58 protein-coding genes and 1 other RNA gene (2 of these 59 only partly in view) are annotated in these 54,746 nt (G+C 66.5%); 32 read left to right on the top strand and 27 right to left on the bottom strand.

The window, feature by feature from the left end:
• Nucleotides 1-474, bottom strand: partial view of an HdeD family acid-resistance protein gene (locus ASE83_RS16580; RefSeq protein ID WP_055792931.1) — the 5' portion only. The gene continues 69 nt to the left of window position 1, outside the view; only the first 474 of its 543 coding nucleotides appear in the window; it begins with the start codon at nt 472-474; the stop codon falls past the left edge of the window.
• Nucleotides 475-568: 94 nt separating this feature from the next.
• On the opposite strand from ASE83_RS16580, the gene dnaE reads away from it, so the two are divergent.
• The 3 genes from dnaE to nhaA all read left to right on the top strand — a co-directional run bounded on the left by dnaE (nt 569) and on the right by nhaA (nt 7,178).
• Nucleotides 569-4,156, top strand: a complete 3,588-nt coding sequence (gene dnaE, locus ASE83_RS16575) for a DNA polymerase III subunit alpha (RefSeq protein ID WP_055792928.1) — start codon at nt 569-571, stop codon at nt 4,154-4,156.
• Between the two features lie 35 nt (nt 4,157-4,191).
• Nucleotides 4,192-5,778, top strand: coding sequence for a long-chain fatty acid--CoA ligase (locus ASE83_RS16570; protein ID WP_443024328.1), 1,587 nt, complete (start codon nt 4,192-4,194; stop codon nt 5,776-5,778).
• A 212-nt stretch (nt 5,779-5,990) separates the two neighbouring features.
• Nucleotides 5,991-7,178: a Na+/H+ antiporter NhaA gene (gene nhaA, locus ASE83_RS16565; protein ID WP_055792922.1), complete on the top strand. Its 1,188-nt coding sequence runs from the start codon at nt 5,991-5,993 to the stop codon at nt 7,176-7,178.
• 6 nt (nt 7,179-7,184) lie between these two features.
• Here nhaA and ASE83_RS16560 read toward each other — a convergent pair whose 3' ends face one another.
• Complete coding sequence (locus tag ASE83_RS16560) at nt 7,185-8,402, bottom strand: TetR/AcrR family transcriptional regulator (protein WP_055792919.1); 1,218 nt, start codon at nt 8,400-8,402, stop codon at nt 7,185-7,187.
• A gap of 130 nt (nt 8,403-8,532) precedes the next feature.
• On the opposite strand from ASE83_RS16560, the gene ASE83_RS16555 reads away from it, so the two are divergent.
• The 4 genes from ASE83_RS16555 to ASE83_RS16540 are packed head-to-tail and all read left to right on the top strand — an operon-like array spanning nt 8,533 to nt 12,714.
• Entirely contained in the window at nt 8,533-9,777 is a 1,245-nt protein-coding gene (locus ASE83_RS16555) for an acyl-CoA dehydrogenase family protein (RefSeq protein ID WP_055793063.1), read from the top strand.
• Complete coding sequence (locus ASE83_RS16550) at nt 9,767-10,780, top strand: phosphotransferase family protein (protein WP_055792915.1); 1,014 nt, start codon at nt 9,767-9,769, stop codon at nt 10,778-10,780. Before ASE83_RS16555 ends, ASE83_RS16550 begins: the two co-directional genes overlap by 11 nt.
• Nucleotides 10,780-11,574: an SDR family NAD(P)-dependent oxidoreductase gene (locus tag ASE83_RS16545; RefSeq protein WP_235513302.1), complete on the top strand. Its 795-nt coding sequence runs from the start codon at nt 10,780-10,782 to the stop codon at nt 11,572-11,574. Before ASE83_RS16550 ends, ASE83_RS16545 begins: the two co-directional genes overlap by 1 nt.
• A gap of 60 nt (nt 11,575-11,634) precedes the next feature.
• Complete coding sequence (locus ASE83_RS16540; protein WP_055792913.1) at nt 11,635-12,714, top strand: catalase family protein; 1,080 nt, start codon at nt 11,635-11,637, stop codon at nt 12,712-12,714.
• Between the two features lie 56 nt (nt 12,715-12,770).
• Here the strand turns inward: ASE83_RS16540 and ASE83_RS16535 are convergent, their stop codons facing one another.
• From ASE83_RS16535 to ASE83_RS16520, 4 genes are read right to left on the bottom strand one after another with little or no spacing between them, the layout of a single operon-like run.
• A complete protein-coding gene (locus tag ASE83_RS16535) occupies nt 12,771-13,643 on the bottom strand; it encodes an acyl-CoA thioesterase (RefSeq protein WP_200921918.1) in 873 nt (290 codons plus the stop codon).
• Nucleotides 13,643-14,770 (bottom strand): acyl-CoA dehydrogenase family protein, encoded by a 1,128-nt coding sequence (locus ASE83_RS16530; protein ID WP_055792908.1) that lies wholly within the window; start codon nt 14,768-14,770, stop codon nt 13,643-13,645. The genes ASE83_RS16535 and ASE83_RS16530 overlap by 1 nt, the downstream gene beginning before the upstream one ends.
• A gap of 22 nt (nt 14,771-14,792) precedes the next feature.
• A complete protein-coding gene (locus tag ASE83_RS16525) occupies nt 14,793-15,971 on the bottom strand; it encodes an acyl-CoA dehydrogenase family protein (protein WP_055792905.1) in 1,179 nt (392 codons plus the stop codon).
• A complete protein-coding gene (locus ASE83_RS16520) occupies nt 15,968-17,992 on the bottom strand; it encodes a 3-hydroxyacyl-CoA dehydrogenase NAD-binding domain-containing protein (RefSeq protein ID WP_055792902.1) in 2,025 nt (674 codons plus the stop codon). Before ASE83_RS16520 ends, ASE83_RS16525 begins: the two co-directional genes overlap by 4 nt.
• Nucleotides 17,993-18,173: 181 nt before the next feature.
• On the opposite strand from ASE83_RS16520, the gene ASE83_RS16515 reads away from it, so the two are divergent.
• Genes ASE83_RS16515 through ASE83_RS16505 form a run of 3 tightly spaced genes read left to right on the top strand, consistent with a single transcriptional unit; the run spans nt 18,174 to nt 23,498 of the window.
• On the top strand, nt 18,174-19,886 hold the full coding sequence (locus ASE83_RS16515) for a class I adenylate-forming enzyme family protein (protein ID WP_055793056.1): 1,713 nt from the start codon (nt 18,174-18,176) through the stop codon (nt 19,884-19,886).
• A gap of 55 nt (nt 19,887-19,941) precedes the next feature.
• Nucleotides 19,942-21,594 carry a serine hydrolase gene (locus ASE83_RS16510; protein ID WP_082443432.1) on the top strand — a complete coding sequence of 551 codons (1,653 nt, stop codon included), beginning with the start codon at nt 19,942-19,944 and terminating at the stop codon, nt 21,592-21,594.
• A 47-nt stretch (nt 21,595-21,641) separates the two neighbouring features.
• Nucleotides 21,642-23,498, top strand: a complete 1,857-nt coding sequence (locus tag ASE83_RS16505) for an ABC-F family ATP-binding cassette domain-containing protein (protein ID WP_055792893.1) — start codon at nt 21,642-21,644, stop codon at nt 23,496-23,498.
• 116 nt (nt 23,499-23,614) lie between these two features.
• Here ASE83_RS16505 and ASE83_RS18670 read toward each other — a convergent pair whose 3' ends face one another.
• Complete coding sequence (locus tag ASE83_RS18670) at nt 23,615-24,013, bottom strand: hypothetical protein (RefSeq protein WP_156353263.1); 399 nt, start codon at nt 24,011-24,013, stop codon at nt 23,615-23,617.
• A 205-nt stretch (nt 24,014-24,218) separates the two neighbouring features.
• On the opposite strand from ASE83_RS18670, the gene ASE83_RS16495 reads away from it, so the two are divergent.
• The 3 genes from ASE83_RS16495 (at nt 24,219) to ASE83_RS16485 (ending at nt 26,509) form a co-directional block, all read left to right on the top strand.
• Nucleotides 24,219-25,865 carry a DNA polymerase III subunit gamma/tau gene (locus ASE83_RS16495; RefSeq protein WP_055792886.1) on the top strand — a complete coding sequence of 549 codons (1,647 nt, stop codon included), beginning with the start codon at nt 24,219-24,221 and terminating at the stop codon, nt 25,863-25,865.
• Nucleotides 25,862-26,185, top strand: a complete 324-nt coding sequence (locus ASE83_RS16490) for a YbaB/EbfC family nucleoid-associated protein (RefSeq protein WP_055761101.1) — start codon at nt 25,862-25,864, stop codon at nt 26,183-26,185. The genes ASE83_RS16495 and ASE83_RS16490 overlap by 4 nt, the downstream gene beginning before the upstream one ends.
• 75 nt (nt 26,186-26,260) lie before the next feature.
• The gene (locus ASE83_RS16485) at nt 26,261-26,509 is read left to right on the top strand and encodes a hypothetical protein (protein WP_055792883.1); all 249 of its coding nucleotides are present in this window, start codon (nt 26,261-26,263) and stop codon (nt 26,507-26,509) included.
• 381 nt (nt 26,510-26,890) lie between these two features.
• On the opposite strand, the gene mtgA is transcribed toward ASE83_RS16485, so the two are convergent.
• The 3 genes from mtgA to ASE83_RS16470 form a co-directional block, all read right to left on the bottom strand.
• Complete coding sequence (gene mtgA, locus ASE83_RS16480; protein WP_055792881.1) at nt 26,891-27,616, bottom strand: monofunctional biosynthetic peptidoglycan transglycosylase; 726 nt, start codon at nt 27,614-27,616, stop codon at nt 26,891-26,893.
• A 282-nt stretch (nt 27,617-27,898) separates the two neighbouring features.
• Entirely contained in the window at nt 27,899-28,804 is a 906-nt protein-coding gene (rpoH, locus tag ASE83_RS16475; protein WP_055792879.1) for an RNA polymerase sigma factor RpoH, read from the bottom strand.
• A gap of 56 nt (nt 28,805-28,860) precedes the next feature.
• A complete protein-coding gene (locus ASE83_RS16470) occupies nt 28,861-29,814 on the bottom strand; it encodes an RluA family pseudouridine synthase (protein WP_055792876.1) in 954 nt (317 codons plus the stop codon).
• 17 nt (nt 29,815-29,831) lie between these two features.
• Here ASE83_RS16470 and ASE83_RS16465 point away from each other — a divergent pair, with 17 nt between their 5' ends.
• From ASE83_RS16465 to ASE83_RS16420, 11 genes are all read left to right on the top strand, one after another.
• Nucleotides 29,832-30,326, top strand: a complete 495-nt coding sequence (locus tag ASE83_RS16465; protein WP_082443444.1) for a Mov34/MPN/PAD-1 family protein — start codon at nt 29,832-29,834, stop codon at nt 30,324-30,326.
• Complete coding sequence (locus ASE83_RS16460; RefSeq protein WP_055792871.1) at nt 30,323-30,961, top strand: histidine phosphotransferase family protein; 639 nt, start codon at nt 30,323-30,325, stop codon at nt 30,959-30,961. The genes ASE83_RS16465 and ASE83_RS16460 overlap by 4 nt, the downstream gene beginning before the upstream one ends.
• A gap of 194 nt (nt 30,962-31,155) precedes the next feature.
• Nucleotides 31,156-33,501 carry a chemotaxis protein CheA gene (locus tag ASE83_RS16455; RefSeq protein ID WP_055792868.1) on the top strand — a complete coding sequence of 782 codons (2,346 nt, stop codon included), beginning with the start codon at nt 31,156-31,158 and terminating at the stop codon, nt 33,499-33,501.
• Between the two features lie 2 nt (nt 33,502-33,503).
• Nucleotides 33,504-33,944, top strand: a complete 441-nt coding sequence (locus ASE83_RS16450; RefSeq protein WP_055792865.1) for a chemotaxis protein CheW — start codon at nt 33,504-33,506, stop codon at nt 33,942-33,944.
• Nucleotides 33,945-34,008: 64 nt separating this feature from the next.
• Nucleotides 34,009-34,374: a response regulator gene (locus ASE83_RS16445; RefSeq protein WP_055792861.1), complete on the top strand. Its 366-nt coding sequence runs from the start codon at nt 34,009-34,011 to the stop codon at nt 34,372-34,374.
• An 11-nt stretch (nt 34,375-34,385) separates the two neighbouring features.
• On the top strand, nt 34,386-35,432 hold the full coding sequence (locus ASE83_RS16440) for a chemotaxis protein CheB (RefSeq protein WP_055792858.1): 1,047 nt from the start codon (nt 34,386-34,388) through the stop codon (nt 35,430-35,432).
• Entirely contained in the window at nt 35,429-36,265 is an 837-nt protein-coding gene (locus tag ASE83_RS16435; RefSeq protein WP_235513297.1) for a CheR family methyltransferase, read from the top strand. Before ASE83_RS16440 ends, ASE83_RS16435 begins: the two co-directional genes overlap by 4 nt.
• Before the next feature lie 74 nt (nt 36,266-36,339).
• Nucleotides 36,340-37,029, top strand: a complete 690-nt coding sequence (locus tag ASE83_RS16430) for an N-acetylmuramoyl-L-alanine amidase (protein WP_055792855.1) — start codon at nt 36,340-36,342, stop codon at nt 37,027-37,029.
• Nucleotides 37,030-37,062: 33 nt separating this feature from the next.
• Nucleotides 37,063-37,462: RNase P RNA component class A (gene rnpB, locus ASE83_RS16730), an RNA gene on the top strand.
• A 51-nt stretch (nt 37,463-37,513) separates the two neighbouring features.
• Nucleotides 37,514-38,050: a J domain-containing protein gene (locus ASE83_RS16425; RefSeq protein WP_055792852.1), complete on the top strand. Its 537-nt coding sequence runs from the start codon at nt 37,514-37,516 to the stop codon at nt 38,048-38,050.
• Entirely contained in the window at nt 38,047-38,343 is a 297-nt protein-coding gene (locus ASE83_RS16420; protein WP_055792849.1) for a (2Fe-2S) ferredoxin domain-containing protein, read from the top strand. The genes ASE83_RS16425 and ASE83_RS16420 overlap by 4 nt, the downstream gene beginning before the upstream one ends.
• A gap of 362 nt (nt 38,344-38,705) precedes the next feature.
• Here ASE83_RS16420 and ASE83_RS16415 read toward each other — a convergent pair whose 3' ends face one another.
• The 10 genes from ASE83_RS16415 to ASE83_RS18665 all read right to left on the bottom strand — a co-directional run bounded on the left by ASE83_RS16415 (nt 38,706) and on the right by ASE83_RS18665 (nt 42,588).
• Nucleotides 38,706-39,269, bottom strand: coding sequence for a hypothetical protein (locus tag ASE83_RS16415; RefSeq protein ID WP_055899700.1), 564 nt, complete (start codon nt 39,267-39,269; stop codon nt 38,706-38,708).
• Between the two features lie 142 nt (nt 39,270-39,411).
• Nucleotides 39,412-39,831: a SufE family protein gene (locus ASE83_RS16410; RefSeq protein WP_055792842.1), complete on the bottom strand. Its 420-nt coding sequence runs from the start codon at nt 39,829-39,831 to the stop codon at nt 39,412-39,414.
• A gap of 23 nt (nt 39,832-39,854) precedes the next feature.
• Nucleotides 39,855-40,088 (bottom strand): hypothetical protein, encoded by a 234-nt coding sequence (locus ASE83_RS16405; protein ID WP_055792839.1) that lies wholly within the window; start codon nt 40,086-40,088, stop codon nt 39,855-39,857.
• Nucleotides 40,089-40,110: 22 nt separating this feature from the next.
• Entirely contained in the window at nt 40,111-40,374 is a 264-nt protein-coding gene (locus ASE83_RS16400) for a hypothetical protein (RefSeq protein WP_055792834.1), read from the bottom strand.
• A gap of 11 nt (nt 40,375-40,385) precedes the next feature.
• Nucleotides 40,386-40,697 (bottom strand): hypothetical protein, encoded by a 312-nt coding sequence (locus ASE83_RS16395; RefSeq protein WP_055792830.1) that lies wholly within the window; start codon nt 40,695-40,697, stop codon nt 40,386-40,388.
• Nucleotides 40,698-40,714: 17 nt separating this feature from the next.
• Nucleotides 40,715-41,005 carry a hypothetical protein gene (locus ASE83_RS16390; protein WP_055792827.1) on the bottom strand — a complete coding sequence of 97 codons (291 nt, stop codon included), beginning with the start codon at nt 41,003-41,005 and terminating at the stop codon, nt 40,715-40,717.
• A gap of 37 nt (nt 41,006-41,042) precedes the next feature.
• The gene (gene pspC / locus ASE83_RS16385; protein WP_055792823.1) at nt 41,043-41,423 is read right to left on the bottom strand and encodes an envelope stress response membrane protein PspC; all 381 of its coding nucleotides are present in this window, start codon (nt 41,421-41,423) and stop codon (nt 41,043-41,045) included.
• The gene (gene pspB / locus ASE83_RS16380; protein ID WP_055792820.1) at nt 41,423-41,707 is read right to left on the bottom strand and encodes an envelope stress response membrane protein PspB; all 285 of its coding nucleotides are present in this window, start codon (nt 41,705-41,707) and stop codon (nt 41,423-41,425) included. Before pspB ends, pspC begins: the two co-directional genes overlap by 1 nt.
• Nucleotides 41,708-41,711: 4 nt before the next feature.
• Nucleotides 41,712-42,380 carry a phage shock protein PspA gene (gene pspA / locus ASE83_RS16375; protein ID WP_055792816.1) on the bottom strand — a complete coding sequence of 223 codons (669 nt, stop codon included), beginning with the start codon at nt 42,378-42,380 and terminating at the stop codon, nt 41,712-41,714.
• Between the two features lie 67 nt (nt 42,381-42,447).
• Complete coding sequence (locus ASE83_RS18665) at nt 42,448-42,588, bottom strand: hypothetical protein (protein ID WP_156353262.1); 141 nt, start codon at nt 42,586-42,588, stop codon at nt 42,448-42,450.
• A gap of 170 nt (nt 42,589-42,758) precedes the next feature.
• On the opposite strand from ASE83_RS18665, the gene pspF reads away from it, so the two are divergent.
• Both pspF and ASE83_RS16365 read left to right on the top strand, forming a co-directional pair.
• The gene (pspF, locus tag ASE83_RS16370) at nt 42,759-43,784 is read left to right on the top strand and encodes a phage shock protein operon transcriptional activator (RefSeq protein ID WP_055792814.1); all 1,026 of its coding nucleotides are present in this window, start codon (nt 42,759-42,761) and stop codon (nt 43,782-43,784) included.
• A 116-nt stretch (nt 43,785-43,900) separates the two neighbouring features.
• Entirely contained in the window at nt 43,901-44,512 is a 612-nt protein-coding gene (locus ASE83_RS16365; RefSeq protein ID WP_055792811.1) for a superoxide dismutase, read from the top strand.
• A gap of 223 nt (nt 44,513-44,735) precedes the next feature.
• Here the strand turns inward: ASE83_RS16365 and ASE83_RS16360 are convergent, their stop codons facing one another.
• The 3 genes from ASE83_RS16360 to mtaB are packed head-to-tail and all read right to left on the bottom strand — an operon-like array spanning nt 44,736 to nt 47,529.
• Nucleotides 44,736-45,371, bottom strand: coding sequence for a septation protein A (locus ASE83_RS16360; protein WP_055792807.1), 636 nt, complete (start codon nt 45,369-45,371; stop codon nt 44,736-44,738).
• Nucleotides 45,368-46,297 (bottom strand): signal recognition particle-docking protein FtsY, encoded by a 930-nt coding sequence (gene ftsY / locus ASE83_RS16355; RefSeq protein ID WP_055792804.1) that lies wholly within the window; start codon nt 46,295-46,297, stop codon nt 45,368-45,370. Before ftsY ends, ASE83_RS16360 begins: the two co-directional genes overlap by 4 nt.
• Nucleotides 46,294-47,529: a tRNA (N(6)-L-threonylcarbamoyladenosine(37)-C(2))-methylthiotransferase MtaB gene (gene mtaB / locus ASE83_RS16350; RefSeq protein ID WP_055792801.1), complete on the bottom strand. Its 1,236-nt coding sequence runs from the start codon at nt 47,527-47,529 to the stop codon at nt 46,294-46,296. The genes ftsY and mtaB overlap by 4 nt, the downstream gene beginning before the upstream one ends.
• Between mtaB and ASE83_RS16345 the strand changes: the two genes are divergently transcribed.
• Nucleotides 47,528-48,106: a DUF924 family protein gene (locus tag ASE83_RS16345; RefSeq protein ID WP_055792797.1), complete on the top strand. Its 579-nt coding sequence runs from the start codon at nt 47,528-47,530 to the stop codon at nt 48,104-48,106. The genes mtaB and ASE83_RS16345 overlap by 2 nt on opposite strands.
• Here the strand turns inward: ASE83_RS16345 and ASE83_RS16340 are convergent.
• Complete coding sequence (locus tag ASE83_RS16340) at nt 48,081-49,685, bottom strand: putative bifunctional diguanylate cyclase/phosphodiesterase (RefSeq protein ID WP_200921917.1); 1,605 nt, start codon at nt 49,683-49,685, stop codon at nt 48,081-48,083. The two genes, ASE83_RS16345 and ASE83_RS16340, sit on opposite strands and share 26 nt — an antisense overlap.
• 275 nt (nt 49,686-49,960) lie before the next feature.
• Here ASE83_RS16340 and ffh point away from each other — a divergent pair, with 275 nt between their 5' ends.
• The 4 genes from ffh to rimM all read left to right on the top strand — a co-directional run bounded on the left by ffh (nt 49,961) and on the right by rimM (nt 52,594).
• A complete protein-coding gene (gene ffh, locus ASE83_RS16335) occupies nt 49,961-51,469 on the top strand; it encodes a signal recognition particle protein (RefSeq protein ID WP_055792792.1) in 1,509 nt (502 codons plus the stop codon).
• Nucleotides 51,470-51,516: 47 nt separating this feature from the next.
• Complete coding sequence (gene rpsP, locus ASE83_RS16330; RefSeq protein WP_055792789.1) at nt 51,517-51,900, top strand: 30S ribosomal protein S16; 384 nt, start codon at nt 51,517-51,519, stop codon at nt 51,898-51,900.
• Nucleotides 51,901-51,990: 90 nt separating this feature from the next.
• Nucleotides 51,991-52,116, top strand: a complete 126-nt coding sequence (locus ASE83_RS19050) for a hypothetical protein (protein WP_268794985.1) — start codon at nt 51,991-51,993, stop codon at nt 52,114-52,116.
• Nucleotides 52,091-52,594 (top strand): ribosome maturation factor RimM, encoded by a 504-nt coding sequence (gene rimM / locus ASE83_RS16325; protein WP_055793046.1) that lies wholly within the window; start codon nt 52,091-52,093, stop codon nt 52,592-52,594. The genes ASE83_RS19050 and rimM overlap by 26 nt, the downstream gene beginning before the upstream one ends.
• A 2-nt stretch (nt 52,595-52,596) precedes the next feature.
• Here rimM and ASE83_RS16320 read toward each other — a convergent pair whose 3' ends face one another.
• From ASE83_RS16320 to ASE83_RS16310, 3 genes are read right to left on the bottom strand one after another with little or no spacing between them, the layout of a single operon-like run.
• The gene (locus ASE83_RS16320) at nt 52,597-52,992 is read right to left on the bottom strand and encodes a BLUF domain-containing protein (protein ID WP_055792786.1); all 396 of its coding nucleotides are present in this window, start codon (nt 52,990-52,992) and stop codon (nt 52,597-52,599) included.
• A 52-nt stretch (nt 52,993-53,044) separates the two neighbouring features.
• Nucleotides 53,045-53,482 carry a hypothetical protein gene (locus ASE83_RS16315; protein WP_055792785.1) on the bottom strand — a complete coding sequence of 146 codons (438 nt, stop codon included), beginning with the start codon at nt 53,480-53,482 and terminating at the stop codon, nt 53,045-53,047.
• A gap of 42 nt (nt 53,483-53,524) precedes the next feature.
• Nucleotides 53,525-54,457 (bottom strand): NAD(P)/FAD-dependent oxidoreductase, encoded by a 933-nt coding sequence (locus ASE83_RS16310; protein ID WP_055792784.1) that lies wholly within the window; start codon nt 54,455-54,457, stop codon nt 53,525-53,527.
• A gap of 63 nt (nt 54,458-54,520) precedes the next feature.
• Here ASE83_RS16310 and trmD point away from each other — a divergent pair, with 63 nt between their 5' ends.
• Nucleotides 54,521-54,746, top strand: the 5' end (the start) of a protein-coding gene (gene trmD / locus ASE83_RS16305) for a tRNA (guanosine(37)-N1)-methyltransferase TrmD (protein ID WP_055792782.1). Its footprint extends 512 nt past the window's final position; the window shows 226 of its 738 coding nt (coding positions 1-226); its start codon is at nt 54,521-54,523; the stop codon falls past the right edge of the window.

The following is a 54,746-nucleotide window of genomic DNA, read 5'->3' as shown; positions in this document are numbered from 1 at the left end:
GGCACCGAGAATATAGCCCGGCAAAGTCAGCGCCGACCACGGCACGGTGGTGTAGAGCAGGATCGCCAGCACGATGTTAAGCGCCCCAAGCAGCAACATCGGCACCCGCAACCGCTTGAAGCGGAAGCCGATGAACAGTTCCATGATGCCGCGCGCGCCGAGCCAGACGATCATCAGCAACGTGAGCGACAGCGCGCCGCCGACCGGCACCAGCACCATATAGCCGCCGGCGACCACGGACAGCAGCCCGAACAACAGCGCATAGCCCCGCCCGTTGCCGCTGCGAAAAGCAGCGACCAGCGAGGCCGCCCCGCCTGCCAGAAAGAAGAAACCGACGATCATCGTCGCCGCCAGCGTCGCCGGGAACGGCGCGGCGAAGGCGAGGATGCCGATCAGCACCGACACAATGCCATAGGCAAGTGTCCAGCCCCATCCGGGGCCGGTGGTACGGGCGTTGCGGGTGAAATCGGTCATCGAAGCCTCCTGTTTCCACCGGAACGGGTGCGATTCGTCGTGGTTCCGCCTGGGCGCACTGGTCGAATCATGGCAGGATGGTTACGTCAGACCCATGGCGCATTCCGGGTTCGTACCGCTTCGTATCTTCTCGTCCTTCACCATGCTGGAGGGTGCGATCGATCCGAAGGCGATCGCGAAGGCCGCGCGCAAACTGGGCTTTCCCGCCGCCGGCCTGTCCGATCGCAACGGGCTGTACGCCGCGATGGCGTTTTCGGACGGGTGCAAGGATCAGGGCGTGCAGCCGGTGGTCGGCACGCTGCTGGCGGTCGCGCGGCCGGGCGGGGTCGAGGGCCACGAGCCGGAGATCGACTGGCTGCCGCTCTATGCACAGGACGCGCGCGGGTATGACAATATCTGCGCGCTGGTATCGATGGCGCATCTCGACCGTCCGGTCGAAATCCCCGCGCATGTGCCGATCGATGCGCTGATAGGACGCAGCGAGGGACTGGTCGCGCTGACCGGTGCGGGCGACGGGGCAATTGCGCGGCTGTTCGCCGCCGGGCGCTACGACGAAGCGCTAGCCTATGCCGATCGGCTGCAGGCGCTGTTCGGCGACCGGCTTTACATCGAACTGGCGCGGCGCGGCGAGGCGGTGGAGCAGCGGGCGGAACCGCATCTGCTCGACCTCGCCTATGCCCGCGACCTGCCGCTGGTGGCGACCAATCCGTGTTGCTTTGCCGAGGCGGATTTCCACGACGCGCATGACGCCATGCTGTGCATCGCATCGTCGAGCTATGTCGCGAGCGAGGATCGCCAGCGTTCGTCGCCCGAGGCTTGGCTCAAGCCGGCCAAGGTGATGCAGGAGATGTTCGCGGACCTGCCCGAGGCGCTGGCCAATACGCTGGTCGTGGCGCAGCGTTGCGCGGTGGCGGCGCCGAAGCGCAAGCCGATCCTGCCCAGCCTGGCCGGCGACCGCGAGGGCGAGGCGCTGAAGCTGCGCGTCGATTCGCGTGCCGGGCTGGTCGACCGCCTGCGCAAGATCGTCGCGCTGGAAGCGGGCATGGTGCAGGCCGAAGTGGCGGTGGAGGCCCCGGCCCCGTGGGAGGACGTGCCGACGCCGGCCGATACCGGGGTCATTCCGGAACTGTCCGAGGCCGAGCTGGAAAGCCGCTTCCCCGACTATTTCAAGCGGCTCGACTTCGAACTCGACGTCATCTGCCAGATGGGGTTTCCAGGGTACTTCCTGATCGTCGCCGACTTCATCAAATGGGCGAAGGATCACGACATCCCGGTCGGGCCGGGCCGTGGTTCGGGTGCGGGTTCGGCGGTCGCATGGGCGCTGACCATCACCGATCTCGACCCGATCAAGCTGGGCTTGCTGTTCGAACGCTTCCTCAATCCCGAACGCGTGTCGATGCCCGACTTCGACATCGATTTCTGCGAAACGCGGCGTGGCGAGGTCATCCGCTACGTCCAGCAGAAGTACGGCCGCGATCAGGTGGCGCAGATCATCACCTTCGGTAAGCTGAAGGCGCGCGCGGTGCTCAAGGACACCGGGCGCGTGTTGCAGATGAGCTATGGGCAGGTCGACCGCCTCGCCAAACTGGTGCCGAACCATCCGACCGATCCGTGGACGCTCGACCGCGCGATCAACGGCGTGTCCGAACTGCACCAGCAATATGAGCGCGAGGCGGATGTGCGCCGCTTGCTCGACCTCGCCATGAAGCTGGAGGGATTGCCCCGGCACAGCTCGACCCACGCGGCGGGCGTGGTGATCGGCGACCGGCCGCTTAGCGAACTGGTGCCGCTGTACCGCGATCCGCGCTCCGACATGCCCGTCACCCAGTTCGACATGAAATATGTCGAGGGCGCGGGGCTGGTGAAGTTCGACTTTCTCGGCCTGAAAACCCTTTCGGTGCTGAAGTTCGCGGTCGAACTGCTCGCGCGGCGCGGGATCGTGGTCGATCTCGATGCGCTGCTGTGGGACGATCCGGCGACCTACGAACTCCTCAAGCGCGGCGATACGGTCGGCGTGTTCCAGCTCGAATCCGAAGGGATGCGGAGGACGCTGACGGCGGTGCGGCCGACCAATTTCGGCGACATCATCGCGCTCGTGTCGCTGTACCGGCCGGGGCCGATGGACAACATCCCGTCGTTCGGCGCGCGCAAGGCCGGGCGGGAGGAGATCATCTATCCCCACGACCTGCTCGAACCGATCCTGAACGAGACCTACGGCATCTTCGTCTATCAGGAACAGGTGATGCAGGCCGCGCAGATTCTGGCCGGCTATTCGCTGGGCGGCGCGGACATGCTGCGCCGCGCGATGGGCAAGAAGGTGCAGGCGGAGATGGACGCGCAGCGCTCGATCTTCGTGAAGGGCTGTGCCGAGGTGAACGGCATCAAGGAGGCGAAGGCCAACGAGCTGTTCGACTTGATCGACAAGTTCGCCGGCTATGGCTTCAACAAGAGCCACGCGGCGGCCTATGCGCTGCTGGCGTATCAGACGGCGTGGCTGAAGGCGCATCACCCGCATGAATTCTTCGCGGCGTCGATGGCGTTCGACTATGCCCAGACCGACAAGCTGGCGATCTTCGTCGACGATATGAAGCGGTTGCGGATCGACTGCCTGCCGCCGTGCATCAATTCCAGCGATGCGACCTTTGGGGTCGAAGTGGACGGTGAGGCTCTGGCCGTCCGCTATGCGCTGTCGGCGCTGAAGGGCGTCGGCGAACGCGCGATGGAACTGATGGTCGAGGAGCGGACGGCCAAGGGGCCGTACCAGTCGCTCGACGATTTCGCGTCGCGCGTCGATCCCAAGCTCCTCAACAAGCGCCAGATCGAGACGCTGGCGGCGGCGGGCGCGTTCGAATGCGTCGAGGGCGACCGCGCGGGCGTCCATGCGCTGGCCGACACGTTGATGGCGACGGCGCAGCGGACCGAGGCGAACCGGTCGAGCGGGCAGGGTGGCTTGTTCGGCGAGGCGAGCGGCGCGGTCGAAACGGCGATGCGCGTACCTGATGTCCACTGGTCGCTGACCGAGGCGATCGCGGCGGAGAAGGACGCGTTCGGATTCTATTTCTCGGCCCATCCGCTCGACCGCTATGCCCATCTCGCCAGCGCGCATGGTGCCCGCAAGATCGCCGATCTGGCCGATACGCCCGTGCCGGAGGGCGGACGTGTCGGGGCGACAGTGGCGGCGTTGGTCGAGGATGCGCGGTGGCGCACCTCGGCGCGTGGCAAGCGCTACATGATGGCGACGCTGTCCGACGCGACCGGGCAGGTGCCGGTGACCTGTTTCGACGAAGGGCCGGCGAACGATCTGGAGGCGGCGGGCAAGGTCGGTGGCTGCGGGCTGTTCACGCTCGAACTCGACCGGCGCGCCGGCGATGAGAGTGCGCGAGCGACCGTGAAATCGCTCCGGCCGTTCGACGTGATCGCCCGCGACGTGCGGCTGCGGCTGGACCTGACGATCGAGGATGTGGCCGCCTATCCCGCTCTTGCCGGACTGGTGCAGCATGAGCGCGGCGCGCGCGGCGAAATCTGGATCTCGGTGCCGGCAATCGACGGAATCGAAGCACGGGTATGCCTGGGACGCGATTTTCGGATCGATGGCGAGCTTGCCGAACGGGTCGGCAGGCTGCAAGGTGTCGCCAGCGCGGCGTTCGATACGGTGAAGGCACCGCTCGCCGCCGTAGGATAGGGGCGACCACGCCCCGTTCGCGAAGGAGAGCGCGCGTGTTGGGCGGAATGCAGGATTTCGAACTTCGAGTACCCCGGCTGCTCGACCATGCCGAGCGGGAACATGGGGGCAGGGAGATCGTCACCCGCTGGGCCGATGGCAGCGAGACGCGGACGAACTGGGCCGGGATCGCGCGCGATGCGCGGCGGCTGGCACAGGCGCTGGAACGGCTGGGCATCCGTCCGGGCGACCGGGTGGCGACGATGGCGATGAACCATGCGCACCATCTGGTCGCCTGGTATGGCGTGATCGGGATGGGCGGCATCATCCATACGATCAACCCGCGCCTGTTCGACGACCAGCTCGCCTATATCGCCGACCATGCCGGGGATCGCGTGCTGCTGTACGATGCGGTATTTGCGGCCGTAGTCGAGCGGATGAAGCCGCGCCTGACCGGCATCGAGCATTTCATCGTGATGGACGGCGCGGGGCCGGGGACGCTCGGCGACCTGATCGCGCCGGAGGATGGCGACTATGCGTGGGTCGAGGGCGACGAGCGCGACCAGTGCATGATCTGCTATACCAGCGGCACGACCGGCGATCCCAAGGGCGTGGTCTATACCCATCGGTCGAACGTGCTGCACGCCATTGCCGAATTGCAGCCTGACGAGTTCGACCTGTCGCAGCGCGCGGTGTGTCTGCCGGTGGTGCCGATGTTCCATGCGGTCGGCTGGGGCCTGCCGTTCGCCGCGCCGGCGGTGGGGGCGAAGATCGTCTTTTCGGCGGTCAACGATCCGGCGGTGCTGTGCGACCTGATGAACCGCGAACGGGTGACGCATTCGGCGGGCGTGCCGACCGTCTGGTTCGCGATGTTCCAGTATATGGACGCTACCGGCCGCAGCCCCGAACATCTGAAGGTCGTGACGATCGGCGGATCGGCCGCACCGCGCGCGATGATCGAGCGGATCATGCGGATGGGGGTGCGGGTCAACCACGCCTGGGGCATGACCGAGACATCGCCGATCGGGACGATGGGCGCGCCGGGAGCCGACTGGGACGATCTGAGTTTCGAACAGCGGGTCGATCAGGTGTGCCGTCAGGGCAAGGTGCCGTTCGGCGTCGAACTGCGCACGATCGACGACGACGGCGCGATCCTGCCGCGCGACGGCGAGACCTCCGGCCGGTTGCAGGTGCGCGGACCGTGGGTCATCAAACGCTATTTCCGCGACGAGCGCGGCGACGCGCTGACGCCCGATGGCTGGTTCGACACCGGTGACGTGGCGATGCTGCATCCCGACGGCACGATGCAGATAACCGACCGCGCGAAGGACGTCATCAAGTCGGGCGGCGAATGGATCAGCTCGGTCGATCTGGAAAATGCCGCGGTCGGCTGTCCCGGCGTCGCGGAGGCGGCGGCGATCGGCGTGCCGCATCCCCGCTGGGACGAACGCCCGGTGCTGCTGGTGGTGAAGCGACCGGACGCGGACGTCGATGCGGACGCGGTGCTTGAACATCTGGCGACGAAGGTAGCAAAATGGTGGCTGCCCGACCGCGTGATCTTCGTCGAAACACTGCCGCATAGTGCGACGGGGAAGTTGAAGAAGGCGGCGTTGCGGGAGGAATATCGGGAGGTGCTGGCGTAGGTCGGATCGACATTCACCGGTCTGTCGTCACCCCGGACTTGTTCCGGAGTCCACGGTTTGGCTGAATGTCGACCGGCTTTGGGGACGCCGGCTTGCCTACGCACACCGCGAATGTGATAGGATGCGCCGGGTGTTCGGGCCGGTCGCGGCGTCGGGCAGGGTATTCGCGCTGGTCGGGCCGCCAGCGCCGATACCCTGTAGCTGGAGCACCGATGCCCCCGAAATCCCTTGCACGGCCGAGCGCCCTTCGCCGTTTCCTCCATTCGCAGGCCGCTGCCGGCATGGTGCTGATGGGCGCGGCGCTGGTCGCGTTGTTGATCGCCAATTCGCCGTTCGCTGCCGGGTACGACGCGTTGCTGCACGCGCATCTTGGTCCATTGTCGCTGGGGCACTGGATCAACGATGGATTGATGGCCGTGTTCTTTTTGCAGGTCGGGCTGGAGATCAAGCGCGAGATGCTGGACGGCCAACTCTCGTCATGGCCGCGCCGGGTATTGCCTGGTATCGCGGCGGCGGGCGGCATGATCGCGCCGGCGCTGGTCTATCTGACGTTCAACGGCGGGCCGACCGCCGTCGGCTGGGCCATTCCTGCCGCGACCGACATCGCCTTTGCCCTTGGCGTGATCGCGTTGTTGGGGAACCGGGTGCCGGCGTCGCTGCGGGTGTTCCTCGCGGCGCTGGCGATCATCGACGACCTTGGCGCGGTCGCGATCATCGCGTTCTTCTACACCACCGGACTGTCGCTGCCCGATCTGGCGGGAGCGGGCGTCGCGCTTGCCCTGCTCGTCGCGATGAAACGGTTCGGGGTCCGCCGGCTGTCGCCGTATCTGATCGTCGGTGTCGTGCTGTGGATATTGGTGCTGCGATCGGGCATTCACGCGACGCTGGCCGGGGTGATGCTCGCCTTCACCATTCCGATGGAGCGGACGCCAGCGCGGCCAGACCGCGATTGCGTCAGTCCATTACATCGATTGGAAGGCGCACTGCATGTCCCGGTCGGCTTTTTCGTCGTACCGGTGTTCGGGCTGGCGAATGCAGCGGTGCCGGTCCTGGGGCTGCCGCCCGGCGCGTTGGCGGCGCCGGTGACGCTCGGTGCCGCGGCGGGGTTGCTGGTCGGCAAGGTGGTCGGCGTGTTCGGCTTTGCGACTCTCGCGATCCGCCTCGGTCTGGCCGACAGCCCGGCCAATGCCAGCCGCCTTCAGCTGCTCGGCGTCGCGATGCTGTGCGGCATCGGCTTCACGATGAGTATCTTCATCACCCTGCTCGCCTTCCCCGGCGATCCGCTACTGCAGGCGGAGGCGAAGATCGGCGTGCTGGCAGGGTCGCTGGCGGCGGGGGTGTTGGGCTATGCGGTCCTGCGGATGGCTGCTCCGCCCGCGAAGGCGGACGGTGGACCATGACCGGATTTACACCGCCGGATCGGTGAACAGCCCGGTCATAACCGTCGAGGCGTAGAAGCCGACCGCCCGGTCGCGCGGCATGGTGCCGGCCCAGCCGCGCATGTCGAATGCGGCGTTCTGCAATGCCATCAACGCCTGTGCGGCGATCAGCGGATCGACCGCGCGGACCGATCCTTCGGCGATGCCGTCGCTGATCGTGCCGGCGAAACGGCGGGCGATGCGGTTGGAGCGGTCGACCATCGCCTGCCGTACGCCGCCGGGCAGCCCGGCGAGCGCGGTGGTGCGCAGCAGCGGCCCCTGTTCGGTGAACTGTGCATCGACCAGCGTCGCGAGCGTGCTGGACAGGCGTTGCCAGTGGCTGCCGCCGTCGCGGTCGGCGGCGCGCTGTGCGGCGGAAATGGTGTCGAAGCTGCGTTGATAGCAGGCAGCGACCAGATCGTCCTTGGCATCGAGATGGTGGTAGAACGATCCCTTGGTCACGTTCAGCTCGGACGCGATCCGCTGGACCGAGGCACCGCGATAGCCGAGTTCGTTGATGAGCCGGGTGGCGGCGCGCAGGAACGCGTCACGCGCCGGTTCCGCATCCGCCTGTTCGAGTAGCAGCGGTCGGGGGGTCCAGCGCTGGCCGGGGCCGGCAAGGCCATGGGTGAACACGTCCATCAGCCGCGCCTGCACCCGGTCATACTGATCGGGTTCGTATCGGTCGAGCCACACGGTCAGCCAGAAGCAGTTCTCCAGCAGCATGTGCGCGCGGGCGCCCTGTATATCCTTGGCGATCCGATCGCGCGGTTCACCCCATAGGGTCCGGGTCTTGCGGAACACCTCACGCCAGCCGGCCAGCAGGCGTGCCTTGAACGGGTCCTCCATCGCGCGCAGGTCGGACAGCATCGCGACGGGCCGTTCCTCGCCCGCTTCGATTCGACGCTGACGGTCGAAGTGGATCGAGAGGAACCGCGCGACGCGGGCCTGTGGGGTCGGTTCGGCCAGCGATTCATCCAGTGTCGCTTGTAGCCAGTCGAGCGTGTGGTCGAAGGCGGCGGCGGCAAGGTCCTCTTTCCGCTTGAAATAATAGGTGACGCTGGTGGTGTTCAGGCCCACCCGGCGCGCGACATCGGCGAAGGTCATGCCCTTGGCACTGGCTTCGTTGATCGCCTCCGCCGCAGCGGCAAGGATGGCGTCGCGCTTGGCGCGGTAGCGTTTGGTGGCCCCGTCGGTCGTCGTCATCGCGCGACCCTAGCAGATCGGGTGTGGACCCCAAGCCCCATTGTTGCACCATGACGCGACGTCATCCGCGCTTTACCGAATATGCGGTATGGCATAGATCGAGCAGAACAGTTGCAACGGGAGACGGATGTTGGACTTTCGCTTCAGTGCGCGCGAAACCGAATATCGGGATCGCGTCGCCGCGTTCATCGCCGAGCATGTCGCCTCCGCCGACCAAGCCTATCATCGCGAGGTTGCGACGGGCGATCGCTGGGCGCCGGTCGCGATGCTGGAGCCGTTGAAGGAAAAGGCAAAGGCCGCCGGCCTGTGGAACCTGTTCATGCCGCCGCATTCGGGTGCGCCGATGGTGGACGAGAGTTTTGCGTTCGAGGGGACGCAATTGTCCAACGTCGAATATGCCCTATGCGCCGAGGAGATGGGCAGGTGGCATTGGGCGAGCGAGGTGTTCAACTGTTCCGCGCCCGACACCGGCAATATGGAGGTGCTGCACCGCTATGGCACGCGCGCGCAAAAGGAAGCGTGGCTGCGGCCGTTAATGGAGGGGCGCAGCCGCTCCGCCTTTCTGATGACCGAGCCGGCGGTGGCGTCGTCGGACGCGACCAATATCGAGACGCGGATCGTGCGCGACGGCGACGACTATGTGATCGACGGGCGCAAATGGTGGTCGTCGGGCACGGGCGATCCGCGCTGCAAGGTGGCGATCGTGATGGGGAAGACCGACCCCGATGCGCGGCGGCACCAGCAGCAGAGCATGATCCTGATGCCGATGGACACGCCCGGCGTGCGGATCGAGCGGATGCTGCCGGTCTATGGCTATGACCATGCCCCGCATGGCCATGGCGAGGTCGTGCTGGACAAGGTGCGGGTGCCTGTGTCGAACCTGTTGCTGGGCGAGGGGCGCGGGTTCGAGATCGCTCAGGGGCGGCTGGGGCCGGGGCGCATCCATCATTGTATGCGCACCATCGGCGTCGCCGAAATGGCGCTGGCGGCTATGGCGAAACGGCTGCAATCGCGCGTCGCGTTCGGCAAGGCGATCGCCGAGCATTCGATCTGGGAACAGCGGGTCGCGCGCGCGCGGATCGATATCGAGATGACGCGGCTGTTGTGCCTGAAGGCGGCCGACATGATGGACCGCGCGGGCAACAAGGCGGCGCAGGGCGAGATTGCGATGATAAAGGTGCAGGCACCGACCATGGCGTTGCAGATCCTCGACGATGCGATTCAGGCGCATGGCGGCGGCGGCGTGTCGGAGGATTTTCCGCTCGCCGCCGCATGGGCCGGCGTCCGCACGCTACGCTTTGCCGACGGGCCGGACGAGGTGCACAACCGCGCCATCGCCCGCGCCGAATTTGCGAAGGTGGCCGATGGTCGGTGACCTCGACCTTGCACGGCTGACGCCGTGGCTGGTGGCGACGGTGGGTGTAGGGCCGGTCGAGATCACGCGCTATCCGGGCGGGCAGAGCAACCCGACCTACCGCGTCGACCTTCCCGCCGGTTCGTTCGTGCTGCGCCGCAAGCCCTTCGGGCCGTTATTGCCCAGCGCCCATGCGGTCGAGCGCGAACATGCGCTGATCGCGGCGCTGCATCCGACCGGGTTCCCGGTGCCCCGGCCGATTGCCCTGTGTGAGGATGCGGGGGTGATCGGTGCGCCCTTCTATCTGATGGAGCGTGTCGTGGGGCGGACGATCTGGGATGGGTCGATGCCGGGCATGACGCCGGGCCAGCGGCGGAAGCATTATGATGCGATGATCGATGCGCTGGCGGCGCTCCATGCGATCGACCCGGTGGCGGTGGGTCTGGGCGACTATGGCAAGCCGGGCAATTATTTCGAGCGGCAGGTGGCGCGCTGGACCCGGCAATATCGCGCGAGCCAGACCGACGATCTTCCGGATGTCGAGCGGCTGATCGAATGGCTGCCGCGTACGGTGCCCGCGCAGGACCGGACCGCGATCGTCCATGGCGATTACCGGATCGACAATCTGATCTATGGCGAAGACGAACCGCGCGTCGTCGCGGTGCTCGATTGGGAGTTGTCGACGCTGGGCGATCCGCTGGCCGACTTCACCTATCTGCTGATGAACTGGGGGACCGAACCGGATGGGCGTTCGGGGATCAAGGGGCTGGCCGGCGGCGACAGCGGTATTCCGACGATCGACGAGGTGGTGGAGCGATACTGCGCTGCCACGGGCCGGGCGGACGTGCCGAAGCTCGACTGGTATTTCGCCTATAACCTCTTTCGCCTGACCGGGATCGTGCAGGGAATCAAGCAGCGGGTGCGCGACGGCAATGCGGCGAGCGCGCAAGCGGCGGCGATGGCCGAACGGGTGCCGATGCTGGCGGCGACGGCATGGGATTTCGCGAGGAAGGCGGGGGCGTGATGCGCTTTGCGGGCAAGTCGGTGCTGGTCACCGGCGCAGGATCGGGGATCGGGCGCGCGACCGCGCTCGCCTTTGCCCGCGAAGGGGCGGGCGTGGTGTGCGGCGATGTCGCGCAGGCCGAGGCTACTGCGGCGATGATCGGCGACATGGGCGGGCAGGCCGTAGCTTGTGCGATGGATGCCGGACAGGACGCCGATGTCGCGCGGGCCGTCGCGATGGCGGTCGAAACCTATGGCGGGATCGATGTCGTCCACGCCAACGCCGGCATCTCGGGCGGGATCGCCGGCCTGTTCGACACGACGGCGGAGGATTGGGCGGAGATCCTGCGCGTCAACCTGATCGGTCCGTTCCTCGCCATTCGCCATGCCGCGCCGATCATGGCGGCGGCGGGCGGTGGGGCGATCGTCTGTACCGCCAGCGTCGCCGGGTTGCGATCGGGGGCGGGCGGCGCACCCTATTCCGCGTCGAAGGCCGGCGTCATCAATCTGGTCCAGACCGCCGCGCAGCAACTGTCTGGATCGGGGGTGCGGGTGAATGCCGTCTGCCCCGGCCTGATCGAAACCGGCATGACGGCGATGGTGTACGACCATGCCCGGCAGCATGGGAAAGCGGCGCGGATCGGCCGGCTGAATCCGTTGCGCCGGGGTGGTGAGCCGGAGGAGGTCGCGGCGGTGGTCCTGTTCCTAGCCTCGGCCGAGGCGAGCTACGTCAACGGCCAAGCCGTGGCGGTGGATGGCGGGTTGTCGTCCAGCCATCCGGTCACCCGCCAGGACTATGGGCGTACCGCCGTCTGACGCGGCGGAACGAATGCCGCATCCGGCCTTTGTCGCTGATAAGACGAAGGAGTTTGCGACATGACCGACCTGCTGAAACCGCCTATCCGCTATTCGACCGGGCTGGAACAGCCGCAGCCTGACGAGGCCGAGACGGTCGAACAGATGGAGCAGTCGTTCGATACCATCCTCGAAACCACGTCGAAGGATTATGGCAAGGCGGTGCGCGCGGTCCATGCCAAGGCACACGGCATCCTGAAGGGCGAACTGACCATCCACGACAATCTGCCGCCCGAACTGGCGCAAGGACTGTTCGCGATGCCGGGGACGCATCCGGTGGTGATGCGTTTTTCGACCAATCCGGGCGACATCCTCGACGATGCGATCGGCCTGCCGCGCGGTCTGGCGTGGAAGGTCATGGACGTCGACGGCGACCGCCTGCCCGGCGCGGAGGGACGGACGCAGGATTTCGTCATGGTCAACGCCCCGGCCTTTGCGGCGCCGACGCCACAGAAATTCGCCGGCAACCTGAAGCTGCTCGCCAGAACGACCGACAAGGCGGAATGGGCGAAGAAGGCGCTGTCCTATGTCCTGCGCGGGGCCGAGGCGGCGCTGGAGGCGGTCGGGACCGAAAGCACGTTGCTAAAGACGATGGGGGGATCGAAGAACGTCCATCCGCTGGGCGAGACCTATTTCTCCGCCACGCCGTTCCGCCATGGCGCGTTCGTCGCGAAATATCAGGTCGTACCGGTGTCGCCCGGCCTGACCGCGCTGACCGACACGGTGATCGATACCAGCGGCCGCCCGAACGCCATCCGCGAGGATATGCAGACCTCGGCGAATAAGGTGCGCGGCGAGTGGGAGGTGCGCGTGCAGTTGCTGCGCGATACCGATGCCCAGCCGATCGAGGACGCCGCGACGCCGTGGCCTGAGGACGTCAGCCCCTTCGTCACCGTTGCTACCATCCGCACCGACCCCCAGGATAGCTGGTCGGCGGACAAGGTGGCGGAGGTCGACGAAAATCTGCGGTTCAGCGTCTGGACCGGGCTGGCCGCGCATCAGCCGCTGGGCGGGGTCAACCGGGTGCGCAAGCCGATCTATGACCATTCCGTCGAGTATCGGCGGCGGTTCAATGGATGCCCGATCCACGAGCCGGTTTAAAGGGTTCCAACCGTCACCCCGGGTCAAGCCCGGGGTGACGAAGACGGCATTGTTGCCTACCCCCGAACCCGCACCAGCCCTTCCTGTGCCACGCTCGCCACCAGCCGTCCGTCGCGGCTGAAGAACCGCCCGCGATTGAAGCCGCGGGCATGGCCGGCCCAAGGGCTGTCGGTCTGGTACAGCAGCCAGTCGTCCGCCCGGAACGGTTCGTGCAGCCACAGCGCATGGTCGAGGCTGGCGGTCTGCACCTTGTCCATCATCCAGTGGATGCCGTGCGGCAACATGCAGGTGCCCAGCAGCATCATGTCGCTGGCATAGGCGAGTATCGCGCGGTGGAGCGTCATGTCGTCGCCGATCGGCGCGGTGGCGCGGAACCAGCCATGTTGCAGCGGTGCGCGCTTTGCCGGATCGGTCCAGTGTTCCGCCTCGACCGGTCGGATCTCGATCGGGCGGGCGCGCAGGAACAGGCGGCGATATTTCTCGGGAATGCGATCCTGCATCGCCTCGCGCAGCTCGCGGTCGGACGGCAGGGCTTCGGGCGGGGGAACGTCGGGCATCGCGTCCTGATGGGTCAGCCCATCCTCGGGCAACTGGAACGACGCCGCCATGTTCAGGATCGCCTGTCCGCGCTGCATCGCGATCACGCGGGCATTGGCGAAGCTGCGCCCGGCGAAATCGCGCACCACGCGGTAGACGATCGGGTGTTCCTCGTCGCCCGCACGCAGGAAATAGGCGTGGAGCGAATGCGCGACCTTGTCACCGCCGATCGAACGCTGTGCCGCTTGCAGAGCCTGCGCGATCACCTGTCCGCCGAACACCCGGCCTACCCCGCCGGGGTTGCGGGCACCCCGATACAGGTCGGTGTCGATCTCCTCGATGTCGAGCAGACGGATCAGGCCGGCGATCAGGTCGGCGGGCTTCGGCTCCATCAATAACCCCCGGCGCGGGCCACGCGGTCGCTGTGATAGCCGATGTCGCCGAACATTTCGGTCAAGACGCGGGCGCGCTTCATGAAGAAGCCGATGTCCGCCGCGTCGGTCATGCCGATGCCGCCATGCATCTGCACCGCCTCCTGTACCGACAGGGTGGCCGCCATGCCGGCCATCGCCTTTGCCACCGACACGGCGAGGTCGGCGTCGGGGGAGGCTTCGTCGAGCAGATGCTGCGCCTTTAGCACGGCGGCGCGGGCGACCTCCAGTTCGGCATAGAGATGCGCAGCGCGGTGTTGCAGCGCCTGGAAACTGCCGATGGTCTGGCCGAACTGCTTGCGCTGGCGAAGATAATCGAGCGTGCGGGTGGCGGCACTGTCGCCGACGCCCAGTGACTCCGCAGCGGCTCCGTTACGGGCGGCGCGGAGGAGGCGGTTCAGCCCGGTACGGCCGTCATCGACGTCGCCGACCACCGCGTCACCATCGACCATGATGTTATCAAAGGTCAGCCGCGCGGCGATGCTGCTGTCGACCAGTCGGCGCGGATCGGCGGTCAGGCCGGGCGTGTCGGAGGGCAGCGCGAACAGCGTCAGGCCGTCGGCTTCGTCCGCATCGCCGGCGGTGCGCGCGACGACGAGGATCAGGTCGGCGACATGGCCGTGGGTCACGAACTGCTTGGTGCCCGACAGGCGGAAGCCGTTGCCGGCACGCTTGGCGCGAAGGGCGACGCTATCGCCATGCTTCGCGCGTTCGTCGATGGCGAGGGCGGCGATCGTCCGGCCGGCGGCGATTTCGGGCAGCCAGCGTTCGCCCGCCGATGTGCCGGTCAGCGCCGCGACGGCGGCGACCGAGGTGGTGAGGAAAGGGGAGGGAGACAGGTTCCGGCCGATTTCCTCCAGAACGATGCCGGCCTCGACATGGCCCAGCCCCAGGCCACCGGCGCTTTCGGGCACCATCATGCCGGTAAAGCCCATCTCGGCGAACTTCGCCCACAGGTCGCGGTCGAAGCCGGTTGGATCGTCGGCATCGCGCAGGGCACGCAGATGCGCGACCGGCGCTGCCTCGCCCAGAAATTCGCGCGCGGTGTTGGCGAGCATCGTCTGATCTTCGTTCAGAAACAGGGGCATGGTGGCAATTCCCGGTAGAAGGTCACTGGGTCGGCAGATCGAGGATGCGACGCGCGACGATGTTGAGCTGGATTTCCGACGTGCCCCCTTCGATCGAATTGGCCTTGGTGCGCAGCCACGCGCGGGCTGCGGCGCCGTCATAGCTGTCGGCGCCTTCCCATTCGAGCAGGTCGCTCCCGCCCGCCGCCATCAGCAGTTCGTGGCGGGTCTTGTTCAACTCGGTCCCGAAATATTTCATCATGCTGGGTTGCGCCGGATGTGCGCGGTTCGCCTTCAGTTCGTCGCGGAAGCGTTCGGACATGGCGGCGAAGGCACGGGCGCGGACGTCGAAGGTCGCGATGGCCGCACGCAGCATCGGGTCGTCGAGCCGGCCCTGCGCGTCCAGACCGATCGTCGCCACTGCGCGGTCGATCAGCGGGCGGTCGTCGGTCAGCCCCATGCCGGAGATCATCTCCCGCTCATGGCCCAGCAGGTACTTGGCGACGTCCCAGCCCTTGTTCAGCTCGCCGACCAGATTGGCCCTGGGCACGCGCACATCGTCGAAGAAGGTCTCGCAAAAGGGCGAGTTGCCGGAGATCAGCTTGACCGGGCGCGTGGTGATGCCGGGCGATGCCATGTCGAACAGCAGGAAACTGATGCCGGCCTGCTTGGTCGTGCGATCGGTGCGGACGAGGCAGAAGATCCAGTCGGCCTTGTCGGCATAGCTGGTCCATACCTTCTGCCCGTTGACGATGAAGTCGTCGCCATCCTCGACCGCGCTGGTCTGTAACCCGGCAAGGTCGGAACCGGCGCCCGGTTCGCTATACCCTTGGCACCAGCGGATTTCGCCGCGCGCGATCCTCGGCAGATGCTCCTGCTTCTGTTCCTCCGTCCCGTATTTCAGTAGCGCGGGGCCGAGCATCGAGATCCCGAAGGAATAGAGTGGGTTGCGGGCGTTGATTGCCGCCATTTCCTCGCGCAGTATCTTCGCTTCCGCCGGCGACAGGCCGCCGCCGCCATAGGCGGTCGGCCAGTCGGGCACGGTCCAGCCGCGCGCCGCCATCCGGTTGAGCCAGAGCTTCTGGTCCGGGTCGGTATAGGTCGGATTGCGGCCACCCCATGTCACGTCCCGGTCCGACCGGACGGGTTCGCGCATCGATGGCGGGCAGTTCTCCTCCAGCCACGCGCGGGTGTCGGCGCGGAATTGGGCGAGGTCGCTCATGCCGAGAAGCTCCCGCCCTGTTCGGCCTTTTCGCGCAGCAGCGGCGATACGTCGAAGCCGTGACGGTCGAGGCCGTCGACGATCTTCTTCAGTCCCTCCGTATCGGCCCAGAACATCGGCCCGCCGCGATAGACCGGCCAGCCATAGCCATAGATCCAGACCACATCGAGGTCGGACGCCCGCTGCGCCTTGCCCTCCGCCAGAATCTTCGCGCCTTCATTGACCATGGTATAGAGCGTGCGTTCGACGATCTCCTGATCGGTCACTTCATGCTGCGGCGTGTTGGTCTGCTTGCGGAAGTCCTTGATGATCTCCGCGACGCGCGGGCTGTTCGACGGCGTGCGCTTCGCGTCGTAATCGTAGAAACCGGCCTGCTTCTTCTGGCCCCAGCGGCCTTCGGCGGCCAGCGCGTCGCGGAGGTTTTCGATTCGGGTCGGGTCGCGGTGCCAGCCGATGTCGACGCCCGCCAGATCGGCCATCTGGAACGGTCCCATCGGCATCCCGAACTCGACATGGACGCGATCGACCTGTTCGGGCGTCGCGCCCTCCAGCAGCAGCTTCATCGCCTCGACCTGACGCGGCTCCAGCATCCGGTTGCCGATGAAGCCGTGGCAGACGCCGGCGATCACCGCGACCTTGCGGATCTTTTTCGCCAGCGCCATCGCCGTCGCCAGCACGTCGTCGGCGGTCGCATCGCCGCGCACGATCTCCAGCAGCTTCATGACATTGGCAGGCGAGAAGAAGTGGAGGCCCAGCACGTCCTGCGGCCGCTGGGTCGCCTGCGCGATGACGTTCACGTCGAGATAGCTGGTGTTCGACGCCAGGATCGCGCCGGGTTTGCAGATGGCGTCCAGCTTGCCGAAGATATCCTGCTTGACCGACATTTCCTCATACACCGCTTCGATCACCAGATCGACATCGGCCAGCGTGTCGAAGTCGAGCGTGGGGGTGAGCAGGCCCATCGCCCGCTCGACCTGCTCGGGCTTCATCCGGCCCTTGGCGGCGGTGGCGTCGTAGTTCTTGCGGATGGTGGCGGTGCCGCGATCGAGCGCGTCCTGCTGCATTTCCACGATGGTGACCGGAATGCCGGCCGACAGGAAGTTCATCGCGATGCCGCCGCCCATCGTGCCGGCCCCGATGATGCCGACCCGGTTGACCGGGCGCAGCGCGACGTCCCCGGCGATGCCTTCGATCTTCGAAGCCTTGCGTTCGGCGAAGAAGATATGGCGTTGGGCGGCAGACTGTACGCCGAACATCAGCTTCATGAACTGCTCGCGTTCGAACGCCGACCCTTCAGCATAGGGTATCTCGGTCGCCTTGACGACGCAGGCGATGTTAGCGGCGGGCGCGTCGAAGCCGCGGAAGCGGCGGGCATTGGCCTTCTCGAACGCGGCGACCGCTTCCGGGTCGGGGGAGAGCGGGCGCTGCGACGCGCGGGGGATGGGGCGGACGTCGGCGACCTCGCGAGCGAAGGCGATGGCGTCGGCCAGCAGGCTGTCTTCGCCGGCCAGTCGGTCGACGATCCCGGCGTCCTTGGCCTTTGCGGCGGAGATCGGATCGCCCTTCGCCGCCATCTCCAACGCGACCGCGACGCCGGCGAGACGGGGTAGTCGCTGCGTGCCGCCGGCACCGGGGAGCAGTCCCAGCTTTACCTCGGGCGTGCCGAGCTTCGCGCTGGGGACGGCGATGCGGTAATGGCTGGCGATCGCGACCTCGCATCCGCCGCCGAGCGCCGTGCCGTGGATCGCGGCGACGACCGGCTTGTCCGAAGCCTCGATCCGGTCGACCAGCGCGGGCAGCATCGGTTCGATCGGGGCTTTTCCGAATTCGGTGATGTCGGCCCCGGCGAAGAACGTCCGGCCGGCGCAGGCGATGACCACGGCGCGTACCGAATCGTCACCGGCGGCTTCGTCGATCGCGGCGTTCAGGCCAAGGCGGACCGCTGCCGACAAGGCGTTGACCGGCGGATTGTCGGCGATCACGACCAGCACGTCGCCATGGCGTTTGGTAGTCACGGACATGTCGGGCCTCCTCCATCGGTTGCCATACCGGGCCTTCTAAACGCCGGTGGGATTGCCGCATTCTATTGCCTTTCCAAGAATGACAATCAATAGTGCGCGATAGGGAAAAGCGATGGAGCGGGGCAAACCCGACCTTCGACTATAGTGCAGGAGCGGTTGCGTGGCAGGTGACGAAGCGACGATGGCGGTGCCGTCCGATTGGCCGCGCATGTCGATGGCGGCGGTGCAGGCGGCGCTGACCGCGCCCGGTGCACCGTTCGAAATGGGCAGCGCGACGATCGGCGGGATCGAGACGCGTATCTGGAAGAATGCGCCGGCCAACCTGACCCAGCTGATTGCCCTGTCGCGGACCCATGGCGATCGGTTGGCGACGATTCACGAGGATCAGCGCGTCAGCTATGAAGCACAATATCGCGCCATCGCGACGCTGGCGACCGAACTGCGCGCGATGGGCGTGGAGAAGGGCGACCGGGTGGCGCTGGCCATGCGCAACATGCCCGAATGGCCAGTCGCCTTCTTCGCCATCGTCGCGATCGGCGCGGTGTGCGTGCCGCTCAACGCGTGGTGGAGCCGGCAGGAGCTGGCGTACGGCGTCAACGATTCGGGTGCGCGGGTGCTGATCGTCGATCGACAGCGGTACGACCGGATGAGCGACTATGGCGCCATGCCGGGGCTGGAGGCAGTGCTGGTCGCGCGGGCGCGGGTGCCGCTGACCGGGATCACCCGGCGGCTGGAGGAAGTGATCGGCGACTGCGCCGGATATGCGACGCTGCCCGACGTGCCGCTGCCGGCGGTGGATATCGCACCCGACGATGCGGCCACGATTTTCTACACCAGCGGCACGACCGGGCGGCCCAAGGGGGCGCTGGGCACGCATCGCAATCTGGCGACCAATATTCTGTCGGCCGCCTATGTCGCCGCGCGATCCCATCTGCGGCGCGGCGAGATGCCGCCCGAACCGCAGCCCAAGGTCGGGTTGCTGGTCATCCCCTTCTTTCACGTGACCGCTTGCAGCGCATCGCTGATGGGCGCGCTGGCCGGGGGCACGACTCTGGTGCTGATGCGCAAATGGGATGCAGGCGAGGCGCTGGCGCTGATCGAGCGGGAGCGGGTGCAGGTGACCGGCGGCGTGCCGACGATCGCGTGGCAGTTGCTGGAGCATCCCGACCGGGCGAAGTACGACCTGTCGTCGCTGGAGGTCGTGCAATATGGCGGCGCGCCGTCCGCGCCCGATCTGGTGAAGCGCATCTTCGATGTGTTCGGCGCGCTGCCCGGCAACGGCTGGGGCATGACCGAGACGATGGCTACGGTGACCCAGCATGTCGGCGAGGATTATCTGGCCCGCCCGACCAGCTGCGGCGCGCCGGTGCCGGTGGCCGATCTGAAGATCATGGACGTCGACGGCGCGACCGAGCAGCCGGTGGGCGAAGTCGGCGAGCTATGGGCGCGCGGGCCGATGATCGTGCGCGGATACTGGAACGCGCCGAAGGAAACGGCGCGGACCTTCGTCGACGGATGGGTGCGGACCGGCGATCTGGCGCGGCTGGACGAGGAAGGCTTCTGCACCATAGTCGACCGGGCGAAGGACATCATCATCCGGGGCGGCGAGAATATCTATTCGATCGAGGTCGAGGACGTGCTGTACGCGCACCCGGCCGTCACCGATGCCGCGCTGGTCGGCGTCCCTGACCGGGTGCTGGGCGAGGTGCCTGCCGCCGTCGTTCACCTGTGCCCCGGATGCGCGGCGAGCGAGGCGGAGCTGCAGGATTTCGTCCGCGCGCGGCTTGCCGGGTTCAAGGTGCCGGTAACGGTGCGGTTCTCCGATACCGTGCTGCCGCGCAATGCCAATGGTAAGATACTGAAGGACGAACTGCGCGCAATGTTCGGCGCGTGATTGACGTTGTGATGTAATACGGCAATACACCATTGCTCATAGCGGGGAATGGCGTATGCGAACGATGGGTCTGGCGTCGGCGGGAATGATGGCGCTGCTGCTGGCGGTGCCGGCGGCGGCGCTGCCCAAGGATTTCAAGGCGCAGGCCGATGCGATCGTCGCCGCGTCCGCCGCAGCGGACGGGCCGGGTATCCAGGTCGCCGTCAGCGAGCATGCCCGGATCGTCTACACTGCCGAGCGCGGCATGGCGGATATCGCCGCCCGCCGGCCGATCACTGTCGCGACCGAGTTCCGCATCGGATCGATCACCAAGCAGTTCGCGTCCGCCGTGCTGTTGCAGATGGTAGCGGAAGGAAAGGTCGCGCTCGACGATCCGCTGGCGAAGTTCCTGCCGACCTTTCTGGGAGGGAAGGGGATCACCGTCCGCCAGCTGCTGAACCATACCAGCGGTATCCAGAGCTATACCGACATTCCCGGCTGGATGGTGGTGGCGAACACCGCCCGACCCTATTCGACCGAACAGCTGATCGCCGTGTTCAAGGATCTGCCCCCGGTGAAAAAGCCGGGCGAGGCATGGTCCTATAATAATAGCGGCTATGTGCTGGTCGGTGCGATCATCGAAGCGGTCGCGAAGCGGCCATGGCATGAGGAGGTCGCCCGCCGGCTGGCCGGGCCGAATCGGCTGGCCAGCATCCGCTATGGCAAGGACCCGGCGGTCGGCCCGGCGATGGCGACCGGCTATGCCGGGGCCGATGCGAAGGCGCCGGTGGGACAGGCGATCGACATGAGCGTACCGGCGGCGGCAGGCGCGCTGGTCGGCACGGCGAGCGACCTGACGCGGTGGGACGACGCATTGCACCGGGGCAAGGTGCTGACGGCGCCGATCTACGCGCAGATGATCGCGCCAACTAGAATGCCCGATGGCAGCACGGCACCCTATGGTTTCGGGCTGATCCCCGGAAAGGTGCGCGGGCTTGCGTCGGTCGGCCATAGTGGCGGGATTTTCGGCTTCCTGAGCGATACGCTGTACCTCTCCGGGCCGGATATATCGGTCGCGGTACTGGTTAACAGTGACGAACCGCAGAGCGGGCCGGGCGCGGTATCGCGCAAGCTGGCGGCGCTGGCCGCCGGAAAGCCCTATCCGGTCTTCACCCCGCAGCCGCTCGACAAGGCGGCGGTCGAACCGTTCCTCGGCACGTACACGTTGCGCGGCGAGGACCGCGTGCTGAAGGTCGAGAAGGACGAGCTGATCTGGCAGCGCACCGATGGTCGCACGACGCTGATCCCGGTCGGCGACGGGCGCTACACCATGGGCAAGGCCGGTCTCAGCTGGATCGTGCTCAGCCGCGATGCCGCCGGCAAGCCGCAGGTCGCGTTGTTCGACGATGGCGAGAATATCGACGGCACGCTGGCCCGCACCGGGCCGGTGCCGGTCGAAGCGGCGGCGGTCGACGTGCCCGCGGCGACGCTGGCCCGCTATGTCGGCACCTATACCGCGCCGACTGGCCGGGTGACGGTGGCGCAGGGGACGAGCGGACTGACGGTGCAGCTGACCGGGCAACCGGCGCTGGCGCTGCGGCCGGTCAGCACGACCGAGTTCGCGGTGGAGAAGGTCGAGGCGCGGGTCCGCTTCGTCGAGGAAGGGGGCCGGATCGTCCGGCTGGAAATCGTGCAGGGCGGGCAGACCTTGCCCGCGACGCGCGACTGACGGGGCACCCTTCGCAAACGCGGCGAAAACTGCTACGCGCCCCGCCCATGCTCAATCTGAACGGTATCACGGTGCGCCTGGGCGGGCGGACGATCCTCGACAATGCCAGCGCGGCGCTGCCGCCGGGGAGCCGCGTCGGGCTGATCGGGCGCAACGGCGCGGGCAAGTCGACGCTGGTGCGGGTGATCGCCGGGCAGCTCGAACCCGACAACGGCACGGCGGAAATGCCGCGTGGGTCGCGGCTGGGCTATGTCGCGCAGGAGGCACCCGCCGGACAGGCGACCCCGTTCGAGACGGTGCTGGAAGCCGATGTCGAGCGCGCCCGGCTGATGCACGATGCCGAGACCGTCACCGATCCAGACCGGCTGGGCGACATCCATGAACGACTGCTGGCGATCGACGCTTATGGCGCGCCGGCGCGGGCGGCGCGGATCCTCGTCGGGCTGGGCTTCGACGAGGAGATGCAGGGGCGGGCGCTGGAGAGCTATTCGGGCGGCTGGCGGATGCGCGTCGCGCTGGCGGCGCTGCTGTTCAGCCAGCCCGACGTGCTGCTGCTCGACGAACCGTCGAACCATCTCGATCTCGAAGCGGTGATGTGGCTGGAGGATTTCCTGAAAGGTTACAAGGCGACGATCGTCGTCGTCAGCCACGAACGCGATTTCCTGAACAACGTCGTCGACCATATCCTGCATCTGCATCAGGGCAAGATCACCCTGTATCCCGGCGGCTACGACGCGTTCGAGAAGCAGCGCGCCGAACGGCTGGCGCAGCTGGAAGCCGCGCGCGTCAACCAGGCGGCGCAGCGGGCAAAGCTGCAGGAATATGTCGCCAAGAACTCCGCCCGCGCCTCGACCGCGAAACAGGCGCAGTCGCGGCTGAAGATCCTCGCCAAGATGAAGCCGATCGCGGCGATGGCCGAGGACCCCAGCCTGTCGTTCGATTTCCCCGATCCCGACGAACTGCGCCCGCCGCTCATCACGCTCGACATGGCGAGCGTCGGTTATGGCGACACGCCGATCCTGAAGCGGCTGAATTTGCGGATCGATCCCGAGGATCGCATCGCGCTGCTGGGGCGCAACGGCAACGGCAAGACGACGCTGGCGCGGTTGCTGGCGGCGCAACTGGCGCCGATGGACGGCGACATGAACGCGGCGGGCAAGATGAAGGTCGGCTATTTCACCCAGTATCAGGTGGAGGAGCTGAGCACCGACGACACGCCGCTCGAACATATGACGCGCCAGATGAAGGGCGCGTCGCCCGCCGCTGTCCGCGCTCAGCTCGGGCGGTTCGGGTTCTCGGGCGACAAGGCGATCACGCTGGTCGGCAAGCTGTCGGGCGGCGAGCGGGCGCGCCTCGCGCTGGCGCTCATCACCCGCGACGCGCCGCATATGCTGATCCTCGACGAACCGACTAACCACTTGGACGTCGATGCGCGCGAGGCGCTGGTGCAGGCACTCAACGCCTATACCGGCTGCGTCCTGCTGGTCAGCCACGACCGGCACATGCTGGAAGCGACCGCCGACCGGCTGGTGCTGGTCGATGAAGGCACCGCGAAGGAATTCGACGGGACGATCGACGACTATATCGCGCTGATCCTCGGCAATTCGGCGAAGGAAAAGGCGAAGAAGGCGAACAAGAAGGACGACCGCAAGGCCGCCGCCGAAGCGCGCGAGAAGGCGCAGGTGCTGAAGAAGGATGCGCAGGCGATCGAACGCGATCTGGCGCGGCTTACCGAACAGCGCGACGCGCTCGACGCGGCCATGGCAGGGCAGGCTACGCCGGCGCTGGCGAAGCTGACGATGGCGCAGTTGATGAAGCGCCGCGCGAGCCTCGATACCGAGATCGAGGTGGCAGAGACGAAGTGGATGGAGGCGAACGAGGCGTTGGAGGCTTTGGCGGCTTAGAACTTAATTAAAGGCGTTGCCGGTCTTCGATGGTGAGCGTGTAGACAGAAATCGCAAATACGCCCGATTTTGGATACTCTCGCTCAGCATGTCGCTTGTTGGTTACGGACGGTCGTTCAGCAAACCGGCTCTACGCCGAAATCAAGTCCCAGCCGCGCCATGCCTGCAATGAGATCAGCGTCAAAAGTCTCTCCATGGTCGCCAGGGAACCAAGACACATAATAGCCGACCTTACCGCCAGTCCGGCGCAAGTCGCTTATGAATTCCGCAGCATGTTCGAGCTCCACGAGTGTTCGACGGAGGAAGGCGGCGAGCTGACCGTCATCACCCTCGCCAAGGTCGAACACGCAATAGCTTTCGCGATAGGTACCGGGTAGCGGTGTGCCGTTAGGCGTCGTCCGCTCTTCGCCTACTTTCCAGTGTCGACGAGCTGGACGGCCTATCCCAGCAATCATCCTCTCTGGATCGGTATCAGGATGCCAGACTTGAAGGGAGACGCGGTAGCTGAAGACCATTGGTTCTGATAACCGGCTCGATGGTAGCGTGACAACGTCTGCCAATTCGCCCGCACCACTAAACTTGGACAGTCAGAATTGCTCCCTGATCGGCCAACGACGTTTCGCTTCCGGGCCTCAGGAGCGAAGCCTGTTATGATGGGTTTGCGGAATGCGTGGCGTACAACAGGCGACACTGCCGCCGCCACCCGCTAAGACACCCCCAATGTCCGACTCCTTCCTCGCCCTCGACATCCCCGAACAGCCTGCCGCCGCGCAGCCATACCGCGTGCTCGCCCGCAAATATCGGCCGCAGACGTTCAGCCAGTTGATCGGGCAGGATGCGATGGTCACGACGCTGGGCAATGCGATCAAGCGCGGTCGCCTCGCCCATGCGTTCTTGCTGACCGGCGTGCGCGGGGTCGGCAAGACGTCGACCGCGCGGCTGATCGCCAAGGCGCTCAACTGCATCGGGCCGGACGGGCAGGGCGGGCCGACCATCGATCCGTGCGGAGTGTGCGAGCCGTGCCGGGCGATCGCCGAAGGGCGGCATATCGACGTGATTGAGATCGACGCCGCGTCGAACAACGGCGTCGACAGCGTGCGCGAGATGACCGAGGCGGTGCGCTATGCAGCGGTGTCGGCGCGCTTCAAGATTTATATCATCGACGAAGTGCACATGATGTCGACCCCGGCGTTCAACGCGCTGCTCAAGACGCTGGAAGAGCCGCCCGCCCACGTCAAGTTCCTGCTGGCGACGACCGAGGTGCACAAGGTCCCGGTGACGGTGCTGTCGCGCTGCCAGCGCTTCGACTTGCGACGCATCCCCGCTGACCTGCTGGCCGGACATTTCGCGCATGTGGTCGAGGCGGAGGGCGTCGAGGCCGAACCGGAGGCGCTGCAACTGATCGCCCGCGCGGCGGAGGGGTCGGCGCGCGACGGGCTGTCGATCCTTGACCAGGCGATCGCGCATGGTGGGCTGGACGGCGAGGGTGTGCGCGCCGATGCGGTGCGGCAGATGCTGGGCCTGTCCGACCGGGGCGCGATCCGTTCGCTGTTCGACCTGCTGCTGAAGGCAGATGGCCCGGGGGCGCTTCGGGCACTGCGCGCGCAATATGATCTGGGCGTCGATCCGGCGTCGGTGCTGCGTACGCTGCTGGAAACGGTCCATGCGGTGACGATCGTCAAGGTCGGCGGCGATCGTGGACCGGGCCAGTCGGCGGAGGAACGCGCGGCGTTCGATGGCTGGAGCGCGCTGTCCTTCCCGATGCTGCACCGGCTGTGGCAACTGCTGCTCAAGGGCCATGAGGAGGTGTCGCGCGCCGCGCTGCCGATCGAGGCGTGCGAGATGGCGCTGCTGCGCATCGTCCATGCCTCCTCGTTGCCCGATCCGGGGACGCTGGCGAAGCAGCTCGCGGCGGGGCAGGTGCCGGCGATGGCGCCGCCGTCCGCTCCGGCCCCCGCGCCCGCCGCCGAACCGGCCGCGGTCGCCGATCTGCTGCCCGAGACGGCCGAGCAGGTCGCGCAACTATTGTCGAAGCATGGGCGGCATTCGCTGGAGGCGCAGTTTCGGAATTGCGCGCGGCTGATCCGGCTGGAGCCGCAACTGGTCGAACTGGGCGGCGCGCGGCCCTTGCCCGCCGACTTCACCCGTGATCTGGAATATGCGCTGAAGGGGATCACCGGCAGTCATTGGCGCGTTCTGATCGGCGAGGGGGCGGGCGAACCGACCCTGCGCGAACAGGAAACGGCGAAGGCGGAATCGGAGCGCGAACAGGTCCTCACATCGCCGCTGGTACAGGCGGCATTGGCGGCGTTTCCGGACGCCACCCTCGATCATTGGCAACGCAGCGACGGGAGTATCGCGCGATGAAGAATCTCGACGACATCATGGCCATGGCGCAGAACGTGCAGAACGAACTGACCAAGGCGCAGGCGAACCTCGACACGATCGAGGTTGACGGACAATCGGGTGGCGGGCTGGTGAAGGTCCGGGCCTCCGCCAAGGGGCGCATCCTGGGCGTCGACATCGACGACTCGCTGCTCCAGCCGGGCGAGAAGCAGATGCTGGAGGACCTGATCGTCGCCGCGTTCAACGATGCGCGGGCGAAGGCCGATGCGGCGAGTTCGACCGAAATGTCGAAGCTGACCAACGGCCTGCCGCTGCCGCCGGGGTTCAAGCTGCCGTTCTGAACGGTTCGGAACGCTGCTGGAACAAGCGGCGGGACCGGCGGTTCATGGCCTCATCTATATATGGGAGATGAGGTCATGGACAGCGATCGTATCGAAACGACCCCCGGTGCCGCACCGCAGACGGTGATCGTCGAGCGCCGGGGATCGGGTGGCGGACTGTTGATCGGCCTCGCGATCCTGCTCGCGGTGATCGTCGGCGCCTATTTCCTGCTGAACAACGCGAACAACGATAATGCCCGGACGGGCGCGGTGACGTCGGCGGCGAAGAGCGTCGGCGCTGCGGCGGACAAGGCCGCCGACGCGGTGGATCGGGCGACGAAGTAACGGGATTGTAGCGCGGCCATGAAGAACGTTACCCCAGCGTAGGCTGGGGTCTCACGCGGTTAGAGTGTTGCACTCGCCCCATGGAGACCCCAGCCTACGCTGGGGTGACGTGTTTGGTGGAGTAGGCCGTTCGTCATTCCGGCGGAGGCCGTATTCATGGATGTGGGCTATTTCGCTAGGGTCTGATCCACCTCGTTTGAACCAGGAACCAGGCGTCATCCCAGCGAAGGCTGGGATTTCCCGGTTGCAGCGCGTAGCAGGAGCCGCTGGAGACCCGAGCCTTCGCTGGGGTGACGTTTACACATAGATGGATCAAACACCTAGAGCTGCTGACGCTTCATTGCCATGGATCCCGGCTTTCGCGAGTATGACGGGCGGGGGTTATTTGAGACAGCTGTCCAGCCCCTCGCGCTGCACGATACCGATGCGGCGTTCGATCGTGCGGGCGTAGCGGCGGGTGAAGCCGGTGGGCGCGATGCCGGCGCGCTTCTTGGGCAGCGGCAGGACGGCGGCGATCTGTGCGGCCTCGCGCCCGGCCAGTTTGTCGGCGCCGTGCTTGAAATAGCGGCGGGCGCCGGCCTCTACGCCATAGGTGCCGATCCCGGTTTCGGCGACGTTGAGATAGACCTCCATGATCCGGCGCTTGCCCCACATCGCCTCGATCAGGACGGTGAAATAGGCTTCCAGGGCTTTGCGGAAATAGCCGCCGCCCTGCCACAGAAAGACGTTCTTTGCGGTCTGCTGGCTGATCGTTGAGCCGCCCCGGATGCGGCCGCCCTCGGCATTGCGGCGAGCGGCGTTGGCGATGGCGATATAGTCGAACCCGTTATGCGCGCAGAAGCGGCTGTCCTCTGCGGCGATGACCGCGCGGGGCATGTCGGGATCGACCTTCGACAGGGGACGCCACGATTTGGTGACGCCGTGGCCGGTCGGCACGTCGCCCAGCATGGTGAGCGTGATCGGCGGCGGCACGAACCGCAGGATCAGCACCCACAGGACCGACAGAATGACGAAACCGAGGACGGCTTTGACCGCCCAGCCGGTCAGACGGCGGCCCCAGCCATGGGTGGCGGCGGGTTTCGGGCGGGAAGCGGTGCGGGCGGCCATGTGCGCTCGCTACGCTGGGGCGGTGGGTTTGGGCAAGGGGGTGGCGGAGGCGGGTCGGGTGCGCGATACTTGTTGAGGTTAACGCCGCGCCATTGAAGGCTGGAGCCTCGACCGGCATCCGTCCCGCGCCATAGGCGGGAGACCACAGCTTTCGCTGGGGTGGCGGTTGGGGTTGGCGGGCCGTGATGCAGGCGGATTGGCAGGGGCCGCAGGCGACGTGGGTTATGGATTCCGGCCTTCGCCGGGATGACGGTGGGGGCGGGCTGGCTCCGCCCCTGCGTATTACACCGCCGCCAGCATCCTGCGGTCGCCCGCCAGGCGCATCATCGCCTTTTGCAGCTTTTCGAACGCGCGCACCTCGATCTGGCGGACGCGTTCGCGGCTGACGCCATAGACCTGCGAAAGCTCTTCCAGCGTCTTGGGATCGTCGGTCAGGCGACGTTCGGTCAGGATATGCTTTTCGCGATCGTTGAGGTCGTCCATCGCCTCGACCAGCATCCCGTGCCGGACGTCGGCTTCCTGCGCCTCGGCAACGACGGAGTCCTGCAATGGGCTGTCGTCGGCCAGCCAGTCCTGCCACTGGCTCTCGCCGTCCTCGCGCATGGGGACGTTGAGCGACGTGTCGCCGCCCATCGCCATGCGGCGGTTCATCGAGGTCACTTCCTCCTCGGTCACGCCAAGGTCGGTTGCGATCTTCTGAAGGTGCTCAGGGCTGAGATCGCCGTCCTCGAACGCGTCGAGCTTCGACTTCATCCGGCGCAGGTTGAAGAACAGCTTCTTCTGCGCCGCCGTGGTGCCCATCTTCACGAGGCTCCACGACCGCAGGATGAACTCCTGGATCGAAGCGCGAATCCACCACATCGCATAGGTGGCGAGGCGGAAGCCCCGGTCCGGCTCGAATTTCTTCACGCCCTGCATCAGCCCGATATTCCCTTCGGAAATCAGTTCGCTGACCGGCAGGCCATAGCCGCGATAGCCCATCGCGATCTTCGCGACGAGGCGCAGGTGCGAGGTGACGAGCTGGGCCGCAGCCTCCGGATCGCCATGTTCCTGAAACCGCTTGGCGAGCATATATTCCTGCTCGGGCGCGAGGATCGGGAACTTGCGGATTTCGGAGAGATAGCGGTTGAGGCTCGCCTCGCCGCCAAGCGCCGGGATCGTCGCCGGGACGTTGCTGCCAGTTGCCATCGCGTGAAACTCCCTTTGTCCTTAATGGCGACGCCGCACTGCGGAATCACCGAAACCTAACCGTGAAGATGGTCCAACAGTTCCTGCATGTCTGCCGGAAGGTCACTATCGAACGACAAAGCGTTTTTTGTGACCGGATGGATGAACCCCAGATGTGCGGCGTGCAATGCCTGTCGCCGGAAATCGAGCGTTTCCAGCTTTGCCTTCAACGCCGGTCGCCGCCCGGCATAGACCGGATCGCCCAGCAGCGGGTGGCCGATCGACGCCATGTGCACGCGCACCTGATGCGTGCGCCCCGTTTCCAGCCGGCATTCGATCAGCGATGCGCCGTCCAGCTGGCGCAGCTTGCGCCAGTGGGTGATCGCATGTTTGGCGGTGGGGGAATGGACGATCGCCATCTTCTTGCGATCGTTCGGCGACCGCGCCAGCGGCGCATCGACCGTTCCGGCCGACGTCATGACCCGCCCCGCCGCGATCGCCAGATAGCGGCGGTCGATGCTGTGGTCCTTGAACTGCCGCGCCAGCCCCTCATGCGCCGCATCGTCCTTGGCGACGACCAGCAGGCCCGACGTATCCTTGTCGATGCGGTGGACGATGCCGGGCCGCGCGACGCCGCCGATGCCCGACAGCTTGCCCGCGCAGTGGTGTAGCAGCGCGTTGACCAAAGTCCCGTCGAGATTGCCGGCGGCGGGATGCACCACCAGCCCGGCGGGCTTGTCGACGACGATCAGATGCTCGTCCTCATAGGCGACCACCAGCGGAATATCCTGCGCCACGGTGTCGAGCGGCACGGTGGCGGGAAGGGTGATGGTGAAGCACTGTCCGGCGGACACCTTGCGCGCGCTGTCGGACACCGGCCCTTCGCTGCCATGGACATGGCCGGCGGCCATCAGCGCCTTGATCCGTTCACGCGAAAGATCGGCGACGACCTCGGCCAATGCCTTGTCGATCCGTTGCCCGTGCGTCGCATCGGTAATGCGCGCCTCGATCGTGGAAACCCCCCGGTCCATTGCGTATGGAAATGGGGATGGAACCGGAAATATCAAGCGAACTGCTGGTGGAGCTGCTGCGGGCCGCGGCGGAAAGTGCCGTCGAGATTTGCGGCATCCTGCGCGGACAGGATGGCCGCGTTCTGATCGCGGAACTGACCCGCAACGTCGCGGACGATCCTGCGCGGCACTTCGAAATCGATCCAGCGGCGCTGTTCACGGCACTGCGCGACGCACGCCGGGGTGGCTTGGCGGTGCTCGGCTGGTACCACTCGCACCCCTCGGGCAGCGCCGACCCTTCGGCCACCGATGCGGCGCAGGCGGCGGCGGACGGAGCGCTGTGGCTGATCCTCGGCGGCGGGACCGCGCGGCTGTGGCGGGCGGTCGCGGACGGGGCACGACATGGCCGGTTCGATCCGGTCGCCTTCACGGTAAAGGCGCCTGGCCACGTTGAAAAAAACTGCGAAGCGGTGCACATGGACGGGGCCGGGCGGACGATGACGTTCGCCAAAGCACAAGGGTCGTCGCATTGAACATCAGCCCAGCCGATTTCGCCAGCCTGCTGTGTTCGCGATTGTGCCATGACCTGCTCAGCCCCGTCGGGGCGCTCAACAACGGTCTCGAACTGCTCGCCGACGAACATGATCCGGACATGCGTGCCCGCTGCCTCGAACTGCTGGCTGACAGCGCGCGGGCGTCGGCCAACAAGCTGAAATTCTTTCGCCTGGCGTTCGGAGCGTCGGGCGGGCTGGGCGATTTGATCGATACGCGCGAGGCCCGCGCCGCACTGGAAGGGCTGTTCGGCGACAACCATCGGGTACGGCTCGGCTGGATGGTCGATGCGCCGTCGCTGCCCAAGCCGGCGGTGAAGGTGCTGCTGAACCTTGCGCTGATCGCGGGCGACGCGCTGGTGCGCGGCGGGCAGCTGGACATTGGGGCGGAGCGGACGCCGGGCGGCATCGACATCGCGGTGCGCGCCGATGGGCAGCGGATCGTGCTGGACGCCGAACTGCGCGGCGCATTGCTGGGCGATGCGGCGATGATGACGCCGCGCGCCGCCGCCGCCTGTCTCGCGCGCGAACTGGTCGAACAGAGCGGGGGCACGTTGCAGGTATCGCCGGTCGATTCCCCGGTGCTGCTGTTCGGTGCGTCGCTGGTCACCGGGTGAGCACTCGTTATTCCCGCGAAGGCGGGAATCCATAGACGCCGAGGGTTCGGCAAGAGCCGTGAGGTTGGCGATAATGGACTCCCGCCTTCGCGGGAGTGACGGAAAAGGGAGCGCCCGTCCCGATCGCTTCGCCCGCACTAACCCCGTCTTAACCTGATCGCCGCCATGGTCGTGCCATAACCGGGCGGGGCCGCATGGACGATCTGTTACAGGAATTCATTGCCGAAACCCGCGAGACGCTGGAGGCGTTGTCGACGGAGGTCGTCGCGTGGGAAGCCGCGCCCGATGACCGCAACCGGCTGGATGCGATTTTCCGCTTCGTCCACACGGTCAAGGGCAGCTGCGGCTTCCTCGACCTGCCGCGCCTGTTGCGGCTGAGCCATGCCGCCGAGGATACGCTGTGCGAGGTACGCGACGGCAAGCGGCGGCCGGACCGTGCGCTGGTCGATGCGGTGCTGGCGATCGTCGACCGGATCGGCGAACTGGTCGAGGCGATCGATGCCGGCCTCCCGCTGACCGACGAAGGTGAAGACGACCTGATCGCCGCGCTGGCCCCGGGGGCCAGTGTCGGGCAGGCGACGACCCCGCTGGCGGCGGCGGCGATCGCGCAGGGCCGCGCGCCGCTACGCAGTGTCCGGCTGAACGTCGATCTGCTCGACCGGATGATGAGCGGCATGTCCGACATGGTGCTGGTCCGCAACGAACTGACCCGCCGCCTGCGCGACCTCGACCTCGATCCTGCGGTCGAAGGGGCATTGGAGCGTTTGTCGTCGTCGGTCGCCGACATGCGCGACGCGGTGACGCGGACGCGGATGCAGAAGATCGAGACGCTGTTCTCTCCGCTGCCGCGCATCGTGCGCGATACGGCGGCGGCGGTTGGCAAGGCGGTGACGCTGAGCGTCGACGGCAGCGATGTCGAGCTGGACCGCGAGATGATCGAGGTGATGCGCGACCCGCTGGTCCATGTGGTGCGCAACGCCATCGACCACGGCATCGAATCGCCTGCCGAACGCCGTGCCGCCGGCAAGCGGGAAAGCGGGCGGCTGCATGTCTCCGCGCGCCAGTCGGGCAACCAGATCGTCATCGAGATCATCGACGACGGGCGCGGTATCGATACCGAACGGCTGATCGCCAAGCTGGCGCGCAAGGGGCAGCGGAGCGAGGCCGAACTGCGGGCGATGCCCCAGCGGCAACAATGCGAGCTGGTGTTCGCACCGGGCCTGTCGTCGCGCGACGTCGCGACCGAGATTTCGGGCCGGGGTGTCGGTATGGACGTGGTGCGCGCCGCGATCGACCAGATAGGCGGGCGGATCACGCTGGACAACAAGCCGGGGCGGGGACTGCGCATCGCGGTGCAGGTGCCGCTGACGCTGTCGATCGTATCGACCATCGTCGTGCGCGCGGGCGAGCATCGCTTCGCCATTTCGCGCCAGACGATCGGGGAGATCGTGCGCGAGCGCGGGGCCAATATCCGGATCGACCAGCTGGGCGACATCCGCATCGCGCAGATTCGCGACCGGCGCATTCCGGTGGTCGATCTGTGCGACGTGCTGGCCGTCGAATCGCGCCCCGATGCGTGCGGCAAGATGCTGGTCGTGGTCGGCATCGGCGCCGGGGACTTCGCGCTCGCGGTCGACGAGGTGCTGGATACCGAGGAACTGGTGGTAAAACCCGCCGCGCCGGCGGTGATGGCGACCGGGCTGTTCGCCGGGCAGACCCTGCCCGATACCGGGCAGCCGATGCTGATGCTCGACTGTGCCGGAGTGGCGCAGGCCGCCGGGCTGAACTTCGCCGATGCGATGGACCGCGAACTGGCGGCCGAGGCGGAAACCGAGGTCGAACCGGGCGTCACCGCATTGTTGTTCGACGACCTCGATGGCCGGCGGCGGGTCATCCCGCTGGCGGTGATCGACCGGATCGAGCGCATCCGCGCCGGCAGCCTGCAGCATAGCGCGGGACGCATCTGGCTGGCGATCGATGGGCGGGTACTCCCGGTGGCGGCGAGCGCGACCGACGGGATCGAGCGGGTGACGACGGTCCTGCGCCTGACCGACGGGGTGGTCGAGCTGGCCTATGCGATCGACGATGCGGTGGACATCGTGATGCTGCCCGAAGTGTCGGCGCCGGCGGCGGAGTTCGGGCCCACGGGCGGGATCGTCCTGCTGGACGGGGAACAGGTCGAACAGGTCGATCCGCTGTGGCTGTTCCAGCGTCTTGCCCGCGACGTGGCGCCGGCGATGGGCAATGCGGTTTCCGCGCGGCCGACCTGCCTGTTGGCCGATGGCGGGAGCGGATGGATGCGTACCTTCCTGCGGCCGATGCTGGAGCAGGCGGGCTATCGCGCGGTCGAGCGACTGGGCGAAGATGAACGGCCGGCGCTGGTGCTGACGCAGGCGGATGATCCGATGGCGGTCGTGCCCGGCGGGCGCACGCCGGTCGTCCGGTTGCGGGCGTCGGTCGCCGATACCGGCGATGGCAGCGTCTATCGATATGATCGCGAAGGCGTGTTGCAGGCGGTCCGGCTGGCGGTGGGGAAATGACAATGACGGAGCTGTTCCTCCTTGCGCGGGTGGCCGGACAGGACGTGGCGATCCTGTCGGACCGCGTCGAATCGGTCGTGGACATCGCGGCGGTATCGCCGGTGCCGCGCACGTCGCGTGCGGTGCGCGGCCTGGCCGCGCTGCGCAGCCGGGTGGTCACGGTGATCGATACCGCGCTTGCGATCGATCCGGCGAACGAATCGTCGTCCCCCCGCCGGGCGGTGGTGACGCAGGTCGACGGCCATCATTACGCGCTGTTGGTCGACATGCTCGACGACGCCTATCGCTGCGAGGTGCGCCCGCTGTCGTCGGGGTTGATGCCCGGCGGGGCATGGGCGGCGGTCGTGGGCGGCATGATCGACCATGACGGCCGTGCGGTTCTCGTGCTCAACCTCACCGCCGTCGTCGCGCGCGCGGCGGGAAACGAGCGTGCCGCTGCCTGACCGCTTTAACGGCCTGCTTACGATCTGTCGCTAGGTTGGCCAAAGTATACAATAGGATGTCGTCATGAAGAATTGCCTGGTCGTCGATGATTCGAAGGTGATCCGCAAGGTCGCCCGACACATCCTGGAAACGCTGCAGTTCGAGGTCCGCGAGGCCGGGGACGGGCGTGAGGCGCTGGACCGTTGCGCCGAACAGCAGCCCGACGTCATCCTGCTCGACTGGAACATGCCGGTGATGAGCGGAATGGATTTCCTGCGTGCGCTGCGCCAGAGCGACGGCGGGATGCATCCCAAGGTCGTGTTCTGCACCACCGAGAACGGCATGGCCTATATCCGCGCCGCGATCGAGGCCGGGGCCGACGAATATGTGATGAAGCCGTTCGATCGGGAGACGCTGGAGAGCAAGCTCCAGATCGTCGGCGTCGCGTAACGACGACTGGCATGGCCGCGGCCTGTCCCCGACCGGCGGCGTCCGTACCCGGCGTGCTGCGCGTCCTGATCGTCGATGATTCGGCGGTCACCCGCTGCGTCATCGCCCGGATCGTCGACGCCATCCCCACCTATGAAGTGGTCGCGGCGGTCGGCAACATCGCGCAGGCGCTGGACGTGCTGGGCGACCGATCGGTCGACCTGATCCTGCTCGACATCAACCTCCCGGGGACCGACGGGCTGTCGGGCCTGCCCGCACTGATCGCCAGCGCTCCGGAGGCGCGGGTCATCATCCTGTCGGGCAGTTGCGCCGCCGGATCGCCGACCGCCTTGCACGCGCTGTCGCTGGGCGCGTCGGCGACGCTCGCCAAGCCCGAATCCTCGCCCCTGGCCGGCGGTTTTGCCGACCGGCTGACCGCGTTGGTCGCCGATGTGATGGCGACCACGTCCCGCTCCGCCGTGGCAGTTGCGGCACGCGGCGATGCGTTCGACGTGATTGCCATCGGCGCCTCGACCGGGGGTATCCATGCGATGGCACCGCTGCTGCGCGCGCTGCCCGACGATCTCGACGTGCCGATCCTGATTACCCAGCATCTGCCGGGATCGTTCACCGGCTATTTCGCGCAGCAACTGGCCGCGCTGGCACGGCGCCCGGTCGATGTCGCGCGTGACAGCCTGCGCATCCAGCGCGGTCGCATGATCCTGGCACCGGGCGACGCGCATATCCGCGTCGTGTCGACGACCGAAGGTGCCGCGACCCGGCTGGACCGGACGCCGTCGATCAGCGGCTGTATGCCTTCCGTCGATCCGATGCTCGAATCTGTGGCGGACGTCTTCGGTGCGCGCGCTCTGGCGGTCGTGCTGTCGGGCATGGGCCGCGACGGTTGCCGCGGTGCCGAGCGCATCCGTGCCGCCGGCGGCGTGGTCGCGGTGCAGGACCAGGGCAGCTCCGTCGTCTGGGGTATGCCCGGCGCCATCGCCGAAAGCGGCCTCGCCTCCACCATAGGTACTCCCGACCAGCTGGGCGCATTCATCGCCCGCAGAAAGCGTTCCGCATGACGATGCCGCAGGTTGCACCGCCGATGAGCCATGCGGCGCACAAGATCGTCAGTCTGCTGGAACAGCGGACCGGGCAGCAGCTCGATGCAGGGCGCGCATGGCGGATCGACAGCGCCTTGCAGCCGATGCTGCGCGAGCGGGGGCTGGCGTCGCTGGACGAACTGGTCGCCCGTATCGCCGAGGGCGGCCGCTGCGAAGCGGGGCTGGCCGATCTGGTGGTCGATGCCTTGCTGAACCAGGAAACGTCGTTCTTTCGCGATGCGGCCGTGCTGGACCAGGTGGTGGCCGCCGCCGTCGACATGGCGGAAGCGGCACCGCGCCGACTGCGCATCTGGTCGGCGGCCTGTTCGACCGGGCAGGAGCCGCTGTCGCTGGCGATGCTGTTCGCCGAAGCGCAGGAACAGAGCGGGTTGGCGCTGCCCGAAGTGCGCGCAACCGATATTTCGGCACGGGCGCTGCAACGCGCGCGGACCGGGCGCTATACCCAGTTCGAAATCCAGCGCGGGCTGTCGATCCGGCGGATGATGCGCTGGTTCGAACTGCGCGACGACATGTGGGAGGCGCGGAGCGAACTGCGGTTCCGCTTGCTCTATGCCCAGCAGAACCTGATGTCCGACCCGCTGCCGGCCGGCAAGTTCGACATCGTGCTGTGCCGCAACGTGTTGATGTATCTGGCGCCGGCCACGCGGCGGATGGTGCTGGAGCGGATCGCGGGCGTGCTGCGGCCCGGGGGGCTGCTGGTGCTGGGCGCGGGCGAGACGGTGATCGGCCATACCGAGGCGCTGGTCCCCTCCGAACGCTATCGTGGTATGTACCGGCTGGCCGCGCACTAACTTCAGGCCAGGGTTGCCTTTCCCCGCGTCCCGCCGCAATCGGGTGCACGACGCGCGCAAGGGGGGAGGCCGTGATGGACATGATCGATACGCCGTCGCCGAACTTCGGCGAACGCACGCTGCCGATCACGATGATCGTCCTGCACTATACCGGCATGACCGATGCCGCGTCGGCGATCGCCCGGCTGACCGATCCGGCGGCGCAGGTGTCGGCGCATTATCTGGTCGATGAGGACGGCACGATCCACCACATGGTCGCCGAGGACAAGCGCGCATGGCACGCCGGGCGATCGCACTGGCGCGGGATCACCGACGTTAACAGCGCGTCGATCGGCATCGAACTGGTCAATCCCGGCCATGAATGGGGCTATCGCGACTTTCCCCAGGCGCAGATCGACGCGCTGATCCCGCTGGTCCATGCCATCAAGGGCCGGCATCAAATCACGCGCGGCAATGTCGTCGGCCATTCGGACATCGCGCCGATCCGCAAGCAGGACCCGGGCGAGTTGTTTCCGTGGAACCGCCTGTCGCGTCTTCGCCTCGCGCTCCCCCGGCCGACCCGCAACCTGATGGACCCGGAATGGAGCGATGGCGGGTTCCTGCTGGCGCTGGAGCGCTTCGGTTACGACGTGTCCGACGCGACCGCCGCCACCACCGCGTTCCAGCGGCGGTTTCGGCCGGAGATGGTCGACGGGGTGATCGACGGCGAATGCCGGATGCTGCTGCTCGCGTTGTTGCTGCCAAAGCCGCAAGGCGACGATTGAACCCGCGCGCTCCCTCCGCTAGGGGCTGGGGCGTCAGAGGGTCGGGCGGCCGCGTCACGTGTCATGCGTGCCGAGGAAAGTCCGGGCTCCACGGAAACGACGGTGCCGGGTAACGCCCGGCGGGCTTCCGGTTTCGGCCGGGGGTTCAGGGACAGTGCCACAGAGAGCAGACGGCCTTTGGCTTCGGCCGGGTTACGGTGAAAGGGTGCGGTAAGAGCGCACCGCGCGGCCGGTAACGGCAGCGGCATGGCAAACCCCACCGGGAGCAAGACCGAATAGGGGCGGCATGGAGCGCGCAAGCGTTCCGGGGCATGTTCCGGCCCGCTGCCCGGGTTGGTTGCTGGAGACGGCGCGCAAGCGTCGTCCAAGAGGAATGGTCGCCTATCCTGCTTTTGCAGGTGGACAGAACCCGGCTTACAGACCCTCTGACATTCGCGCGCGACAATGGGTTGCGCGGTGGCTCCGGCGGTTTATCTCGACAGCAATGGCACGACACACGCGATCGAACGACTGGGGCTTTCCCCGCTGGCGCGGCTATAGCGAGGGCCGCGAGGCACAGACGGTGAAACTGTGCGATCGCCACGGCTGCACGGAACCCGGCAAATGCCCCGCGCCCAAATCGCCCAACAGCCCCGACCGCTGGTATTTCTGCGAAGCGCACGCCGCCGAATATAACAAGGGCTGGAACTACTTCGAGGGGCTGAACGAAGAGGAAGCCAAGGCACGCGAGGCCGAGGAGCGGCGCACCGCCAACGGTTATGCCGCGTCCGCCTCGAACGCCTGGGCCGGATCGGGCGACGGCACGCGGTCGCGCGACGAGATGCGGGCGCTCGACGTGCTGGAATGCGATCCCGATGCCGATTTCGACACGATCCGGCTGGCGTGGCGCAAGCTGGCCAAGGTCTTTCATCCCGATGTCCGCCCCGGCGATGCCGAGGCGGCGAAGAAATTCCACGCGATCCAGGCCGCCTATGACGTGCTGCGTGTCGCTGAGGAGCGCCGGAGCTGGAAGCCCGCGTGAGGACCGGCGTCCGTTCGCGATGGGACAAGGCGGTTCTAGTCTGCGCCAAATGTTCGAAAAAGCTGGACGGCGGCTTCGGCCCGTCGGGCAAGCCGCTGGCCAAGGCGCTGCGCAAGCATCTGAAGCTGAAGAACGGTCCCAAGTCGCGCGCTGGCGTGGTCGAGGTGAAGTGCCTCGACGTGTGTCCAAAGGGCGCGGTGGTGGTGGTCGACGGCGCGCGCCCGAACGACTGGCTGCTGGTGCGGCCGGGTGACGATCTGGACGCGGTGGCAGGTCGGCTGGGTCTGGACTAGAGCAGTTTCCGACTAGGTTGAACCGCCGTCATCGCCCTTCGCGCGCCTGCTTCGCAGCGGGGTGATTTCGATCCGGGGCGGCGTTGCTCGTCGGTCACGATGCTTCAGCATCGCTCACTCCTCGCGGCTGGCCCCTAACCGAAATCACCGTCGTCCCGGTGATCCTCCTAGGTCGAAACCCCTATAGGCCGGATCGACATTCACAGTCTTACTTCGTCACCCCGGAACAAGTTCGGGGGTGACGGAGAGGCTGGAGGCGTCGTTGAGAACGACACCGTAAGTAGCTGAATGTGGATCGGCGCTAGGCGTAGATCGGCGGGACCTGCCTAACGCGCTGGAGTCAACCCACCTGCCCGAATACGTCACCCCAGCGAAGGCTGCGGTTTCCAGGGGTTCTCGCTGTATCGTTCGACGGCAGATACCAGCCTTCGCCGGGATGACGACTGACTCAGCAAGGACGGGTCGAACAACAGCGTGTTCGACCTTCTCGCAGGTTCGACCTTCGTCAGGATCGTCTGCGCCACCGGAAAGAGATCGCGCTCCTCCCGGTCGAGAATGTCGGCAAGTTCGACGGCAATTTCCCGCAGCGATCGGCCATAGCCTGCCCAGTCCTTCCGGATCGCGGCGAGGGACCATTTGGCGATATGACAGGAAAACATGACGCGAAGTTCCCGTATGCGCGAAACGATCTCGGCATAAGCCGGGATGTCATCCGCCTTGCCGCGGGCCTGTAACGGTTCGTGTATTTCGACCGTCTCGGTTGCAAGATGGTCCGCAATGACCTTCGCCAGTTTAAGGCGAGCATTCGTGACACCAGGAAACCCCTGATCGAACTGCAGGTCGGTCAGCGCAAGCAGGTCGTCGGTCGTCGCGCGGATCGTCATGTGCTGCTGTTTCAGCAAGCCGATATTTATCTGCAACGTCACCCTCCGTCATCGAATTGTGAGAACGGTTTCCGCCATTACGAGTTAAAATATACGAAACGGGCGACCTTCCGACCGACATGGCTACGGCCACCGAACGTCTGCTCAGAACATCCAGCGGGTACACCCACGCTGCGCCGTCCGACTAGCCAGCGGAAGCGCCGTCCAGTCGTGCCGCCGTTTCCCGGATCAGGGCGATCATGTTCGGAATGCCCTGCGTCCGGTTGGAACTGAGCTGGTTGCGCAGGTCGAACGGGGCGAGGGTGGCCGCGATGTCGGTGTCGAGGATCGCCTGGGCCGGCCGGTCCTGCACCGTCGCCAGCACCAGCGCGATGATCCCCTTGGTGATCGCGGCGTTGCTGTCGGCGAGGAAGTGGAGCGTGCCGTCCTCGCCCGGCTGGGGATAGACCCAGACCGATGCGGAACAACCGCGCACCAGCGTCGCATCGGTCTTCAGGGGTTCCGGCATCGGCTCCAACTGGCGGCCGAGGTCGATCAGGAGCCGGTAACGGTCGTCGCCGTCGAGGAAGTCATATTCTTCGCGGATGTCGTCGATGCTCTGCATGACGCCGCTATAGGCATTTGGCCTTACAGTTCCACCCCGGCGGCAATCGCCTCGAGCTTGCGGATGCGTTCCTTCAGGTCGGCGATCTCGATGCGGGTGCCGGCGTTGGGCGTCGGCTGCGGGGCCATGGCATGATCGCCCAGTCGCTGCTGCTGGAGCGACAGCCAGCCGCGCCATCCGGCCAGCGTGGTGACCGACACGATGGCGACGGCGGCCAGCGTGGTGATGGCAAGGGCGAGAGTAAGCGTGAGGTTCATCGGACGATCCCTTCGCTTGGCGTCAGTTGAGGGGTTTGTCGCGCAGGCGTTCGATCTCGTCGGAGAGGTCGACGCCGCGGTCGGTGATGATGCGTTCGAGGACACGGACGCGCTGTTCCAGCCGTTCGGTCTGCGCGGCATATTGCGCGGCCTTTTCGGCGGTTTCGGTGCCGCGGATTTCCAGTTCGCGTTCCTTCAGGGCCATCCACGGCTTGAATACGTGGTTGGCGAGGATCGCGATGACCGGGATCGATACGCCGAGAATGGGAATCCAGAGCGGGCTCATCGTCGTTCCTTTCAGTTCGCGCGGCCGCGCAGTTGTTCGATCTCGCGATCCAGTGAATGGGCGCCGTCGGTGACGATGCGCTCTACATTCGCCAGTCGGTCCTTGATCGAGCCCAGCTCGGCCTTGAGCTGGGCGTTCTCCTGGCTGAGCAGCTTGACCCGCTCAACCGTCTCGTCGTTGCGTTGCGGATAGACGCTCTGTCCCCAGCCGCCCTGCAGCGGGTAGCCGTTCTTGACCCGGAGCCAGGTGGTGAAGACCCATGCCGCCACGCCGATCAGGACGAGGGCGACGAGAAGGGGAGCGGTATCGGGATTCGTCAGCATGTCGGTCGTCCTCGGGCTCAGCGCAGCGCGTCGATTTCGCGGGCGGTGCGGGTTGCGGGATCGGTGGCGATCCGTTCGAGAACGGCGATGCGTTCTTCGAGGCGCAGCACCTTGGCGGTCAGCTGTTCATTCTGCTCTGCCATCAGCCGCGCTTGCCGCGCCGCGTCCGGGTTGTCCCGCTTCACCTCGCCGCCCCATTCGCCTTCCAGAGGATAGCCGTGCTTGGCGCGGATGGCGGTCGTGACGACCCATCCGATCATGCTCATCGCGATCAGGGCCAATACGAACCCCGGTCCACCCCAATTCATCGTGTCTCTCCCTCACATCGCCCCGGCAGGGACCGGATCAGCGCAGGCTGTCGATCTCGTCCGCCAGGCGGGTGTTGCGGCTGGTATAGTACATTTCGATGTCGGCGAGGCGACGATCGATGTCGCGGAAGGTCGAGCGCATTTCCGATGCCGAGCGGGTCGGGTTCGACCGCACGCCCTGCCAGAATTTCTCGTCCTCGCGGCTTTCGTAGAGGCCATACGGCTTCTTCTGCGCCATCCAGGCGATCATGAAATAGGCGATGACCGTCCAGGGAAAGCCACCGGCCAGCGTCAGCAATACCGTGCCGATGCGGATCCACATGACCTCGACACCGGTATAGTCGGCGATGCCGGCGCACACGCCCGACATCTTGCCATTCGCCTTGTCGACATAGAATTTGGTGCGTGCGCCGGACATCAGTCCCTCCGTGCGTAGTCGTTGTTGCGGAAATCGCTTTCCGGGAATTCCCGGCGCGGCTGCGAAGGGCGGAAGTCCGGATTGTCGGCGGCGATGATCCGCTCGATCGTCTGGAGCCGCTCTTCGAGCCGGCGGGCGGTGACGTGCATGTCGTCGAGCAGTCGCTCGTCCTCGTTCGTTAGCGTCGGCGACTGTTTCCACTTCGTGATGTAGTGGAGGATCAGCCACGGCAGACCGATGAAGAGGACGCTGATCGCGACCGCCGCCGTCAGGAAATCACCCATGCGATCAGCCCTCCCGGTTAAGGCGGGCCTTCAGCGCGGCCAGCTCGGCATCGATCTTGTCGGACTGCCGCAGTTCCGCGATCTCGTCCTCCAGGCTCTTGCCCTGCTGGCCCATGCCGGCCGCTTCGGCGCGACCCTCGGCCAGGTCGGCCCGGCGTTCCAGCACGTCGAAGCGGCTGAACGCCTCGGCGGTCTTGGATCCTGCATACATCTCGCGCAGCTTGGTGCGGTTGTTGGCGCTTTCCATCCGGGTCTGGATGGCGTTCTGCCGGGTCCGCGCCTCGCGCAGCTTGTTCTGCAGCTTGGCGATGTCGGCTTCCGACGCGCGCAGCGCATCGTCGAGCACGACGATCTCGGCGTTCAGCTGTTCGATCATGTCGACCGCCTTCTGCCGTTCGACCAGTGCGGCCTTGGCCAAGTCCTCGCGGTCCTTGCTCAGCGCCAGTTCGGCCTTTTCGGTCCAGCTGTCCTGCAGCTTTTCCAGCTTGCCGATGTGGCGGCGCATTTCCTTCTGGTCGGCGATGGTGCGCGCGGCGGACGCGCGGACCTCGACCAGCGTTTCCTCCATTTCGAGGATAATCATGCGGATCATCTTCGCCGGGTCTTCCGCCTTGTCGAGCAGGTCGGTGACGTTGGCGGCGATGATGTCACGGGTGCGGGAAAAAATGCCCATCGGTTGCTCCTGACAAATACTCGGGTGGCCGGGGTGGAACGGGGCGGAACCACCCCGGCCCGCTGCCTTACGCGATATGCGCGGCAGCAACGGTGACGGCGGACGGACCGGGTGCGGTCGTCGCGCCAAGGACGAACAGGCTCACCAGCAGCGCGGCGGCCATGCTGGCGACCGATTGCGTAAGAGTGAGGTTCGAAAGGTTGCGCATGAGGAAAACTCCCTGAAGCTGTATCGTGCGCCCTGTGTCGGGCTTGCACAATACATTGCAGGAGGCGTGCCAATTCGAAAAATGACGGTTTCGCGTCACTTTTCGCGGATCGGCGGAACGGGCCAATTTGGCGCTTGCGAATGTTTGGGAAAATACGCCACACATCGGCCATGGAACGCGCAACCCAGGTCGTCGGCCAGTCCGGCCCGTTTCTCGATGCCCTGGAGCGCGCCAGCCGTGCCGCCGCGCTCGACCGTCCCGTATTGGTGATCGGCGAGCGGGGGACGGGCAAGGAACTGGTCGCCGAGCGCCTCCACCGCCTGTCGGGCCGGTGGGAAGAGCCGCTGGTCGTCATGAACTGCGCCGCGCTGCCCGAGACGCTGATCGAGGCGGAACTGTTCGGCCATGAAGCCGGCGCCTTCACCGGCGCGACCAAGGCGCGCGTCGGGCGGTTCGAGGAGGCCGATGGCGGCACGCTGTTCCTCGACGAACTCGGCACACTGTCGATGGGCGCGCAGGAACGGCTGCTGCGCGCGGTCGAATATGGTGAGGTGACGCGCATCGGATCGTCACGCCCGATCCGGGTCGATGTCCGCATCGTCGCGGCGACCAACGAACACCTGCCCGACCGGGTCGAGCGCGGGACGTTCCGCGCCGACCTGCTCGACCGGTTGAGCTTCGAGGTGGTGACGCTGCCCCCGCTTCGCGCACGGCCGGGCGACATCATGGTGCTGGCCGACTTCTTCGGACGGCGCATGGCAGCGGAGATCGGGCGTGATGAATGGCCGGGGTTCGGCCCGAACGCGGTCGACCAGTTGATGGAGCATCGCTGGCCGGGCAATGTCCGCGAGTTGCGCAACGCGGTCGAACGTTCCGTCTATCGCTGGGAACGGTCCGGGCCGATCGACCTGATCGAGGTCGACCCGTTCGCCTCGCCGTTCCGCCCGCGCACTGCCAGCACCGTCCAGCCCATGGCTGTCGCGCCGGTGGCGGGCGAGTCGCACGAACCGACAGCGCCCGACGACAGCGGCGACGATTTCAAGACGCGGGTGAACCGCTTCGAACGGCAATTGCTGACCCGCGCCATGGCCGAGGCCCGCTACAACCAGCGGACCTGCGCCGACGCGCTGGGGCTGACCTACGACCAGTTGCGCCACGCGCTGAAACGCCACGGATTATTGGGGCAGGGCGGCTGAAGCGCCCTTGCGCACCATTCACCGCGTCTTAGATGTTGCCCGAGCGTAACGACCGGAGCCGATCGGCCCATGCTTCGTTCGGTCGACCAGAGCTTAACGCCCAAGGAGGAACCCCCATGGCTTTCGAACTTCCCCCGCTGCCCTATGCCTATGACGCGCTGGAGCCGACCATCGACAAGGAAACGATGACGCTGCACCATGACAAGCATCATCAGGCCTATACCGACAAGCTGAACGAAGCGGTGTCGGAAGACGCCGCACTCGAAGGCAAGTCGATCGAGGAACTGCTGGCCAGCATGTCGGGCGCACCGGCCAAGCTGCGCAACAATGGCGGCGGCTATTGGAACCACACCTTCTTCTGGGAAACGATGAAGGGCGGGGGCACGCAGCCGTCGGGCGCACTGAAGGACGCTATCGACGACCAGTTCGGTGGTCTCGACGCGCTGAAGGAAAAGTTCAACACGGCGGGCGCGAACCAGTTCGGGTCGGGCTGGGCGTGGCTGATCGTCGGGCAGGACGGCAAGCTCGCCATCACCTCCACGCCGAATCAGGACAATCCGCTGATGGATGTCGCCCCGGTGAAGGGCACGCCGATCCTGTGTAACGACGTGTGGGAGCACGCCTATTACATCACCTATCGCAATGCGCGCCCCGCCTATCTGAAGGCGTGGTGGGACGTGGTCGACTGGGACAAGGTCGGCCAGCGTTACGATGCGGCGGTGAAGTAAATCGCGCCATTAGCCCTCTCCCCTGCAGGCGAGAGGGTTGGGAGAGGGGGCTGTCCGCAAGGGCGGCCCCTTTTTTCGTGCGCAGACCTCACCCGCCCGTCATTCCGGCGAAAGCCGGAATCCATAGACACGGGCCGGTTCGCGAGAGCCGCTACCACCCGACACAATGGATCCCGGCCTGCGCCGGGATGACGGGGTGATAGAGGAGCGTCTCGACTGCCCCTCAATCCGCCGGCGGCAGCGGCGCATCCTTCTCCATTTGCAACCCGTGGCGCAGCAGCATCGGGATATTCGCCGCCGCGAAGATCAACGTCAGCGGCACCGCCCCCCACAGCTTGAACCCGACCCAGAAGTCCCAGGTCGAATGGCGCCAGACGACCTCGTTCAGCACCGCCATGAACGCGAAGAAGATCGCCCAGTTGACCGTCAGCTTGCGCCACCCGGTCGCGCTCAACCCCGGATAGGCGGTTTCCAGCAACTGTTGCAGCAGGGGGCGTCCGGTCGCGAGGCCGAAGGTCAGGATCGCCGAGAACATCGCATAGACGATGGTCGGCTTCATCTTGATGAAGGTATCGTCACGGAAATAGAGCGTCAGTGCGCCGAACACGACGACCAGCCCCGCCGACAGCCACAGCATTGGCGAGATATGGCCGGTCTTCCACTTCGACACGATGATCGCCACGACGCTGGCGATCATGAACGCGGTGCTGGCGATGATGACCTGCGCCAGCGAATCGACCATGTCGGGCAGGCCGAGCTTGCTCGCCAGCAGATTGGCGACGAAGAATACCAGCAATGGCCCGTAATCCAGCGCCATGCGGAACAGCGGCGATACCGGCGGCTTGGTTGCGGTCGTCATTTGCGTACGCGCTCCACGCCCGCGATGATGCGGGATACTTCGTGCGCGTCGAACCCGCGCAGATCATCGGCGGTTTCGCCGACGCCGATGGCATGGATCGGCAGCCCGAACTTCTCCGCCGCCGCGACCAGCACGCCGCCGCGCGCGGTGCCGTCCAGCTTGGTCATCACCAGCCCGGTGACACCCGCCGTTTCCTTGAACACCTCGATCTGGTTGAGCGCGTTCTGGCCCGTGGTCGCGTCGAGCACCAGCACCACGTCATGCGGCGCTTCCGGGTTGAGGCGGCCGAGCACTCGGCGGACCTTGGCCAGTTCGTCCATCAGCTCGCGCTTGTTTTGGAGCCGCCCGGCGGTGTCAACGATCAGCACGTCGATGCCGGTGGCGGTCGCCTGCTTGACCGCCTCATAGACGATGCCCGCCGCGTCGCCACCTTCGGCCCCGCTCACGATCGGCACGCCGATGCGTTCGGCCCAGGTGCGCAGTTGCCCGATGGCGGCGGCGCGGAAGGTATCGCCCGCCGCCAGCATCACGCCATAATCCTGCTCGACCAGCGTCTTGGCGAGCTTGGCGATGGTCGTGGTCTTGCCGGACCCGTTGACGCCGATGACCAGGATCACCTGCGGACGCGGAAAAGCCTCGATCTCCAGCGGCTTGGCGACCGGGGTCAATACCTTTTCGATCTCCTCCGCGACGACCAGCCGGATGCCCAGTTCCTCCATGTTGCGCTCATACTGTCCTTCCGACAGTCGGGCGCGGACCCGCGCGGCGGTGGCCGGGCCGAGGTCGGAGGCGATCAGCGCCTCCTCGATATCGTCCAGCGTCGCCTCGTCCAGCCGCGCGGCGGACAAGCCGACCAGATTGCCGGTCAGGCGGTCGGACGTCTTTTTCAGGCCGCCGAGCAGGCGTTCGTGCCACGAAAGGCTCATAGGGGCATGCCGATCAACTGATCGCCTTCGATGTGAGTGAGCCGCGCGGTGACGATGCTACCGGGCGGGCAGGGGGGGAGCCGGACGTCGGCGAAGCCGGGGCTGTGCCCGCGCGTGCCGGGTCGTTCGACCAGAATGTCGGTGACCTGGCCGATCTGGTCGGACAGCCACGCGCGGTGTCGACGTGCTGCAGCATCGCGCAGTGCCTGCGCGCGTACCTTGGCGACCGTCGGCGGCACCTGCGGCATCCGCGCGGCCGGCGTGCGGGCGCGGGGGCTGTAGGGAAAGACATGGGCGTGAACGATGACGCAATCGTCGATCAGCGCGAGTGTGTTCGCCGCCATCGCATCATCCTCGGTCGGGAAGCCGGCGATCAGGTCGGCGCCGATCGCGATTTCCGGGCGGGCGTCCTTCAGTCGTTCGACCAGCCGGACGGCGTCGGCGCGGCTATGGCGGCGGCGCATCCGCTTCAGCACCATGTCGTCTCCGGCCTGGAACGACAGATGGACATGCGGCATGACGCGCGGTTCGTTCGTCAGCAGTTCCAACAGCTTGGGATCGATTGCTGCCGGATCGAGCGAAGATAGTCGCAACCGCCGGAGCGATGTCCGCGCGAGGATCGCCGCGACCAGATCGCCCAGCTTCGGCGTGTTCGGCAGGTCGTCGCCATAGCTCGACAGGTCGACTCCGGTCAGCACCACCTCCGCATGGCCCGCCGCGACCAGCGCATCGACCTGCGCGACGATGCCATCGATCGTCGCCGATCGCGACGGACCACGCCCGGCGGGGATGGCGCAGAAGGTACAGCCATGGTCGCAGCCATTCTGCACCTCGACAAAGGCGCGCGTCTGTCCTTCGAACCCGCCCGCCAGTTGGGGTGCGGTGTCCAGCACGCGGGCGATGTCGCGGACGATCACCGGCTCGCTCGATCCCCATGCGGCGGGGTTCAGCTTGTCGGAATTGCCAATGACGCGGGTCACTTCCGGCATCGCCGCAAAGCTGACGGGATCGATCTGCGCCGCGCAGCCGGTGACGATCAGTTCGCTGGCCGGGCGGTCGCGCCGCGCGCGGCGGATAGCGCGGCGGGTGGCGGCGACCGCGTCGTTGGTGACGGCGCAACTGTTGACCACCACCACGTCGCGCGCTCCGACGATCCCGCGGATCGCATCGCTTTCCGCGATGTTCAGCCGGCAGCCGAGCGTTATGATGGCGGGACCACAGGAGGATGGCATGGGCGACGATCTAGGGACAGCGGCAGGGGAAGTCCACGGACAGGCGCGCGAAGTGCTCGACTTCTGGTTCGAACAGGTGGGACCAGAGCGACATTTCGCCAGGGACGACGCGCTGGACGCCGAAATCGCCGAGCGGTTCGGCGCGCTGCAACGGCGGCTGCTGGCGAATGAAGCGGCGGAGTGGCGGGACGATCGCGATACGCTGCTGGCGGCGGTGATCGTCCTCGACCAGTTTTCGCGCAACCTGTTCCGGGGGCAGACGGCGGCGTTCGCGGCCGATCCGCTCGCGCTGGAACTTGCGCTGATCGGGATCGCGCGGGGCGACGATCGCGCCTTGCCGACGGAGCGTCGGGCGTTCCTGTACATGCCGCTGATGCATAGCGAGGATTTGGGCGTGTCGCGCTTCTCGCTCCACTGCTTTGAAGCGCTCGGCAACCCGAACAACCTGAAATTCGCGCGCGATCACGCCGACGTACTGGCGCGCTATGGTCGCTATCCGTCGCGCAACGCGGCGCTCGGCCGGGTATCGACCGAGGCGGAAGCCGCGTATCTCAGCCGACCTGACGCCGGATGGTGAGGTCGGACAGGTCGGGGTCGGTCGTGCCGGTATGCAGCAACCCGCGCGCGGCGAGCATCCGGCGCGTGTCGGCGATCGACAGCGGCTTGCCATAGTTCCAGCCCTGCGCCTTGGCACAGCCCAGCGCGGCGAGCCGCTCCGCGATCGTGTCGGTCTCCACCCCCTCGGCGGTGACCGGCAGGTTCAGGTTCGCGCCCAGCCCGATGATCGCGTTCACGATCGCCGCCGAATCGGCATTGTCGAGCAGCGACAGGACGAAGCTCTTGTCGATCTTGATCCGATCGAACGGCAGCGCGCGCAGGTGGGCGAGCGATGAATAGCCAGTTCCGAAATCGTCGAGCGCGAGGCGCACGCCCTGATTCTTGAGCGAACCGACGATCGACTGGGCCAGCGCCAGATTGTCGAACAGCGCACTTTCGGTGATCTCGATCTCCAGCCGGTTGGGGGCGAAACCGCCCTCGACCGTCGCCTTGATGATCTTCTGCGCCAGCCACGCATCGCGTAGCTGGGTGGGAGAAATATTGACCGAAAGCGAAAGCGTAGGGTCCCAATCCCGCGCGGCGGCGAACGCCTGTCGCATGATCGATAGCGACAATTCGGCGATCAGTCCCGATTCCTCGGCGACCGGAATGAACCGGTCGGGGGGGATCACGCCCTGCGTCGGGTGAATCCAGCGGGCCAGCACCTCGAACCCGCACAGGCGACCAGTCGTCAGGTCGATCTGAGGTTCGAAATAGGGGACGATCTGTCCGGCTGGGATCGCGAGGCGCAGCCCGTTCTCGATGTCGTTGCGGTCGATCAACGCGTGTTCCATCGCCCGGTTGAACCAGGTGATGCCGCCCCGTCCCGATTTCTTGGCGCAGTACATCGCGATGTCGGCCGACCGCAGCAGGGTATCGATGCCGGCGCCGTCGAAATCCGATCGGGCGACGCCGATCGAACTGGTCAGGTGGATGCGCAGGTCGTCGATCTCGATCGGTTGCGACAGCGCGGCGATGACTCGCGAGGCGACATGGTCGGCGGTCGACGGGTCGCGCGCATCGAACACGAACGCACAGGCAAAGGCATCGCCGCCGAATCGCGCGGTGAGTGCCGCCGCCGGCATCACGCCGGCGATAGCCTGCGCGACGGCGCGCAGCACCGCATCGCCGGTATCGTGGCCGTGCATGTCGTTGACCATCTTGAAATGATCGAGGTCGACGATCATCAGCGCGACCGCCTGGTCCCGGCGCGAAGCCGCGCCCAGCAGCGCGGCGCCCGCTTCGCTGAGCGCGCGGCGATTGAGGAAGCCGGTCAACGGATCGCGCAGGGCGAGCATCCGCGCGCGTTCCTCCGCAGCCGATCGGCCGTGCATCTCGATTTCGACCGCACGATGGCGCCGCCAGCCAACATAGACGAGGACGGCGTTGATGAGTAGGGCGAACACCAGCGAGCGTTCGACCGGTGCCCCACCGAAATAGCGATGGTCGAGCACCCCCGAGATGACGGCGATACCGAGCCCGATAAACAACAGGATCGCGCCGACGCAGATCAGCAGCGTCCAGCGGTTGCCCCGCTGTCGCGTCTCCGATGGGGTCATACCCTCCGTTCCGCGTTGCCGATCCCATTCCATGCGCATGGGTTATCGTCGTGCATCGGTGTAGAAGATGTTAAAGCGCCGGCTCGGTCCGCCTCCTCCGGCGCTCGGGTCGTCGCGGCTTGCATGAAAATGCGCGATGGTTTAGGGGGCACCATCGTTTCCGTTGGGAATCGTTCAGCAATGCCGCCCAAGGGCGACGCCGGCCGACGAGGTTTCGTCCGCCGGCGTGTTTTGCTTGAGCGTTTATCGCGGGAAACTGAAGCTGGAGTGCGCGCGTGTTCGAAAGTCTGAGTGACCGGCTGGGAGGGGTGTTCGATCGTCTGCGCGGTCGCGGCGCGCTGACCGAGGCCGATGTCCGGACGGCGATGCGCGAGGTCCGCGTGGCGTTGCTGGAAGCCGACGTCGCGTTGCCCGTCGCCCGCGCGTTCGTCGACAAGGCGACCGAGGCCGCCGTCGGTCAGAATGTCCTGCGCTCGATTACGCCGGGGCAGCAGGTCGTCAAGATCGTCCATGACGCGCTGGTCGACATGCTGGGCCCGGACACGGCCGAGCTGGACGTCTCCGTTACTCCGCCTGCCGTCATCATGCTGGTCGGGCTTCAGGGTTCGGGCAAGACGACCACCACCGCCAAACTTGCCAAGCTGCTGAGCAAGCGCGAAGGCAAGAAGGTGATGATGGCGTCGCTCGACGTCAATCGCCCGGCGGCGCAGGAACAGCTGGCGGTGCTGGGCACCCAGGTCGAGGTCGCGACCCTGCCGATCGTGCAGGGGCAGCAGCCGGTCGACATCGCCCGGCGCGCGTTGCAGGCGGCGAAGCTCCAGGGCTTCGATGTCGTCATGCTCGACACGGCCGGTCGTCTGCACGTCGATCAGGCGCTGATGGACGAGATGAAGGCCGTCTCGGACATCGCGCAGCCGAACGAGACGCTGCTGGTCGTCGATTCGCTGACCGGGCAGGACGCGGTCAACGTCGCGCAGAATTTCTCCGAACAGGTGCCGCTGACCGGCGTCATCCTGACCCGCATGGACGGCGATGCGCGCGGTGGCGCCGCGCTATCGATGCGCGCGGTCACCGGCAAGCCGATCAAGTTCGCGGGCACTGGCGAAAAGCTGGACGCGATCGAGCCATTCCACCCGAAGCGGGTCGCGGGCCGCATCCTCGGCATGGGCGACGTCGTGTCGCTGGTCGAGAAGGCGGCGCAGTCGATCGAGGCGGAAGATGCCGAGCGCATGGCCGGCCGGTTGGCCAAGGGCCAGTTCGACATGAACGACCTGCGCGGGCAATTGGCACAGATGCGCCGCATGGGTGGTCTGGGCGCGCTGGCCGGCATGATCCCCGGCATGAAGAAGGCGCAGGCCGCCATGGCGTCGGGCGCGGTCGATGAAAAGATCCTGCTGCGCATGGACGCGATGATTACGTCGATGACCGCGAAGGAACGCGCCAAGCCCGAACTCATCAATGCCAAGCGCAAGATCCGGATCGCCAAGGGATCGGGCACGACGGTGCAGGACATCAACAAGCTGTTGAAGATGCACCAGGAAATGCAGTCCGCAATGAAGAAGCTCAAGAAAATGGGCGGCATCAAGGGCATGATGGCGATGCTGGGCAAGGGAGGCATGGGCGGCTTGGGCAATGCGCTCGGCGGTCCCGGCCTCGGCGACCTGATGAGCAAGGCGGGTGGCGAGATGCCCGGCTTGCCCGGCCTTGGCGGCGGCATGGGTGGCAAGGGCGGCGGGATGCCGCAACTGCCCCCCGGCTTCGAAAATCTCATCAAGAAGAAGTAACCGCCGGTCGGAACCGGCTTACACAGACCAACGAAGGAAGAAGAATAATGGCACTCAGCATCCGTCTGTCGCGTGGTGGCTCGAAGAAGCGTCCGTATTACCGCATCGTCGTCGCCGACGCGCGCAGCCCGCGCGATGGCCGCTTCATCGAGAAGATCGGCACCTATAACCCGCTGCTGGGCAAGGAAGACGAGAAGCGCGTCGTGCTCGACGCCGAGCGTGCGACCCACTGGCTGGGCGTCGGCGCGCAGCCGACCGACCGTGTCGCCCGCTTCCTTGACAAGGCCGGCGTGAAGGAACGCGCCGCTCGCAGCAACCCGACCAAGGGCAAGCCGGGCGAGAAGGCTGTCGAGCGTGCGGAAGAGCGCGCCGAAAAGGCGAAGGCCGCTGAAGAAGCCGCTGCCGCTCCGGCCGAAACCGCCGAAGCATAAGGGGGTGTGCCGGTGCGCCTTTCCTGGGCGTGCTGGCACCCTTTGATCGGCGTCATGCGTTCCGAGTCGTCCCGACCAGGAGCATGACGCATGATCGATCCCGAAGAACGGCCCAGCCATGACGAAGACGCCACCAATGTCGGCCAATCGGCGGAAGACCCCGCCGAAGGCAGCGACGACGCCCCCGCCGGTGGCGAAGGCTCACCCGACGCCTGACGTCGATCGCAGTCGGGTCGTGCTGGCGGCGATCGCCGGTGCGCACGGGTTGCACGGCGAGGTGCGGCTGAAGCTCTTCACCGATGACCTGTCGGCCTATTCGACGCTGAACGGCGGCGCGCTGACCCTGACGTCGGTGCGTCCTGCCACCAACGGCGTCATCGGCAGGTTCCGCGAAATCGCCGACCGTACCAAGGCGGAGGCGATGCGCGGGACCGAATTATGGATCGGTCGCGACCAGTTGCCGCCGCTGGGCGACGGCGAATATTATCATGCCGACCTGCTCGGCCTACCCGTACTGTCGAGCACCGGAGAGACACTGGGTCAGGTCGTCGCCATCGACGATTTCGGCGCGGGCGACGTGATCGAGATCGAACGCCCCGGCGGCAAGCGGTTCATGGTGCCGATGCAGCCCCATGCCGTACCCGAATGGAATGCCGAACGGCTGGTCGTCGACGCGCTGTTCGCGGTCGACTGATCCTATCGGGTCGCGGCAGCGGCGAATGCCTGCCGCAAGGCTTCGGGCGCGCCGGCCAGCCGCCGCTCGATCCGCGCCAGTACGGCGTCGCCATCGGTCAGCGAACGGGTGGCCCGCTCCATGCTCCAGTAGCCGAATTCGCGTTTCGGTACGCTGCGGTCCGACAGGATCGCCAGTTCGGTATGGCGGGTATCGCCCATGATCCGCGCATAGGTCGACGCGACGCTGAGTTCCGGTCCCTCGATCACTTGCAGGAAATGGGCGCCATCATGCCACAACAGGCCGGTGATGCCGTCAACCGCGTTGTTATGGCGGGATTGTTGCAGGATCTGGTCGACATCGACACCGGGTGTGCTGCGGCTGGTGTAGAAAATCTGGCGGAACGTCGTTTCGGTCACGGTTTGTTGGATACGATCACGTCATCGCGCGATCAAGCCCGGTGCGTAACGATCAACGGTCCCGTGGCGGTACGGTCGGCGGCGGACCGATCTCTGCGTCGGGATCGACCAGTGTGGTGACGAGCCGGCCGACCAGCGTCACCGGATCGCGGCCGCGGCCATAGCCATAGGCTTCGGCCTCGCGTTTCGAACAACGGCGTTGTCCGCGAAAGATGCCGCAGCCCGACAGGAACGGGTCCTGCACCGACGCCGCAGGCACTTCACCGGCAACCGCGCCTTGTTCGCCGACCTCGCGTACCGTCGGCAGCGGCAGGCGGTAGCGCTCGCCACGATCGCGATCACCACAAACCAGAATCTCGCCGGCATTTGTCGCAGAACAGTTGCGCGCCGCCTCCCGCTCGGCGGCGGCGGCGATGATGCGGTCGAAAGACTGCGCCTGTGCCGGTGGGGCGGGCAGCAGTGTCACGATCAGGAGCAGGCGTTTGGGCATCTCCCGCCACGGCTACCGCGCCCCATTGCCGGCGACAAGGCGTCAGCGGCGGATCGGGCGGCGCTCGGCCAGCAGGTTGCGGATGGTCGTCGCCGCGACGCCGGCCTCGCCCGTGGCATGGCTGATCTGGTCCAACCCCTTCACCACATCGCCCGCCGCGAACAGGCCGGGAACCGACGTCCGCTGGTGATCGTCGACTTCGAGGCAACCGTCCCGGTTCGCACGCGCACCTGCGGCGACGGCGAGTTCGGAGCGTATCTCGGACCCGAGTGCCGGATAGACGCTGTCGAACGACAGCTCGCCATCGGCGGTGCGGACGACGAAGCGGTCGCCGTCGATCCGATAGTCGCCGCAGGGGCCGTCGACCCGGCGAATGCCGCCGGCATCCAGCGCGGCGCGACAGGCTTCGTCGAGGTCGTGGTCGGTGTCGGGTGCGATCAAAGTAACGTTGCGGGTATAGCCGCGCAGGAACAGCGCCTCGCGCATCCCGTGGTCGCCGGTCCCGATGACGCCCACCCGCCGGTCGGTCACCTCATAGCCGTCGCAGATCGGGCAATAGCGCAGCAGGCCCCGTTGGAGCGCCACATCATGCACCCTCTCGTCCAGCCCGACAGGACGGCGATTGACCACGCCGGTTGCCAGCAGCACCGTCCGGGCGCGCAAGGAACTGCGCTCGGTCCGTACGATGAAGTCGTCGTCCACACGTTCGATCGCGGTTACCTTCGCCGCTTCGCAGGTGGCGCCATAGTCGCGCGCTTGGCAATGCATCCGCGCCAGCAATTCGGAGCCGGTGATGCCGCCGGGAAAGCCCGCATGGTTGTGCGTGCGCGGGATCATCGCCGCCCGGCTCGAGCCGCAATCGAACAGCCGGATCGTCAGGTGAAAGCGCGCGAGATAGATCGCGGCGGTCAACCCGGCCGGACCCGCACCGATGATGGCGCAGTCGACCGTGGGTTCGGGCAGGGGGGCGGGCATGGACACGCAAATGAAGGGGCGGGGGCTTTCGTTCCCCCGAACAAGCGGGCAGAGGCTGGGACCATGACCTTTGCCGCCACCATCCTGACCCTCTACCCCGAAATGTTTCCCGGGCCGCTCGGCGTTTCGCTGGCCGGGCGGGCGCTGCGCGAGGAACGTTGGTCGTTGGACGCGGTGCAGATCCGCGACTTCGCGACCGACCGGCATCGCTCGGTCGACGATACGCCGGCGGGCGGCGGCGCGGGCATGGTGCTGCGCGCGGATGTGTTGGCTTCGGCGCTGGATAGCG

Source organism: Sphingomonas sp. Leaf32, assembly GCF_001421765.1.
Classification (GTDB): Bacteria; Pseudomonadota; Alphaproteobacteria; order Sphingomonadales; family Sphingomonadaceae; genus Sphingomonas.
Note: the sequence above shows the minus strand (reverse complement) of the source record. Positions and strands in the feature narration are given on the sequence as shown.

Excerpts from the sequence above, each read along its gene's own strand:
- dnaE (WP_055792928.1), top strand. The coding sequence starts at position 569 with ATGGCGCATTCCGGGTTCGTACCGCTTCGTATCTTCTCGTCCTTCACC.
- nhaA (WP_055792922.1), top strand. The coding sequence starts at position 5,991 with ATGCCCCCGAAATCCCTTGCACGGCCGAGCGCCCTTCGCCGTTTCCTC.
- ASE83_RS16560 (WP_055792919.1), bottom strand. The coding sequence starts at position 8,402 with ATGACGACGACCGACGGGGCCACCAAACGCTACCGCGCCAAGCGCGAC.
- ASE83_RS16550 (WP_055792915.1), top strand. The coding sequence starts at position 9,767 with ATGGTCGGTGACCTCGACCTTGCACGGCTGACGCCGTGGCTGGTGGCG.
- ASE83_RS16545 (WP_235513302.1), top strand. The coding sequence starts at position 10,780 with ATGCGCTTTGCGGGCAAGTCGGTGCTGGTCACCGGCGCAGGATCGGGG.
- ASE83_RS16540 (WP_055792913.1), top strand. The coding sequence starts at position 11,635 with ATGACCGACCTGCTGAAACCGCCTATCCGCTATTCGACCGGGCTGGAA.
- ASE83_RS16535 (WP_200921918.1), bottom strand. The coding sequence starts at position 13,643 with ATGGAGCCGAAGCCCGCCGACCTGATCGCCGGCCTGATCCGTCTGCTC.
- ASE83_RS16530 (WP_055792908.1), bottom strand. The coding sequence starts at position 14,770 with ATGCCCCTGTTTCTGAACGAAGATCAGACGATGCTCGCCAACACCGCG.
- ASE83_RS16525 (WP_055792905.1), bottom strand. The coding sequence starts at position 15,971 with ATGAGCGACCTCGCCCAATTCCGCGCCGACACCCGCGCGTGGCTGGAG.
- ASE83_RS16520 (WP_055792902.1), bottom strand. The coding sequence starts at position 17,992 with ATGTCCGTGACTACCAAACGCCATGGCGACGTGCTGGTCGTGATCGCC.
- ASE83_RS16515 (WP_055793056.1), top strand. The coding sequence starts at position 18,174 with ATGGCGGTGCCGTCCGATTGGCCGCGCATGTCGATGGCGGCGGTGCAG.
- ASE83_RS16510 (WP_082443432.1), top strand. The coding sequence starts at position 19,942 with ATGCGAACGATGGGTCTGGCGTCGGCGGGAATGATGGCGCTGCTGCTG.
- ASE83_RS16505 (WP_055792893.1), top strand. The coding sequence starts at position 21,642 with ATGCTCAATCTGAACGGTATCACGGTGCGCCTGGGCGGGCGGACGATC.
- ASE83_RS18670 (WP_156353263.1), bottom strand. The coding sequence starts at position 24,013 with ATGGTCTTCAGCTACCGCGTCTCCCTTCAAGTCTGGCATCCTGATACC.
- ASE83_RS16495 (WP_055792886.1), top strand. The coding sequence starts at position 24,219 with ATGTCCGACTCCTTCCTCGCCCTCGACATCCCCGAACAGCCTGCCGCC.
- ASE83_RS16490 (WP_055761101.1), top strand. The coding sequence starts at position 25,862 with ATGAAGAATCTCGACGACATCATGGCCATGGCGCAGAACGTGCAGAAC.
- ASE83_RS16485 (WP_055792883.1), top strand. The coding sequence starts at position 26,261 with ATGGACAGCGATCGTATCGAAACGACCCCCGGTGCCGCACCGCAGACG.
- mtgA (WP_055792881.1), bottom strand. The coding sequence starts at position 27,616 with ATGGCCGCCCGCACCGCTTCCCGCCCGAAACCCGCCGCCACCCATGGC.
- rpoH (WP_055792879.1), bottom strand. The coding sequence starts at position 28,804 with ATGGCAACTGGCAGCAACGTCCCGGCGACGATCCCGGCGCTTGGCGGC.
- ASE83_RS16470 (WP_055792876.1), bottom strand. The coding sequence starts at position 29,814 with ATGGACCGGGGGGTTTCCACGATCGAGGCGCGCATTACCGATGCGACG.
- ASE83_RS16465 (WP_082443444.1), top strand. The coding sequence starts at position 29,832 with ATGGAACCGGAAATATCAAGCGAACTGCTGGTGGAGCTGCTGCGGGCC.
- ASE83_RS16455 (WP_055792868.1), top strand. The coding sequence starts at position 31,156 with ATGGACGATCTGTTACAGGAATTCATTGCCGAAACCCGCGAGACGCTG.
- ASE83_RS16450 (WP_055792865.1), top strand. The coding sequence starts at position 33,504 with ATGACGGAGCTGTTCCTCCTTGCGCGGGTGGCCGGACAGGACGTGGCG.
- ASE83_RS16445 (WP_055792861.1), top strand. The coding sequence starts at position 34,009 with ATGAAGAATTGCCTGGTCGTCGATGATTCGAAGGTGATCCGCAAGGTC.
- ASE83_RS16440 (WP_055792858.1), top strand. The coding sequence starts at position 34,386 with ATGGCCGCGGCCTGTCCCCGACCGGCGGCGTCCGTACCCGGCGTGCTG.
- ASE83_RS16435 (WP_235513297.1), top strand. The coding sequence starts at position 35,429 with ATGACGATGCCGCAGGTTGCACCGCCGATGAGCCATGCGGCGCACAAG.
- ASE83_RS16430 (WP_055792855.1), top strand. The coding sequence starts at position 36,340 with ATGGACATGATCGATACGCCGTCGCCGAACTTCGGCGAACGCACGCTG.
- ASE83_RS16425 (WP_055792852.1), top strand. The coding sequence starts at position 37,514 with ATGGCACGACACACGCGATCGAACGACTGGGGCTTTCCCCGCTGGCGC.
- ASE83_RS16410 (WP_055792842.1), bottom strand. The coding sequence starts at position 39,831 with ATGCAGAGCATCGACGACATCCGCGAAGAATATGACTTCCTCGACGGC.
- ASE83_RS16405 (WP_055792839.1), bottom strand. The coding sequence starts at position 40,088 with ATGAACCTCACGCTTACTCTCGCCCTTGCCATCACCACGCTGGCCGCC.
- ASE83_RS16400 (WP_055792834.1), bottom strand. The coding sequence starts at position 40,374 with ATGAGCCCGCTCTGGATTCCCATTCTCGGCGTATCGATCCCGGTCATC.
- ASE83_RS16395 (WP_055792830.1), bottom strand. The coding sequence starts at position 40,697 with ATGCTGACGAATCCCGATACCGCTCCCCTTCTCGTCGCCCTCGTCCTG.
- ASE83_RS16390 (WP_055792827.1), bottom strand. The coding sequence starts at position 41,005 with ATGAATTGGGGTGGACCGGGGTTCGTATTGGCCCTGATCGCGATGAGC.
- pspC (WP_055792823.1), bottom strand. The coding sequence starts at position 41,423 with ATGTCCGGCGCACGCACCAAATTCTATGTCGACAAGGCGAATGGCAAG.
- pspB (WP_055792820.1), bottom strand. The coding sequence starts at position 41,707 with ATGGGTGATTTCCTGACGGCGGCGGTCGCGATCAGCGTCCTCTTCATC.
- pspA (WP_055792816.1), bottom strand. The coding sequence starts at position 42,380 with ATGGGCATTTTTTCCCGCACCCGTGACATCATCGCCGCCAACGTCACC.
- ASE83_RS18665 (WP_156353262.1), bottom strand. The coding sequence starts at position 42,588 with ATGCGCAACCTTTCGAACCTCACTCTTACGCAATCGGTCGCCAGCATG.
- pspF (WP_055792814.1), top strand. The coding sequence starts at position 42,759 with ATGGAACGCGCAACCCAGGTCGTCGGCCAGTCCGGCCCGTTTCTCGAT.
- ASE83_RS16365 (WP_055792811.1), top strand. The coding sequence starts at position 43,901 with ATGGCTTTCGAACTTCCCCCGCTGCCCTATGCCTATGACGCGCTGGAG.
- ASE83_RS16360 (WP_055792807.1), bottom strand. The coding sequence starts at position 45,371 with ATGACGACCGCAACCAAGCCGCCGGTATCGCCGCTGTTCCGCATGGCG.
- ftsY (WP_055792804.1), bottom strand. The coding sequence starts at position 46,297 with ATGAGCCTTTCGTGGCACGAACGCCTGCTCGGCGGCCTGAAAAAGACG.
- ASE83_RS16345 (WP_055792797.1), top strand. The coding sequence starts at position 47,528 with ATGGGCGACGATCTAGGGACAGCGGCAGGGGAAGTCCACGGACAGGCG.
- mtaB (WP_055792801.1), bottom strand. The coding sequence starts at position 47,529 with ATGCCATCCTCCTGTGGTCCCGCCATCATAACGCTCGGCTGCCGGCTG.
- ASE83_RS16340 (WP_200921917.1), bottom strand. The coding sequence starts at position 49,685 with ATGACCCCATCGGAGACGCGACAGCGGGGCAACCGCTGGACGCTGCTG.
- rpsP (WP_055792789.1), top strand. The coding sequence starts at position 51,517 with ATGGCACTCAGCATCCGTCTGTCGCGTGGTGGCTCGAAGAAGCGTCCG.
- ASE83_RS19050 (WP_268794985.1), top strand. The coding sequence starts at position 51,991 with ATGATCGATCCCGAAGAACGGCCCAGCCATGACGAAGACGCCACCAAT.
- ASE83_RS16315 (WP_055792785.1), bottom strand. The coding sequence starts at position 53,482 with ATGCCCAAACGCCTGCTCCTGATCGTGACACTGCTGCCCGCCCCACCG.
- ASE83_RS16310 (WP_055792784.1), bottom strand. The coding sequence starts at position 54,457 with ATGCCCGCCCCCCTGCCCGAACCCACGGTCGACTGCGCCATCATCGGT.